Below are 57,671 nucleotides of genomic sequence, written 5' to 3'. Positions count from 1 at the left end.
CGTTGTCCAGCTGGGCGATGGTGTCGGGCACGTAGAGGACATAGGCGTTCTCCGCGTCGCTCCACACGCCGGGCACGGTGTAGGTCACGCCGTCCAGGGTGTACTGGCCCATAACCTTGTCCAGCTTGTTGTTGTCGTTCCAGTCCATGAGCTTGACATACTCGGTGTTGTAGCGCAGGACGGGTTCGGCGGAGGCGTCCTCCATGCCCTTGACGGTGAGCTGGGCCATGGTGTCGCCGGAGGCATTGGCGGGGATGAAGCCCACGTTCTCCATGGCAAACTGGCTGTCGGCGGTGGGCTCCACGCCCTTTTCGGTCACGGCCACCTTGGCCTCGCTGTAAAGGGGTTTGCCGTACACGGCGTAGTTGACGTCGGCCGCGTGGGTGGCCGGGTCGATGATGGCGATGTAGACCTTCTGGTCCTTGCTGTCTCCGGTCTCCACGTTCTGGGCCAGATCCCAGTACTCCACGGCCACGTAGTCGTGGAGGGCGGCGGCGGCGATGTCGCCCACGCTGGCACCCGTCATGGTGCCGGCCGCGGCGTCGTACTCGTCCTGGGTGCCCACCTTGACGGTATCCATGGTCTTGATGACCCGCTCCACGCTGAGGAGGTACTGGCCCCGGTTGCCGGCGCTGGCCTGCACCGTGACGGCGATGACCAGCTTGTCGGGCAGGGTGCCGTCGGCGGCGGCGTAGTCGGCGAAGCGGAAGGTGGCATCCGCCGTCTGGCCGCCGAAGGTGACGGTGTTGTAGTCCAGAGTGGGATCGTAGACCCGCACGTCCACCTTGGCGCTGGCGCTGTTGGCGGTGACGTGGAGGGTGAACTCGGTGGAGCTCTCAGGCACGTGCTGGCTCTTCTGGTACACCGGCGTGCCGTTCTCCGTAAAGGTGACGGGGATGTCGGTGTGCTCCAGGTAGTCGGCGTCGTTCTCCGGGGTCACCTTCAAGGCCTCGGTGTAGTCCAGGGTCAGCCGGTTGTTGGCCAGCTTGGTGTCCCCGTTGGTCTTGAAGATGTCCAGATAGTACTCCCGCTGGAGCTGGTCGGCCACCTCGGCGGGCAGGCCGGGGATCCCGGACTTGACCACGATCCGCATCCGCAGGTTCTCGCTGCTGCCCATGGCCTGCTTCCAGAAGTTCTGGCTGATGGTCTCGCCGGCGGGCCAGTCGGCGTCGGGGGCGGTGAGGGTGGGGTCGTAGCCGTTCATGGTGCCGCCCACCAGGCCGGCGGTGATCTCCGGCTGCACGGTGAGGGTGTCGCTGACCACCGTATCGCTGCCCTTGATCTTCACGAAGGCGTCCACGTTGGCCACCAAGGTCTCATCCGCGCAGGGCACATAGCCGGTGTAGAGCTTGTAGGTCTTGCCGTCCACCGTCACGGTGCTCTCGTTGCCCAGGGCCACGCTGTCGTTGTAAGTGGTCTCGGGCGGGATGTTGTGGGCCAGGACCCGCAGCTCGTTGAGGGACAGGTCCACCCGGACGATATCCACCGTGAAGGACCGGCTGTTGAGGCCGTTGGTGGAGCGGACGTAGCCGTAAGCGGTGTCCACCACATCGGGATCCAGCAGATCCAGGTTCAGCCCGGCGATCTTGTTCTCGTGGCGCTGGAGGGTGAACTCGGCGGTGGAGCTGATGCTGGCCCCCACCAGGGCGCCCTCGGCCACGCTGGTAAATACCAGGTCGCCCACGGTGATGTCGGTGGGAACGTAGAGGGTGAAGTGGCTGCTGGAGGGGTCGTCCCGCACGGCGGTCAAGATCTGGCCGTCGCCATAGTGGAGGGCCACCTTCTCCAGATCGGTGTCGGCGCTGTTGCGGTAGATGCTGAGCACCGGGTAGTCCTCGAAGGCACCCGTGGCCCCGCTGCCGGGCAGCTGGTAGGGCACACGGACCAGCAGGTCGAAGCTCTCGCTGTTGCCGGTCATGGCGTAGCCGTACTCCGTCCAGGCCCCGGCGGGGCTGCCGCTCCAGTCGCCGCCCGCCGGGCGCACGTCCACGGTGGCGCCGGCGCCGGTGGGAACGGCGTCCATGTTCAGGGTCAGGGCGGCGTCGCCGGAGGCGTTGCCCACCACTTGCTCGTAGCGCCGGAACCACTCGCCGTTGACGGTGGTCACGCTGGGGTTCACAGTGGGATCGGCCACGGGCACCTCCACGGTGTCCACGGTGACGTTCAGGCCCATGTCCACAAAGTAGACCTTCAGGCTGTAAGTCATGTCGGCGCTGCCGTCGGAGGAGACCACGTGATAGGTCAGCTCCATGCCGTCGGTCTGCGCCTGGGTGGAGAAGTCCACGGTAACGGTGCTGCTCCCCACGCCGTAGGCCGTGCCGGTGACCGCGCTCCCCAGCTCGCCCAGGATGGACGCCATGGGATGGACGGTAAAGCCGGTGAAGTCGGCGGTGGCGGCGGTGCTGGGCAGCGCCACCTCGAAGTGGGTGGCGTCCACCATATGCACCTGGGAGGTGCCCTCTCGGCGCACGTCGGTGACGTACTTCACCTCGAAGCGGTCCAGATCGGCGTTGGCGTCGGGCTGGTAGACACGCAGGATGGACTGCTCGCCGCTGTACTGGCTCTTGACCCAGACGGCGATGTCGGTGTAGCTGTAAGGCAGACCCAGCCCGTCGCTGGTGTAGGCGCCGCCGGGCTTGAGGTCGTAGTCGGCCGCGAACCAGCTGTCGCTGTGGACTCCGGCGGCCGGCTCGGTCACGGTGCCGGGCACGCCGGCGTTGACCAAGGCGGCGGCGGAGCTGGTCTGGAGATAGACCTTCACATGGTCGGTGTCGCCGTCGGCCTCGGGCAGAGCCTCGTAGACCTTGGTCTCCACGCCGTCCACAAGGAGGGTGCGCCACTGGTCGGCCAGGTTCTCGTCGGTGTCCACGTTCACCACGGCCAGACGGGTGTCGGAGCGGTAGATGACCACGGTATAGTCGCCCGCCGTGCCGTCCATGGCGGTGACGGCCAGATCGAAGTTGGTGGCCTCGCCCGTCAAGGTGGCATCCTTTACAGTGTGCTGATGGCGCACGGCGCTGTCCATGCCCGGGGTGAGCCGCACGTAGCTGAGCTCACTGGGCCCGATGACCTGGACGTCCACCACGTTGACCCGCTCGGGCACGTAGGCGCTGTACTGCTTGGTGACGGGGTCCAGGGCGGCGGTGGTGCTGGTGAGCACGCCGTTCTCGTCCAGGTACCACACCACCACAACAGCCTCGGTGCTGCTGCTGGCCCGGTAGACCCGCAGGTAGTGGTCCTTGATGATGGACAGGTTGTCCTTCCGGGCCACCTTGATCTGGAACTCGGTCTTCTCCCCCTCGCTGGCGGGGGTGAGCTTCTGGGTCCCCTTGTAGTAGCGGTAGCCGTCGGAGGGCACGGGGTTGGCGGCCTGGGCGTTCATGTCGCTGACGCTGAGCACCGCGTTGGCGGTGTCGTCGGTGACGAACTCCAGGGACACGTTGGCCTGGTTCTCCGGGACGATCTCATAGTAGATGACCTTGCCGTCCTCGATGAAGAACTTGGGCAGGCCCAGGGCGGCGTCCGTCACGGGATCGCCGTTGGTATCCAGGACCAGGATGTCCTTGTCGTCCACCCGGACCACGCCCAGCTCCAGATCCACCACCCGCACGTCCACATAGTAGTAGGCGGTGACGGTGCCGTCGGAGGAGACCACCTTCACGGCAAACCGGGTCTGGTCGGTGAGATCGGAGGCATTGTAGGTGGCGGAGCCCTTGCTGGCCGTCCCGTAGCTCTGGTCGGCGGCCGTCTTGGTCTCGTCATAGGGGGCCAGGGACACCTCGGCGCCCTGCTTGCTGGCCAGAGCGGTCAGGTCGATGACGGGGATGGTGGTCTTGACGCTGGAGACCCACACCGTGTAGCCGCCGTTGTAGCCCACAGGCACCAGGGCGGAATTCATGGTCTCGCCGTGGGTGGTGATGGGCTGATCGCTGAGGCCCCGGTAGGGATGGACGGTAAAGACGTCCTTCAGCCCGGCGTCGCTGCTCTTACGGATGATGCGCAGGTAAGAGGTCTTGTAGGTGCCCGCCGGGTCTTCCTCAGCCCGGACCCGGATCTCGATTTGGACCATCTCGTCAAAGTCGGCCAGATTCACCACCAGGTTCGCCAGGCTGGGATCGCCCACCTTGGGATCGCCCGCGCGGACGCCCACGCCGGTGGTCATCATGGCGACCGCGTCGGTGGCCCGGATGGACACGTTGGCCGTGACCTGGCTCTCGTCCACCGCCACGGTGTAGACGTCCACACCGTTCTCCACGGTGTACCAGCCGTTGGTGGCGTCGTTCAGGTTGGGCTTGGCGGCGTCCTCATTGTCGTAGTCGGCCACGGTGCCCGCCGTGTTGGCGCTCACCTGGATGGCCCGCAGGGTGTTGTCGTCGTTGACCCGGGTGAGCTTCAGGGTGTACTCCTGGGTGTAGGCCTCGCCGGAGGCGGGGGTCAGACTGCCGTCCACTCCGCGGATCTGGTCATAGTGGGTGGTGACCCGGATGGGCAGGTAGACCTCCTTGAAGGAGTAGTCATTGCCCAGCAGGTTCAGCCGGGTCAGCAGGTCGAAGTCCACGATGAAGTCGTTGCCGTCGGCAGTGGTGCCATTGACCCAGTTGCCGTTGACATCCATGACGGTGTATCTCGTGGCGCCGTCGAAGAGGTTGTCGTTGACCCCGAGGCGCACTTCGCTCTCGCTGCTGACGGTGGAGACCACCACTTCGGCGAACTTGTCCAGACGGCCCATATCCAGCTCGTAAACCAGGCCGTCGGGGGTGACCACCGGCGTGAGCAAGCTGGTGTAGGTGGCGGTGTTCAGCTCGCTCCGGCTGGCAGCCGTGCGGACCTGGAGCCCGTCCAGTCCGGTGGCGTAGTTGCCCCGGCGGATGACCAGCGGGTACTCCCTCACCATGGCGGCGTTGCCGCTCTGGGGGATGACCCGGATGGTAAAGCGGTTGACGGCCCACCGGTCGAGAAGGAGCCCGGTCAGGGTGAGGCTGGAGGCGCTGCCGCTGGTGGCCAGAACGCCGGTGCTGTCCAACAGCTGGATGGTGGCTCCGGCGGAGGCGGTGATGTTCAGCGTCTCGGTGCCGGAGAAATTGCCCTCGTAGCTGTATACACCGTTCTGGGCGGTGAGGACCGCGCCGCTGAAGCGCAGCGTGGTGATCTCGGCCCGCTCGGACTTGGGCGTGAGGATCAGGTGGTAGGTGCTGGCCGCGCCGCCGGAGACCGGCGTCACGGTGAAGGCCACGTCGGTGGCGCCGGAGGAGGCATGAGCGGCGTTGAACTCCAGCAGGCCCACACCCTCCTCGGTGCCTCTGCGGATGATGGCGTTGGGATTGGCGGTGCGGATGGTCACCTTGGTCTGGGTCTTGGCGCTGTCCACGTCGGCGCTGAGGTTGAACTGGCCCACGTTGACGGCCACGTCCCTGGCCTCCTCGGTGCCCCGGTCCAGCGTCACGCCGGCCAGGTTGACCACGGGATCCTGGCGGAGGATGCGCACGGTGTAGGTCACGTTGGCGGTGCCGTTGTAGACCTGCATCCGCAGCTCGGTGTCACCCGGCAGGGAGGTCATGTTCCAGGTATAGGTGCGGAAGGTCCCGGCGGAGGTATAGGAGCCGGTGACCTGGGTGCCGTCGGCCCGGTAGAGCCGGATCTCATCGTCCGGCCCCTGGGTGACCGCCTGCAGGGTGCCCATGGAAGAGGTCCCCACGGGCAGCTGCACGCAGTTGAACGCGCCGTAGCGGTCAACCACCGCGCTCTGGAAGGGATTCCCGGCGCTGGGCGCGCCCAGGCGGAAGCTGACGGCGGGTGTCACGTCGGCGCTCCCCCGCACCAGGGTGATGGAACCGCTGGTGTAGTCGCTGGTGCCATAGGGATAGGTGTAGATCCGCAGGGGCACCTGCTGGGTGTTCTGGGTCGCCGGGAAGGAGACCACCACGTCCCGCTCGTCGCCGCCGTAGGCCGCGTCATTGTTGCCGATGCGGACCTTGGCGAAGTCGCTGCTGGCGTTGACGGCTACCCGCACGTGGGTGGCGCCCGCGGGCACGGTATAGGTGTAGCTGCTGCCCGCGGAGGTCAAGGCCTGCCCGTTCACCGACACGTCCGAAATGGTGGCCCGGGTGCGGATGAGGTACAGCTCGTAGCCCACCGTGGCGCTGACGCCGTCGGCGGAGGTGACGGTGAAGCGGACGGGGGTGATGCCGTCGCTGTTGCCGGTGAGGGAGACCACGGCGCTCAGGCTGCCCTTGCCTGTGGTGACGTCGTTGAGGGCGATGGTCTGCCCGCCGTTGGTGCCGTCGATCTGGAATCCGGCGTGGATGGCCCCGGAGGGCACCTTGGCCAGATAGACCACCCGGCCGCCGGCCAGGGTGACCGCCTCGGCCTCCATGGAAAACTCGGGGGCGGTGCCCACGGGACTGTACACCGAGATGCCGCCGATGGCGGTCTCTCCGGCGTTGTAGTAATCCAGCACCACGGGGTAGCTGGTGGAGTTGGCCGCCACGATGGCCGCGATCTCCTCCGCGGCGTCGGCCCCGGTGAGGCCGGAGCGGAGAATCTCATCAGCGGAGGTGCGCTTGCCGGTGAGGGTCTCGGACAGTTCCTCCAGCTCCCGGGCGCCCTTGGCGGAGAGGATGGAGAAGGTATACAAGGTCTGGCCCACTTCCTCCACGGCCAGGGCGGTGAACACGCCGCCCCCGGCGCGGACGTCCAGCAGGGCGCCGCCGGCCAGGTCGCCGGCGTACAGGCTCACCACCGCCTGGGCGTTGTAGGGCACCAGGGTCAGATCCACCGGCTCGGTGCTGGAAACCATGTGGTAGTAGCGCCGGTCGGGATCGGAATACTTCACCTGGACCGTGCCGCTGTTGTCGGTGACATACACACCGCTGGGATTGTTGGCGGCGGGGTCGGTGGCGGCGGCGGTGGCCATACCGGCGGTCTGATCGTCCTCCAGCCGGTAGACGCGCACCGAGTAGGTCTGCTGGCGCACGCCGGAGGAGGAGACGGTATAGAAGACCACGGTGGTGGGCTGCTGGTTGTAGGGGTAGGACACACCAGTCAGGATGAGCTGGCCCTCGGCGCCGGTGCCGCTGATGTCACCATTGCTGACCACGCGGGTGAAGGCGTTGTCGGCGTTGATCTCCACCTTCAGCGTACTGCCGTTCTTGGCCTGGGGCATGGACACCTCGTACACGGTGGGGTTGTCCTCTCTGGGCAGGGCCTCGTAGGTGACGGTGGAGCCGTCGTCCAGGGTGGCGGTGACCAGGATCTTGCCCACCGTGGTCTCGTGGGTGGTGCGGAAGATGTTGGCGCGGTACTCCCGGGTGGCGTAGGGGGTCACGTCCTCGCCGGTGTAGAGGCTGGCGCCGGTGGTATCCACGTAGTAGAAGCCGCTGTCCCGCACCACGAAGGGCACGGGGATCTCCTTGCCCTCCTCCACCGTGTCGGGCACGGTGTAGGTGGTGGTGAGGCTGCTGCCGATGGTGATGAGGCTGTGGCCGTTGAAGGAGATGATGTCGCCGCCCTGGGTGGTGATGGCGATCTCCAGCTCGGTCTCGGACATCTTGAACTGGTAGTCCCGGCCGTCGGCGCTGACCGTGCCGGAGATGCCGTCGATGACCACGTCGTCCATCGCCACGTTGGCGTCCTTGCGCATCATGGTAAGGATGTGGGTCTCGGTGTTCTGGCCGTCCTGGCTGATCAGGGTGACCTGATAGCTCACCGTGTCTCCGGCCGTTCCGGCGGGGACGGTGACCTTGGCGGGACCGTAGTCGGCCTCGGCGGTCACGCCGGTGGAATTGCCGGTGCGGACCACCGTGAAGGGCACGCTGGCGCCAGCCACCCAGGAACTTCCGTTCCAAGTGACCTCGCTCACCGCCGTCACCACGGCGTAGGGATTGTCGGGGATGATCTCCAAAGTGGACTCCGCCGTGGGCGCGTAGGCGAAATACGCGCCGTCGGTTTGGGGCAGGTCGGAGAACACGTGGTACTCGTTGGGGTTCTCCATGCCCTCGATCCGGGCCTCCACGAAGCCGGTGGCGGCGATGCCGGACTTGTCCGCCACCTTCAGCAGATAGGTGTTGACGGTCAGCCGGTCCTGGGAGCGGACCTGCAGCTCATAGAGTCCCCGGTTACGGTCGCCGAAGTCCATGACGTACCCGGCCGCGCCGGTGGTCAGCACCCAGTTCTCCCAGTTCTCCTCCGCGCCGGCGCCTGCCGTGTAGGGACGGATGCGCACGTCGGCCTTGTCGGAGGGCTGGATCTTCACGGTGGCGTTGATGGCCTGGCTGTTGTTGGCCAGCGGATCGATATAAAGGGCATACACCTTACCGTCTGTCTCATTGACGGAGCCGTCCTCGTTCTCCCGCTTGGCGGTGAGGTACTCGCTGGTGGTGGAATTGGTGCGGGCGTTGGTAATGGTCACGATTTCCGCCGCGCTGCTCTTCTTCACCAGCTCGATGACGTATCCGTAGGAGCTGCCGGTGCCGGCCTGGAGGTAATAGGTGCCGTCGTGGGCCATGACCTGGCCGTAGAGGACGGTGGTCTCCCCGGTGACGGGCACGGTGACGTAGTCGGAGTTGACGTTGTCGTACTCCCCGTTCACGGTGTGCTTGCCGTCCCGGTAGTTCCAGTAGGCGTTCCAGCTGGCGGTGCTGACGGCGGTGCGGTCGAAGGGCAGGGCCGCCACGTCGGCGTCGCCGTCGGCGTACACGCCGGTCTTGGCGAAGTCGTCCACCGGCACCACGGAGACCGTGACGTTGGCGGCGTCCTCGCTGATGCCCACGGAGATGATGCCGCTGGTGTCCATCACGTCGTAGATGCCTTCCACCTTGTGCTCCACGCCGCCGCTGATAAAGTCGGCGTAGACCTTCACCTTGGTGTTGCCGCTCCTGGGCTTGATGATGAGGGTGTACTCTCTGGGCGGCATGTCCGCCATGCCCGGCTCGGAGGAGTAGACCCGGATCACGTACCGCGTCTCGGTCTGGCCGCCGGCCAGAGGCAGGTTGGTTTCCAGGCCGGAGAGGAGCAGTTTGTTCTTGGCCGAGCCCACGTTGTTCTGGCTGTTGGCGTACTCGGTGGTGCTGACATTGCCGGCGGCGTCCACGGCGTAGACCTTGATGTAGGTCTGGTCGTTGCCCGGCACCTCCAGGTTCAGACGGACGGTCTGGTTCACTCTGGGGGAGTTGCCGAACTCGTAAGCCGTGAAGGTATCGCCGTCCTGGATCAGGTAGCCGTCGAACCCGGTGCCCTCGCGGCCGGGCTCCACCAGGGTCTCGTCCACATTGATCCCGGCGGACTCGCTCTTGATCCAGTCCTTGTGGGTGTAGGTGATCTCCATGCTCCGCTCCAGGTTGGCGGGCACCACGTAGATGATGTACTCGCTGGTGTGCTTGATCTCCTCGGCGGCGATCTCCGCGGCGGAGGCGCCGGCGGCGGTCAGCCGGTCCACTTCGTGGGCGCCGAAGGGCGAGAGCACTCTGACGGTGTACTTCATGGCCCCCAGGCCGTTGAGGTTGGGATCCTCGCCCAGGCCCACCAGGTGGCTGGGATAGATCTGATCCAGCATCTTGGTGTAGGACACCACGCCGTCGTCGTCGCTGCCGAGCCAGGCGGCGGTATCCTGGAGCTCCAGCCGTCCGCCCTTTCCGCCGGTCAGCTCGGCGGCGTAGGGCTCCTCGTAGACGCTGCCGCCGGCGTTGTGAGGCACGTACAGCAGGTATTGCTTGGAGTTGGCGGCGGTGTTGTTGGGGCTGGAGTAGTAGCTGCTGGCGCTCATCTCCACGTTGGGCTGGCCGGGATTGGCCGTCACCCGGGTGATGGCGCTGGAGGTGGAGGTCCGCTTGAGCTGCAGGAAGTACTGGGTCTTCTTCAGCGTCTCCTGCCCGTTCTCGTCCATCTGGCCGCTGAGGGTGAAGAGGACGATGGAGATGGGCGCGGGGTCGCTGCCGTCGGCGGGCATGGTGAAGTTGACCATCTTGGTGCGGCTGCCGTCGGCCCCCGGCGTGTAGACCACGTTCTCAGGCGCGTTCACGGAGCCGTCGCCGGCGGCCACGGTGCCCTCGTCGATGAGGATATACTTCACCGTGTCGTTCTGGGGCTTCACCGTGACGCTGAAGGTGCTGGTCTGGATGGTGTCGGGGATCACCAGCTCGAAGACGGGGGCCTGTCCCTGGGTCACGGGCTGGGCCACGGCCTCCCGGTCCTGGATGCTGGAGGTGTTCCCGTTGACGTCCACCCAGTCGAAGCTGCCGGTGACCGCCTGGATGCCCACGCCGCTCTGGTCCCAGCGCAGCAGGGCCAGGATGTGCTTGACGGAGCCGTCCTCGGCCCGGACGTAGATGGGCACGTACATGCCCTTCTCCATCATCAGCCGGACGTCGGCGTCGTCCAGGGAGACGGCGGCCTCCACGTCGTTCTTGCGGGCCGCGTCGGTCCAGTCCACCGTGGTCTGGAACCGGACCGTGGGATCCACGCCCAGACTGGAGTCGAACCACTCGCTCTGGTCGGAAATGTAGATCTTGGCGTAGGCGTTGTCGGCGGTGACCCGGATCTTGGTGCTGCCGGTCCGGTTCTTGTCATACACCCGCATGTAATAGCTGTACTGGGTGGCGGCGTCGGTCCCGGTGACGGTGTGGGCCGCGGCGGCGGGCGCGCCGTCGTTGATCTGGTCGATGCGCACCTTCACATCCGTGTTGGAGGACTGGCGCAGGATGTTCACGGGGTAGTAGTTGGTATTGCCCGCCTCATCCACCACGCGGATCCACGCGGTCTGGCCGGCCTCGGTATCCACGTTGGCGTCCAGGTTCACCGTCAGGGTGGCGGTGTAGGGCCTGGGATAGAGGTCGGGATCGGCGTACAGATCGTAGGTATAGACACCGGGCGCGGGCTCCTTGATGTTGGTGGGGTTGACGTGGACGGTGCTGGTGGTGTGCACCTGCCCCGTGACGGGATCACCGGCCTGGGCGGCCAGGATCACGCTGGAGGTGGCGGTGCGCACGCCCAGATGGTACCCGGTGATCTTGCCCTGGGCGTCGGTGACGGGCACCACCGTGTAGCCGGAGTTCTCGGTGATCTCCTTCACCCACAGCAGGGTGCCGCCCTTGTCGGCATAGCGGATGTGGAGGGTGTAGTGCTTCTGGCTGGCCACGCCGCCCGTCTCCACCTGGGCCAGGAGCGGGATGTCCATGAAGCCGTCGCTCTCACCCGTCAGGGTGACGTTGGGGATCTCCACCACGTAGCTGGTCACGCCGTCGGCGGTCACCGTCACGGAGGGATAGAGGATGGTGGCCACGCCGTTGACGGTGGCGGACACCTTGGTGAACTCGTTCTTGGTGGTAAAGCGCAGGGTGACCTTGTCCCCGGTGTAGGCGGCGATGACGTTGATGATACTGGGATCGGTGTCATCGAAGCTGTAATCCTGCTCCACACCGTTCACGTTCTGCTTCTGCACGTGGGTGCCCTGAATGGTGGCGGTGAGGATGGCGGGCTCCACCTTCACGATGACCAGGTGGTAGACGGCGCCGGGATAGGCGGGATCGGCGGGCCGGACGGCGATGTAGAAGTCGGTACGGTCACCGGGCAGGCCGATGTTGTCCGCGGTGGTAGCGTCGTTGCCGTCTGCGCCGTACCAGGTATAGCTGTTACCCTTGTCCAGATCCGTGGCCAGCGCGGCCTGGGCGTCCGCCTCGGTGGCGTACACGCCCACGATGTTGGCCCCGGCCTGGTTGGTGCTGGCCTGGATCCAGGCGGCGTAGTCGATGCCCGGCTGGGTGACGGTGACGAAGTAGTAGCCCAGATCGGCGCTGTACTCGGCGGACACGTGATACCTGCCGTCCGCGGCATCCGCCGCCACGCCCAGCATGGGCGCGTCGTAGAAGGCCACGTCCAGGCCGCCCAGTCTCGGGTCGGCGCTGTCACGGTATACGCGGATGGTCTTGTTGGCCGTCTCGCTGCCCGTCACCACCTGGAAGGGCACGTCCACGTAGCCATCAGCGTTGAAGGTCAACTCGCCGCTGACGGTCCCGTCGGTCTCCTCGTGGGTGATGGACAGCTCCCGGGACAGGTAGTTCTCGCCCCAGGCGCCGGCGCCGTTGATCTGGATCTTGCTGCCGCCGGCGGTGGCGGTGACGTTCACCCGCACGGAGACGGCGTCGTCGGCCACGGTGCCCACATAGAACACGCCGGTGGCGCCGGTATCGGGATCGGTGACCAGCATTTGCTGGGGCAGGCGGTCCGTATCGTCGTTGAGGGTGACGAAGCAGTCGTCCTCCTCCAGCTGGATGTGGAGGGTGTAGGTCTTGCTGGCCACTGCGGGGGGCACGTCGCTGCTGGTGGGCACGCTGACCGTGATGGTCAGGGTGTTTTCGGCGGCCACATAGTCCACCCACTCGGTCTTGCCCAGGTAGGGCCCGCGGTAGTCGCCGCCGGGGGTGGCCAGCCGGACATTGGCGATGTCGGGCAGCAGGGCCGTGGCGGTGAGCTTGTCCAGATAGCCGTTGTTCCCGGCCACCTTGGAGGCGGGCAGGACAAGGACGTAGTCGGTGCCGTTGACGGTGTGGGCGGAATAAGAGGTGCCGTCCACGAAGGAGGCGGTGACGCTGTCCAGCTTGACCACCTGGGACTCCCGGTAGACCTTCACCTGGTGCTTGCCGGTGACGGTGTGGTTGGTGCCGTCGGCGTTGAGCGCGCCGTCGTTGGTGGTGACGGTGACGGGCACCTCGCTGTCGCCCACCGTGGGGACGACCACCTTCTGGGCGTCGTGGTCCGCGCCGTGGACACGCTGGTACTCGGCCTCGGCGGCGGCTTTCTTCACGTCCACATTGGTCAGGTCGTCAGAGGTGATCAGGGTCCGCTTGGCCTGCAGGTCGTCCCGCAGCCCGGTCAGTACCCCGGCGGCGGTAACGTCGATCCCGCTGATTACAATGATGAAGTTGTCCAGAAGCGCCTTGGCGGCATCCAGATACCCCACCAGGGCGGTGGCGGCGGCGGTGGTGATGTCCCGGCTGGTCTTAATGCTCTTCACGTCGGCCAGAGCCGTCTCCACGGCGGTCAGTTGGCTCAGGCTGTTGCTCTCGCAGATGGCTTTCGCCTTCTCCAGGGCGGCCACGGCGGAGGTCTGGGCGTTCTCCAGCCTGCGGCGGATGGCGTCAAAGGCGTCGGCGTGGATCTTGGCGGCGGCCAGATGGTCGGCGTTGGCCTGCTGGGTGTTCACCGAGACGATGCCGGTCTTGTCCGAGGCGCCGGCATAGAGGTACATCTCCTGGCCGGGCAGGACGCCGGGGTCGCCGCTCCCGGCGGGGGCGTCGGGCAGGACCACATAATAGTATTTCGCGTTGGCGTCGGCGGCGGAATCGGTGTTGGTGAAGCCCAGCGCCTCATGGATTTTGAGTGTGCTGTCGCCAGCCATGCTCTCCACGGGAGCATGACCCTTGTCCAGATCCCAGCCCTCGTCCTTGAGGGCCGCGTAGATTTTGTCGATGCCGGTGTCCTCGGAGGCGGAGACCAGGATGAGCTTCATCCAGGACTCGTAGTCCACCGGGGCGCCGTCGATCACGGGCGCGTCCACGCCGCTGGTGAAGTGGGCGTAGATCTTGCCCAGCTCCTCCATGGGCACTTCCAGGAAGGTGTAGTAATCCTTCCCCTCCAGGTTCACCCCGTCGGGGTTCTTCAGGTCGGAGGGCAGGCCGGTCTCGACCGCGCCGCCGCCGGCGGTGGGCCCGTAGCCGGTGCCCGCCGTCCGCTGCCAACCGCTGCCGTTCTGCTGCCACAGCGTCACCCGGTCGGTAGTGCACTCCAGCACGATGCGGATATCCGCCACCACCTTGCCGTCGGGCAGGACTCTGGGGATGACGTAGGCGATGGCCGCGTTGGCCAGGTCGCCGCGGCTGCTGTGCTCGTCGGCGGCGGAGGCCGCCGCATTGCTGTTCACCGCGTCCTGAAGGTTCTGGGGCACCTGGCCCAGCTGGAGGGTGCCGTTTTCGTAGTAGAACTCGCCCATGGTGAGATAGCCGTTGGTCACCAGCTTGTTGAGGTATCCGGTGGTGGCCTTCTCGGTGGCTTCCTTGCTCTCCACGTTGTCGGTGGTGTAGATCTGCTCGGTGCGCTGGCGCTCCACCACCTGCACGCCGGTCTCCACCACGTAGCCGGACTCGACATCGGCGGCCTGGAGGGTGGCGGAGCCGATCTGCACGCCCACCACCTTGTCCACGGTCCCGGTGATGTCCATGGTGGCCACCACGTCGGGATCGGTGAGCACGGTGCCGTCGGCCAGGCGGTGATTCACCAGGCTCCAGGCGGGCTCGAAGGCCGGGCCGGCGTCCTGGTTGGCGATGTAGAACCGGCTGACGTTGGCGGTCACGGTCTGGGCGCTGCCCACGGGGATGACGATGTCACTGGGCACGATCCCCGCGGAGCCGCCCAGGACCAGGGTGGGCCGGTAGGTCTTGGCCGCCTGCTCCTCCATGGGGATATCCAGGCTGGCGTCCAGGATGGAGTTGTTGCCGATCTGGCCCCGGTTGTTGTAGCCGAAGGTATACAGCAGGCCGTACCGGCTGTCGTTGTGCTCGCCGATGCGGGCGAAGGTGGAGAAGGCGCCGCCGGCGGAGACCAGCTCCGCCCGGTAGGGCTGGGAGGTAATGGTGCCGGTGCTGTCCTCCGTCTGGTATTCCACACGGGTGGGCACGTCACGCAGGGTGTCGTCGCCCAGGCCCAAGCGGCCGTAGCGGTTGTCGCCCCAGGTGTACACCGTCTGGTCGGCGGTGAGGGCAATGTTGTGGGTGGCGCCCACGGACACGGACACCACGTATTCCTCGGCGTTGGTGTCGGGGTTGGTCACGTGGATGATGTGGGGCGTGGGCTTCTTGCCCGGGGTGGGCGTCACATCGCCGCCCTCGTAGATGTGCTCGCCGTCGCCCAGCTGGCCGTAGGTGTAGTCGCCCCAGGCGATGAGCCGGCCGGTGTTCAGCATGCCGATGGTGTGGTTGATGCCGTCATAGAGCTTGATGATCTTCTCGCCGCTGTTCAGGCAGCTCAGATCCAGGTTCATGATGGCGGGGCGGTCATAGATGCCCAGGCCGCTGGTGTTGAGCTGGCTGTCGCCGTTGTAGCCCCAACCCCAGAGCGTGCCGTCGTAGCGGACGATGCGCACGGAGTTGCTGCGGGTACCGTCGGAGACGTCGATGACCTTGCTCATGCCGGTGACCAGCTGAGGCTCGTAGGCGGAGACGCCGGTGCCGGAGATACCGGTACCCAGCTGGCCGTACTGGCCGTCGCCCCAGGTGTACACCCGGCCGCCGGCGGTGAGGACCACGGTGTGGTTCAGACCGGCCACGGCCTTGATGGCGGTGGAGTTCTCGTCCGCGCCGGTGAACCGGTCCACCAGGGTGGGCACGGCCACGAAGGGCACGGTGGCCGGGTCGAGACCCAGGCCCAGCTGGCCGTAGGTGTTGTCGCCCCAGGTGTAGACACGCCCGGCCTTGGTCATGGCCACGGCGTGGAGGTTGCCCACGGCCACCCAGGTCACCCGGTCCTTGACCAGGTGGGCCGTGCCGTTCTCCACCACGGTGTCCTCGGGCAGGATGCTGTCGAAGTCCACCAGGGCGGGCACCTTGGCCAGCGGCGTGGTGGTGACGCTCTGGCCCAGCTGGCCGTAGGAGTTGTCGCCCCAGGCGTAAACCTGTCCGTCGTCTTTCAGGGCCACGGTGAAGTTGTAGCCGGAGGCCACCTGCGGGGCGTTGCGGGAGATGTAGCTGCCGTTCTCCACGTCGCCGGGCAGAGTGGTAACGTAGTAGACCACCTGTTGGTCGCCGCAGGTCAGGATCACATGTGTAAAGCCATAGCCCTTCACATCACTGGAGGAGGCGTCGCTCTTGGCGCCGGTGATCCAGAACCGCTTGTTGTCCGTGTCGATGGCATTGCTGGAGGGAGCGCCGGTATCCGTGCTGGGGTAGGCCACGTTGACGGTCCTGGTCTCCAGCTGGGCCGTGCTCTCGTCCACGTTCCACTCCTTCAGGAGGTTGAAGCGCTTGCTGAGGAGGTAGGGCACCTCCACCGTCTCGCCCTCGTGGACGGTGACGATGTGCTTGCTGGTGGGCTGGCCCTTCTCGCCCACGATGATGGGCGTGTCGGCCAGGGTGTCGTTCTGGGCCAGGACCATCTCGCCGGCGGCATAGTTGCCCATGCCGTACACGAGGCCGTCCGCGGCGGCCAGCACGGAATACTTCTTGCCCGCGTTCAGGTGGGTGACCACGATGCCGGCGTCCTCCAGGTAACTCTTGTTCCGGGTGGGCGCGGTCACGGCGGTCCGGGTCTCCGAGGTGCCCAGACCCAGCTGGCCCATGTCGTCGCTGCCGAAAGCCTGGACCACGCCGCCCTTCACCAGCAGCAGGGACTGGTCATAACCGGCGGAGATCTCCACCACGTTGCTGACCTTGTCCACGCTTCTGGGCTTAGCGAAGGCTCCGGCGGCCTCATAGCCCAGCCGTCCGTCGGCGGTCTTGCCCCAGCTGGAGAACTGGAGCGAGTAGCTCAGGGCCAGAGAGTGGCTGTCGCCGGCGGAGGCGGAAACGATGTAGCCGTTGTCGGCGCTCTGGACGAAGAGGGGCACCGCGCTGTATCCGGCGGCCAGCTCGCCCACGCCCAGCTTTTGGAAGTCGTTGCCGCCCGCGGCGTAGAGGTTGCCGTCGGCGGTGAGGAACAGGCTGTGGTCGGTGCCGGTGGAGATCTGGGTCACGTTGTACAGGTCCACCTTGGCGGGGGCGGTGACCGCGGGGGCCACGGCCTCGTCGCCCAGGCCCAGCTGGCCCTTGTCATTGGCGCCCCAGGCATAGACCTCGCCCGCTTCCGTCAGGGCCAGGCTGTACCCGTCGCCGGCGGCGACCGCCACGACCCGCTTGCCGTCCAGGCCCTTGACCTGGACGAACACGTCCTTGTATTCCACGCCGGTGGCCTCGCTCTTCAGCGGCAGGCCCAGCTGGCCCCGGTCGTTGGAACCGGCGGCCCACACTCTGCCCTGGCTGTCCACCAGCAGGCTGTGGTCGGCGCCGGCGGCGGCGTTCACGAAGACCAGGCTCACCGGGTTGACCATGTTGCCGTTGGTGTTGTCGCTGTTGAGATCGTAAGCCTGGACCTGGGCCGGGTCATCGTGGCCGTAGATGGCGGTGCCGTCGGGCAGGGTGCCGTTCTGATAGGCCGCGGAGCCCTGGTTGCCGATGCCCAGCTGACCGGTGTAGACAAAGACTCCGGTGTCGTCCAGATAGCCGTTGAGGCCGTATGCCCAGACGGTGCCGTCGGCCCGGAGGGCCATGGTCTGGCCGCTGCCGGTGACCACCTGGACCTGGGCCAACTCCTCCCGGGGCTTGTACACGGCGGTGACGTCGGTGTCCACGGCGGGCACAAAGCTGACGGTGTTGTTGGCGCAGCTGGTATCCGGGCAGAACACCTCGCCCTGGGTCCCGGCGGGATCCACGGCATAGTCGCTCTGGTCGGCGGTGTTTCCGCACACCGGGCAGGTGATGGTGGCGGTCGTGGTGACGCTCTCCGCGGCCTCGGGGCCGTCGGCGTCCAGGACCACGATCTTGAAGTAGGCGTTCTTGTCCAGGCTCCCCTGGCCCGCCACGTTCATGTAGGTCACACCGGCGTTCCGGGCCGTCAGGAGGACCTTCTGGCCGGAGACCGGGATGGTCTGGCTGGGATCGTCCGGGTCGGGATAGGAGGTGGTGCCGGAGTAGGTGCTGGCCTCCAGGTGGACCACCTCGCCGTCGCCGGCCGTGCCGGACGCCTCGTTGAACTTGGCGTTGTAGGCATAGTCGTACTCGATCCGCTCCTGGTCGGTGAACATGCAGAAGTAATCGAAGTCGGTGGTGAGGTAGTAGTCCTCGCCCTCGATCATGTAGAAGGTGCCCGCGCCGATCTGGTGGACCGACTCGCTGCTGGTGTCGAAGACATACAGCGGATCGGTGGTGGAAGCCGCGTCGCTCACGCTCACCAGCTTGTACACGCCGTCGGTGGTGTCATAGGTATAGACCCGGTAGATGCCGCTGCTCACGTCGACGGGGGTGATACCGGCGAAGGCAGCGGGCAGGCCGGTGCCGTCGACGCCGTTCCACTGGTAGAACTGGCCGATGCGCATCTTGCCGGTGCCGTCGCTCATGTAGGTATAGTCCTCGGCATAGCTCACCTTCAGGGCGCTGTTGCCCACCAGGGTCAGGAGGTTGGCGTCCACGGTGGTGCCGTTGGCCAGCTGCTTGCTGCCGTTCTCGCCGGCGCCCCAGAGCATACCGCGGTTGTCCATGGTGATGAACTGGTCAAATCCGGCAAAGACGTTGAGGTAGGTCAGCCCGCCGTCCTGATAGATGCGCTTGGGCATGTAGTGCCTGGCCTCGTCGCCGCCCACGTAAGGACGGGGATCGGTCTCCTCCCGGCTGCTGTCGTCCAGGCCGAGCTGGCCTACGCTGTTGAGGCCCCAGGCGTAGAGCTCGGTGGTGCCGTCGTCCTTCTTCACCAGGGCGTAGGAGGTGCCGCGGCCGGCGGCGATGTCCACCACGTTCTTCAGGCTGCGGTCGCCGTCACTGTTCACCTGCTGGCCGCTGATGACCAGGGCGGGGGCGGTGGCGTCGGGGGTGAAGGAGCCGTTGGGCACGTCGTTGTTGATGCCCAGCTGGCCGTAGGTGTTGTCACCCAGGGCCCACACGTGGTTGTTGAGATCCAGGGCCAGCATGTGGTCGCCGCTGGCGGCGATCTTCACGATGGGGCTCTCGGGATCGGTGGGGTGCTCCTTGAAGCCCAGGACCCGCACGTTGGCGGAGTTGTGGCTGATCTTCCACACGGAGCCGTCGGAGTGCAGGGCGTAGTTGCCGCTGACGGACACCACGCTGTCCGCACCGTTGAGGACCACGGGCAGGGCGGCGCTGTACGTGCTGCCGGAGGCGTAGATGTGACTGACGTAGGCGTCGTCCTGGGTCAGGACGAACACGTCGCTGCGGTATCCCTCGGCGGTCCAGGTGTCGGTAACGGTGAGATCCGTGGCGTTGGTGATGGCGGCGCCGGTGTTGTCCACCATAAGGACGGGGACGGCCACGAAGTTCTCAGAGCTGTTGGCGCCCAGGCGGTACTGGGTATTATCGCCCCAGGCGTAGGCCTTGCCCTGATTGGTGATGGCATAGGAGGTGTTGGCGGAGGCGGCCACGTAGGCGATGGTCTCGCCGTTGGCCGTATCCAGGCCGGGGAAGGTCACCATGTTCATGGCGGCGTAATCGCTCCGGCCCAGCTGGCCGTAGCTGTTGTCGCCCCAGGTCCACACGGTGCCGTCCGACTTCAGCGCCACGGTGTGGTGCTCGCCCAGCGCCACCATGGGAGTGGCCACGGCGTTGAGGTCGCTCATGACCTTGATGGTCACGTAGGAGACGGTGGAATCCAGGCCGTCCACCATGACCTTCAGCATGGTCTGGCCGCTCTGGGTGCCGGTGAGGTAGTAGTGGCCTTCCACCAGGGTGGGATCGGCGGCCGCATCCGCGGCGGTGGCCTTGTGGAGCCCGGCGACGGTGTTGTCCACCAGGGCCCCTTCCCAACCGGCGTTGGAGGAGGCGGTGCCGCCCCGGAGCAGCAGGTTCACGCCGGCTTCGTAGGTGACGCTCAGCAGGTCGGTGAGGTCCTTCTTCTCCCCCACCAGGACGGTGACCAGGTTGGGGGTCACCCGGATCTCCTGGGCGCCCACCAGGGTCAGGTTGGTGGCCTTGGTCCCGGAGAGGTTGTTGCCCAGCTCGCCGTAAGTGTCGCTGCCGGAGGCCCACATGAAGCCGTCGCTCTTCATGGTGAGGATATGGCTGTTGCCGGCGGCCAGAGCCAGGATGCTCTTGGCCTCCTCGTCGGCGGCGTTGGTGCTGTCCACCTTGGTGGGATGGCGGGCGGTGAGGCTGCTGCTGCCGCTGCCCAGGGCCAGCTGGCCGGAGGCGTTGTCACCGAAGGTGTACAGGTTGTACATGATCTGGGTCTTGTAGATGGGAGTCACTCCGTCGCTCTCGAAGAGAAGATTCCCTTCGGGATCGGTGGCCTGGATGGGCGCGCCGGTGCTGTCCTTCACCAGCTCCTCTTCCTTAACGATGACGCCGGAGAAGCCGTTGCCGGTGACCACGTTCACCACCTGGCCCAGCTGACGGTAGGTGGTGGTGCCGTCGTCGTTGTCCACCGTCACTCGCACGGGGATCATGTCCCGCACGGCGGCGGGGTAGCCCACGGTCTCGTCGGTGGTCACGTCGTCCCCGTCGGGCTTGCCGTAGGTGGCGCTCTCGTCGATGATGCCCAGCTGGTTGCGGTGGTTGGCCCCCGCGCCCCAAAGCTTGCGGTCGGCGTCCAGGAGCAGCATGTGGGAGGTGTTCTGATCCACCTCGCCGTAGACATACCGGTCGGAGTGGCCGGACAGGGCGATGATGTTCTTGTTCTTCAGATCCTCGTCGGTCTCGTCGCCGGCGCCGGTGAACTTGCCCAGCTCCGCCTTCTTCACGTCGGGGCTGGTGGAGCTCTCCGGCAGGGCCCAGACGGTGCCGCTGCCCTTGAGGGCGTAGCCCTGGCCCACCTCGATGGTTCGGGCCAGCAGGGAGAGCTGGACGGGCTTGGCGCTGTATCCGATGCGGCTGCTCAGCTCGGCGTCGGTGAGGGTGGGATACTTGACCTTCGCCGCCTCCAGCATGAACTCCTCGCCGTCGCCCGCGGCAAACAGGATGCCGTGGGGGTCGACGAAGTAGCTGGTCTTTTCGCTGGCGAAGATACCGGTAATGGTGGCGCCGTCCAGGGTGACGGGCTGCGGGGTGCGGAAGATGGTGTTCTCGCCGGTGATGGGGTCGGGCTCCAGGGACAGGCCCAGCTGGCCGTACTCGTTGGAACCCCAGACCCACACCACACCCATGTTGTCCAGGGCCATGGCGTGATCCCGCCCGGCGGCGATCTGGATGATGTAGCGCTGGTCGGCCTCGTCGGCGTAGGCGGAGGCAAAGTCGAAGTTGACGACCTCCGGGGTCAGGCTCATCTCGCCCTCGATGCCGTTGCCCAGCTGGCCCTTATCGTTGTGGCCCCAGGCCAGGACGGTGCCGTCGATCTGCAGGGCGATGCTGAAGCCGTCGCCCGCCGCCACCTTGGGCAGGGCCACGAAGGCGTGGCTCACCTGCTCCTTGACCACGCTTTGACCCACGGCGGTCGTGGTGTCGCCCTCGGGGATGATGTTCCCGCCGGCGTCATAGTTGGTCACGGTCTTTTCGGACTCGTCGGGACCCAGGATGTTGACGATGGCCACGCCGGTCATCTCGGCGTCCACCACCCGGTCGCCCTCTTCCCCGCCGGTCGCCTTGGGCTTGTAGCGGACGATGAGGCGGGTGCTGCCGTACTCCTTGCCGCTGATGGTCACGTCGTCATAGGTGATGATCTCGGTGCGCAGGCCGTCGGTGGAATAGGACAGGTGGGACTGGCGGGTGCCGATGTCGTCGCCCGCGGTGGACAGGCCGCTCAGGCCCATGATATCCCCGTCCAGGGCCTCATAGGTGAGCTGGCGGGTCTTCTCCTCGTCCACTTCCTTATCCACGCTGAAGGAGTACATGTACTTGGCCACCAGCCGGTCGGTCACGCCGGCGTCGCTGGTGCTGGTTCTGCCGATCTCGTTCCCGGCGGCGTCGTAGGTCACCGTCTCCAGGGTGGTGGGCACCTTGATCTGGAAGTTATAGTTGCCCGTCTCGGTGCGCACCAGCTCGCCCTGGTCGTTGAGCTCCTCCACCACCTTGTAGACGGCGATGTGGGGCTCGTCCACCCGGCTGGGCTTGTTCTGGATCAGGATCTCATCCGGGTGCAGGGGGTCCATGCCATAGGTGAAGTTGCCGATCTGGCCGTAGTGGTTGGAGCCCCAGGTCCAGACGATGCCCCGGGTATCGAAGGCGGCGGAGTGGTTGCCGCCGGCGGCCAGGCTTTGGAGCTGGACGCCCTCTTCCAGATAGGTCACGCCGTTGGAGGGCTGGAAGATCTCGATCTTCTGGGCGCGGTTTACATAACCGACGTTGGCGTCCATACCGGTCTTGTAGTTCTCGTTGTTGCCCCAGCCCCAGCTCTGGTAGTCGCGGCTGATCACCTTGCGCACGGCGCCGGAGTAGTCATAGACCGCGTCCATGGTGACGGCCAGGATCTGCACGGGGGAGCTGGTGGAGGCGTCGGCGCTCTGGTAGCCGCCGATGGAGATATCCACCACGTTCTTCAGGGTCATATCCAGGTCGGCGGACATGTCCTTCGTGCCCACCTGGACCTTTACGGGCTGGGTGGCGAAGTCGTCCGCGCCGAACCACTCCGCGCCGCTGGCGTTGGTGTAGAGCCACTTCTCGGCGCCCACCTGGTGGGACATGTTATCGCCCCAGACAAAGGCTTCCTTCTCCTCGCTGATGATGGCGAAGTTATAGCCGTTGCCCACGATCTTGTTAATGTCGCGGATCTCCTGGCGCTCCACCATGTTGCCCACCCGGTCGCGGCTCTCGGCGGAGTACTTGACCCGCACCAGGGTCAGGCTGCCCTGGGTGGCCTTGGCGGCCTCGCTGTCGCCGGAGACGGGATAGAGCCCGCTGCCCAGCTCGCCGTGGAGGTTGGAGCCCACGGTCCACACCGTGCCGTCGGTGAGCAGGACCGCCGAGGTGGCGGCGGTGGCGGCCACTTCCAGGACGTTGTCCAGGTAGAGGTCGCTGAAGCCCTTCATCCGGGTGGGAACCCAGGTGTAGGCGGCGTTGATGGCGGCGGCGTTGTCGTTGGTGGTCTTGCCGTTGCCCAGCTGGCCGGCGTTGTTGCGGCCCCAGGCGTAGACGGAGCCGTCGCTGGCCAGGGCCAGGGAGTGGTTGGACCCGGCGGCGATGGAGATGATGAAGGGGTTGCCGGGGATGTTCACCAGGGCGGGGTAGTTGCTGTACAGGATGCCGCCCATGCTGTCGCCGCTTCTGACGCGGAAGCCCAGCTGGCCGTAAGTGTTGTCGCCCCAGGCGTACACCCGTCCCGTGGCGTCCAGCGCCAGGGTGTGGTTGTCGCCGGAGACCACCCGGAGGATGTTCTTGAAGTCCTTCTTGCTCAACTGATCGTCGGGCAGGGTGGGATCTTCCACATAGTAGGTCAGCTCAATGGGGGTGGTGATGAGCTCTTGGGGGCTGTCAAAGCCCAGCTTGCCGTACATGGCCTCGTTCCCGTTGTAGGGATCGGTGCGGATGGAGCCGTCGTCGCTGCGGTAAGCGTTGTCGCCCCAAGCCCAGACGGTGCCGTCCTTCTTCAGGGCGGTGGAGGTGTCCTTGCCCAGCACCAGCTGCGGGTAGGTGACGCCATCGGTGACGATGACCCGGGTGAAGGCCACCTGGTTGCTGATGGTATCCCGGACCAGGACGCGGGTCTCGCCCTCGCGGACGGCGTAGATGGTGCCGGAATCCTGGCCGGTGGGCACCACTTCGGCAATGGACTCGTCCATGGACTTCCAGACATAGTTGTTCTGGCTCTGGCTCTTGTTGCTGCCGGCGGAGTAGACCAGCAGCATGTCGCCGGAGGCGTTGCCGATGTTGACGGTCTTATTGCTGTCGCCGATCAGGTTCAGGGTGATGGTGCTCTCCAGGCTGATCTTGGTGGAGCCGGAGACCACGGGATAGGAGGTGCTGATCTGGGCGTGGTTGCCCAGCTGGCCCTTGGTGTTCTTGCCCCAGGCGTACACGATGCCGGTATCGGCGTGGGCCAGGATGTGGCTGGTCTCGGCGTTGCCCGCCGTGGCGGACAGGCGGATCACGCCGGCGAGGTAGTCGTCGCCCACGCTGGTCTTGTACACCAGGCTCGGGGTCTTGCGGATCTGGCCGTTGGAGTCGTTCCGGTCGCCCAGGATGCCGCCGTTGACGTCGGGGTTGGTCCCGTTGGTGCCCCAGGTGTAGACGTAGCCGCCCTCGGTGATGGCGCCGGTGTAGTTCTCCCCGGCATAGACCCGGACGATGTCGTCCACCACGCTCTTGTCGGTGTAAGGCTCCTGGGAGACCAGGGCGGTGACCGCCTCGGCGTCCTCCACCAGCTCATCGGTGATGGTCCGCAGGGCATCCAACAGCTGCTTTTTGTCCATGCTGCCGCCAGCCCCATAGGCGTCGATGATCGCCTGGGCCTTGGTGTAGAGGGTATGGGCATTGACATAATGCTGGGAAAGGGTGCTGCCGCTGGCGGAGTCGTAGGTGGCGGCAGCCACCAGGTCGTTGAAGTGCTTGACGGCGGCGTTCCAGCTCACGAAAGCGCTGTCCCGCAGCTGGGTGGCGTTGGTGACGGCGCCGGCCAGAGCCTTTTCCTTCTGGTTGGCGCGGGTCCAATCCACCTGGACATCCTGGAACCGGGCCATGACGGCCTTCATCTCGTTCTCGGTCACAGGCGTGGTGGTGGTGGCCTCGTCGTTGAAGTCCGCCACCGCCTCCTGCATGGCCTTGGTAAAGGAGAGGCTGTCGATGGCCGCCTGGGTGGGCGTGCCGGTAATGGCCACGCTGATCATCTCGGCGGTGCCGGTGTCGGAGACATCCTGGGTCGCGCCGTTCCCCGGCGCGCCGGCGTCCATCCGGTTCTCCAGGGTCAGCAGGCTGTTGATGAAGTCCAGACGGGCCTGGTGGAGGGTCCCCTCGTTGGAGGCGACGGTGGCCACGGCGGCGTCATGGTTGGCCTGGGCCTCCGCCTGATCGTCGGTGGCGGCGGCCAGGTCGGCGTTGGCGGCCAGCAGGTCGCCGTAGGCGGTCTGCTTGTCGGCGGCCAGAGCGGCCAGCTCGTCCGCGCCCGCCCCGGCGGCCACGGCGGCGTCATAGGCGGCCACAGCGTCGTCGTAAGCGATCTGCTTCGCGGCCTGGGCGTCGATGGCCTGATCCAGGCGGTACCCGGCGTTGATCAGAACCTTGGAGAGGTTGTCCTCGTTCTTCCGGGCGGCGTCTAGGGCCGTGTCGGCGTTGGCCAGGGCCCGGCGGGCGTCGTCGTAGGTCTTGTAGTCGTCCTCCACGAACAGGTAGTTGGCCTTGGCCTGCTTGTAGATGGGATAGCCCTCATAGAGGATGGCGGACAGCTCGTTGACGTAGGCGTCGTGGAGGGCCTGGGCGGCGATGCCGCTGGTGTCCTTACCGTCGCCGTTCATGGTGACGCCGTTCTCGGCGGGGGTCTTGGTAAAGTCCGCCACCACGCCGGAGCTCACCGTGCCGAAGTAATCGGTCCAGGTCTCCTTCAGCGCCTGCTCGGCCTCCTTCATGGCCTGGCCGATGATGTCGGGGTGCTCCACCAGGTAGTCGGCCAGGGCAGTCCCGCTGAGGGCGGGCGTGCCGTCCTGGAGGCCGGTGCCGCCGCTGACGGGGGTCTTGCCGGTGTTGTACTGCCAATCGGGATCATAGCGCTGGCTGTACTTGAACACCACGTCCCAGGCGCTCTGGTAGAGCTCCACCAGGCGGGCGTACTCGGTGCCGGTGAAGTAGTCGTACTCGGCGGGACGCTCCAGGGTGGCCCCGTCCGCCGCCGCGTCGCTGAGGACGCCGTTTTTGTTGGTGCCCAGGAGATAGAGGTGCTTGAGCAGATCCTTCCCCCCGGCCACCACGGCGGCGGTGTTGGTACCGGGATCAATGGTCACGCCGGTGACCACGTTGTCGTCGGGCTCCATGGTCATAAAGACGATCTGGTTCTTGCCCATTCCGGCGTCCACCACGCCGCCCTGATAGCGGGCGGGGACGGTGCCGTCGGCGGAGGCCTGGATCACCATGGGCTGGGGATAGGCCGCCACGTCGGTGGAGGCGCCGGTGCCCACAAAGCCGTTCTTCTGGCTGCCGGAGACGTAGAGCATCCCGTCGGCGGTGAGGATCAGCATATTGCCGTCGGTAAAGTACACGTCCATGGCGTTGTCGATGCCGGGGACCTTGTGGGGATAGAGGTAATAGGCGCTGTTGCGGCGGGCGCCCAGCATATTGCTGGTGCTCTCGCCCCAGACGTACACCTGTCCCCGCTCGCTGATGGCGGCGGCGGCGTTGCCGTAGGCGTAGACCCGGACGATCTTGCCCGTCTCCTCGGAGGTGCCCAGGGCGCTCTTGCCGTCCACGTCCTTCACCTTCTGGGGGACGTAGTAGGGCGAGGTGCTGGCGTAGTCGCTGTTGAGGCCCAGGGAGCCGGAGGCGTTCAGGCCCCAGGCGTACACGGTGCCGTCGTCACTGACCGCCAGGTTGAAGTTGGCGCCCGCAGCCACGGAGACGATGTTGCCCATCTTGGTGCCGTCGCCCAGGGTCACCCGCTCGTGGCCGGTGAAGAGGGCGGTGGCCATCTGCTGGGTGCCCACCTGTCCGTACTGGTTGGCGCCCCAGGCATAGACCTCGCCGTCGGCGGTGAGGGTGATGCTGTGCTCAAGGCCCGCGCCCAGGCCGGGGGCGGCGATGAGCCGGTCGGGATCGTCGTCGAAGTACCGCTCCGTCTGGGGCAGGACCTCGATCTCCACGAAGGCGTAGAGCTCGCTGGTGGCGTCGTAGGCCACGATCTTGGCGTTGCCCACGCCGTGGAAGGTCACCTGGCCGTTCTGATCCACCGTGGCCACAGCGTCGTTGGTGGAGGCAAAGCGGTAGTCGGGCACCAGGTCGAAGGGATGCTCGTTGTAGACGTTGAAGCAGTCCAGGCTGGCGGTGACGGTGCCGCCCAGCTCGTTGAGACCGGTGGTCCCGGCGCTGGTCAGCATGTGGACGGTCTTGCCGCCGCCCTGCCAGTCGTGCTCCTGGCCGGCGTAGGCCAGGTTCATCCGCAGGGAGTAGGTCTGCACCGGGTACTCGGAGAAGGCCTTCCCGGTGATGGGATCCCGGCCGATGGACAGCTTGCCCAGCTGGCCGTAATCGTTGGCGCCCCAGGTGAACACGTCGCCGTTTTCGATGATGGCGGCGGACAGGCCGGAGGCCCGGGTCTGGCCGTTGTCGTTCAGACGGCTGTTGCCGCTGCTGGTGTCCACAGCCACCACGTCCCGGATGGTGTTGTTCAGGGTGCCGTCGGGATCAGTCTCGCCGGCCCAAACGCTGTGCATGGTGTTCTGGCTGTTGGCGGTACCGTAGGTGCCGATGCCCAGCTCACCGGTCAGGTTGTAGCCGGTGGCCTTGACGGTGTCGTCCAGCCCGTCGGCGGCGTGGTAGAGTGCCATGGTGGACTGGCCGCCGCCCACCCACTGGGCGCCGTCCAGGGCGCTGTTGTACTGCAGGGTCTCCACGTTGGTGCCGGAGGTGCTGCCGTTACCCAGCTGGCCGTAGGCCTGAGAGCCCTTCACATAGGTGTGGCTGGTCCCGGCGCCGGTGGTGGTGAGGAAGAGGCTTCCGTAGCCGGAGTTGAGCTCCACCGCCCGCTCGCCGGCGGGCACGTCGCCCATGCCGCCGTTGGTCTGGTTGATGAGGTAAGTCACGTGGTTGGACCGGTCCCAGTCCACCATGGTGCCCCGCTCGTTGAGGGCCCGGGTGTCGCTGGTGCCGTAATTGGTGGTGGCCACGTCCACGATATTGGCCTCGGGGATATAGCTGGGCAGGGATACGGGCACGCTGCCGCCCAACTGGCTGGCGGCGCCGCTGCCCCACAGGAAGAGGTCGCCCTTGTCGGAGGTGGCGTAGGCCACGCTCTGCTTCTCGCCGGAGCCGGTGACGACCACGCCGGTGTACACGTCGGCGATCTTCACGCCGTAGTCGGTGAACAGCTTCACCTCGGTGGGCGTGGCGTAGAGCTTCTCCACGCCGCCGTCGTCCAGGTAGCTGCTGACCTTGCCCACGCCGATCTGGCCCACGTTGTTGCGGCCGAAGGCGTACACTCTGCCCTGGGTATCCACGGCCAGGGAGAAGTCATACCCGGCGGCGATCTTCACGATCTTGGGCGCGCCCATGACGGCGGTGACGGCGGCCGCGTCCACGGCCACGGGGGCGCCGGTGACCTGGTCGATGTCCAGATGGTTGCCCATATCGTCCACGGCGTACCAGCCGCCGTCGGACTCCAGGACCACGGTGCGGCCCAGGCCGTCCACGTAGCCGGTGACGGTGTTCTTGGGGAACTCCACCATCTTGGGCTTGGGCTCCAGGCCGCCGGCGGAGCCGACGCCGGTGCCAAGCTGGCCGTAGTCGTTGCGGCCCCAGGCCCACACGGTGCCGTTGGCCTTCAGGGCCAGGACGTAGTCCTCGCCCACGGAGATCTGGGCGTAGGCCACGGTCTCGCTGGAGGTGGCGTTGCCGTCGGCATCCTGGGCGTAGATGTAGGGCTTCATCACGGAGACACGGATCTGGATGGTCTGGCTCTCGCCGGTGGCGGTGTCGGTGACGGTCACCAGCACATAGGCGATGCCCGGGGCGTCGGCGGCCAGGTGGCCCACGCCGTTGACGGGCGCGGTACCGCCGTCGGGCTGGACGGAGACGATGCCGCCGTCGGTGGAGGTATAGCCCACCGTATAGCCGCCCGCCGTCAACGCGGCGTAATCATTAAGCTTGATATTACTCTGAGTGCTGGTAATCAGGTTGAAGCCCTTGCTCAGGGTGAGCATCCCGGCCACGTCGTAGGCCGTGCCCACAGGCAGGTTGAGCTCATAGCTGTCGCTCTCCAGGGTGAAGCTGGCGCCCACCTGGGTGGCCCGGGTGGTGAGGGCATTGGCCTGATCCTGGCCCTGGTGGCCGGTCTGGAGGACGTTGTTGTAGCCGAAGGCGTACACGTAGCCCCACTCGCTCACCAGAGCGGAGTGCCAGCCGCCGGGCGCGGAGGTGGCGGACAGGGTCTTGAAATTGTTGATGACGGGGGTGCCGTCCTTGAGCACGGGGATGACGCCGCCGGAGCTGCTGGTGTCGCCGTTGCCCAGCTGGCCCTTGATTCCGGCGCCGCCCATGATGATCCGGCCCGCGCCGTCGATGTAGTAGAGGCTGGCGCCGCCGCCGGCCACCAGGATGTCGTCCTTCCGGCGGGCGTAGTCGGTGCCGGAGGCGGTCTCGTCGCCCATGAGGGTGGGGCTCTTCACGAAGGCCTCGTTGGTGGGCATGACGTTGTTGCCGTTCCTGCCCCAGCCATAGAGGCTGCCGGTGACGTCCCCGGCCACCATGACGGCGTTTCCGGCCTCGTTCTGCTTCATCTGGAAGAGGACGGCCACGGCGTTCTGGGCGCCGCCGGCCACCGCCATGGCCCGGTAGGGCAGGACGGCGGAGCCGGAGATGCCGGTATTGGTCTCGTTGCCGAACTCATAGTTGGCGTTGCTGCCCCGGGTCAGGATGGAGCCGTTGGCCGCCAGCATGAAGGCGGTGGCGTTCTGGCCGATGGAGACCTGGGCCACCGTGCCGGCGGAAGTCCGCACGGTGATGGGGGTGTAGAAGGCGGGGGTGATGAGCTGGGAGATCTGCTTCTCGGTGTTGTCGCCCACGCCGAAGAGGTTGTTGCCCACGTTGAGGCGCTTGACCTCGTAGGCGCCGGTCTCGGCGTTGAACACCACCCGCTTGTAGTAGGTGCTCTGGACCAGCAGGCCGAAGCCGTGGTCGGCGTCGATGCCGCCGGCGGCGATGTCCACGATCTCCTGGATGTAGCCGTCGGAATAGGTGCTGGTCACCTGCTGGCCGGCCTTCATCTGGGTGGCGTAGGCCACCTTCTCCCCGGCGTCCTTGCCCAGGCCCAGCTGGCCCCGGTCGTTGCGGCCCCAGGCCCAGACCGTGCCGTCGTTCTTCAGCGCGTAGATGAAGTTGCCGGCGGCGGAGAGCTTGCGCACGTTATTGAGGGGGACGATGGCGCTCTTGAGGATCGCCTCGCCCTGGGCGTCCTGGCCCACCACCTTGGTGACGTTGGCCATGACCTGCTGGGGCGCAGCGTAGGTGCCGTAGAAGGTGCCGATGCCCAGCTCGCCGTACTCGTTGGAGCCCCAGGTCCACACGGTGCCGTCCACCGCCAGGGCGGCGGTGAAGCCGGTGCCGGAGACCACCTGGGGGAAGGACACGCTGTTGCCCCGGGCGGCGTCGGGCCCCTGGAAGGAGATCCGGTTCTCCGGCGCGGGCGCCTGGGCCCCGTCGGAGGGTGTGCTGCCGCCAGCCCCAGCCGAAATGACGGCTGCGGCATAGCTGTTGAACTGGTCGTAGATGCCCTGGTACTGGCCGCCGGCGACGCTGCCGCCGCTGACCAGGTCGGTGTCCACCCCCGCCGCGGCGGGGCCCAAGACGTCATTGTCCCTCGGGCGGACCTCCACCTTGAAGGTGCCCACGATGAGCGGGTCGTTGGTGACCGAGATGACGATATAGGCGGTGCCCCGGTTCTTGCCGGTGATGACGGCCTTCTTGTCGTCGTCCTTGTAGTCCACCTTGACCACGCTGTTTTCGCTGACCTTGTAGCCCGGATCGGTGTTGGCCATACCGGCCCAGTTGGAGTCCTTGGTCTCGTCCCAGACGAACCAGGCCAGCTCCACGGTGGTGGCGTCCTCTTCCACGTTGTTGAAGACGTTGAAGGCGGACAGCAGCGGCTCGTAGTTGAACTGGAAGGACTCTCCCTCGTAGATGGAGACCAGGTAGTCCTCCAGGATGAAGTAGGAGGAGCCCACCCGCACGGGCACGTCGCTGGCGGTGGAGGTGCCGTCGCCCAGACGGCCGTCGCCGTTGGCGCCGTAAGCCCACAGGGAGCCGTTCTTCTTGATGAAGTTGGAGTGGTTGTCCTTGGCGGAGACATTGTTGGTCACGTCGATAACGCCGTTGACGTACTCGCCGGCCACGCCGGCGGAGCCAACGCTCACCCGGCCGGGCACGCCCCAGCGGCAGCCGCCCATGTCGTTGACGTACTGCATGTCGGCCACGGCGCCCTGGGCCGGGACCTTCTGGCCGTCCACGAGGACAAAGCTGCCGGTGACGGTATCGTACTGGTACCACTGGCCGTCGTCGGCGTTCCAGGCCACGTCGGCGCCCGTGCCGTCCGTGCCCAGTATGCCCCAGGTCACGCCGGCGGTGTGGCCGATGACACCCCACTGGACCCCCTTCTGGGTCAGGTCGGTGTCGCCCCACTGGGTGCCGTCGGGCAGGATGGAGTAATCGATGCTCTGGCGGTTCTCGTCCAGGTTTGCGCCCTGGCCCAGGCCGGGACCGTAGATCTGGGTCAGCTTGTCGTTGGCGGCCAGCTCCTCGGCGGTATAGTAGGACTCAAACTTGCCCACGGACCACAGGTTGGTGCTGGAGTAAGCCACCTGGAGATACTCGGAGATGTCGGCCGACACCGGGAAGGTGGTGTACAGAGGCACGGCGATGGGATCGCCCGACAGGTTGGCGGGCTTCTTGGCGCCGGTGGTCTCGTCCAGGAGGAACTGGTTGGCGGCGTTGATCTTGTACCACAGGGTGTCGGCATCCCGGGCGATCCGGTCGCCGTCGTCGTCCTGATAGTCAGTGCCGTACTGGTAGCCCAGGCTCAGCGCCTCGAACACGGCGGGCAGGGCGTGGGGCGCCGACTTGAACTCGGTGGTGGTGGTGTCAGGATAATACATGGGATCGCCGGCGGCGTCGATCTTCTGCTCGTAGCGGGTCTCGCCGGTGTCCGGATCCACGATCTCTTCCAGCATGGGGTCACCCGGGATGACCGTGGTGTCCCAGTACCAGCCGTTGGCGTAGCTGGTGTCGTGGGTCCCATTGCTGCCGTCGCTGCCGCCCCAGGTCTCCACCTTGCCGTCCATGGTGATGGCCACGCCGTTGTAGACGCCGCTGGAGACCATCAGGGCGCGGCCGTCCAGCACCGCGCGGTCGGGCAGCTCGGTGGTGGTGTTGTAGCTTCCGTAGGCGCCGTACTTGTTCTCGCCCCAGGTCACCACCTGGCCGTCCTTCTTCAGCAGCCGGGCGTTGGCGCCGATCTTGTCGGCGGACAGGGTCAGGCCATCCTGGATGGAGGTGGTCAGGCCGTTGACCTTGATGGGCAGGGTATTGGGTGCGCCGTAGGCGTCGCCGGTGTTGTTCTGCGGGTCGAGGATGCCGTGCCAGTTGGAGCCCCAGCCCCAGATGGTGCTGTTGGCGTCCAGGGCCAGAGAGTACTGGCGCACGGTCTTCCCGTCGGCGTCGGTGTAGCCGGCGGCGGCAATGTCCACGATGGCGGCGGAGTAACCGGCGGTGTCGTGGCCCAGATAGCCGCCGGAGGGGCCCTCCGGCCCGTAGACCAGGGTGGCGGTCCAGTATCTCTTCTGGGTCAGGGAGCCCACGCCGATGGCGCCCAGGCTGTTGTCGCCCCATGCGTAGACCCGGCCGTCCCTGGTCAGGGCCAGGGAGTGGTTGGCGCCGGCGGCGATCTTCACGATGTTGGTCAGAGGCTCGTTGCTGTAAGTCTCGGGGTTGTAGACCATGACCTCCTGGGGGGTGATGAGCATTCCGGCGTCCTCACCCACGCCCAGCTGGCCGAAGTCGTTGCGGCCCCAAGCCCACACGGAGCCATCCGACTTCAGGGCCAGGGAGTGGCTCTCGCCGGAGACCACCATGGGGTAAATGGTGTCGCTGTCGCCGCTGGTGGCGGCGGGGATCACGTTGAGCTTGAAGAAGCCGGTGTTGCCCCGGTCGTCGGCGGCAATGATGTAGGTGGTACCCACATCCAATGCCTTCACAAGGCCGGTGACGGGATCCACCGTGGCCACCAGCTCGTTGACCGAGCGGAAGGTCAGCCCGCTGGGCACGTAGCTGTCGGGACCGTAAGCGCTGAAGCCCAGCTGGCCGGTGATGTTGCCCAGGATGATCTGAAGCTCATCGCCCACGTTGATGGCGGTGGCCAGGGTGCCGTTGGAGCTCACCAGCGTGTCGTAGCGCATGAAGGCGGTGGAGCCGAAGAGGAAGGTCACGTTCACCGTGACATTGCCGGCGGGCATCACGAACTCGATGTGGTTGCCGGTGGCCCCCTTGGTCACCCGCACCGGCACGGTGTAGCCGGAGCTGCCCTCGGCAGTGGCGGTGACCTTGGCGTAATAGTTGACGGCGTTGGTGGTCTCGATGCTCACCAACTGCCCCGCCTGGGCGGTGAAGGTGTCGTTGTGGGACAGGACGATGCCGTCCACCGACACGGTGTTGCCGGCGTTGCCGCCCGCCTCGTAGGTGTCGGAGATCTTCACGGTGCCGGCGAAGGTGTCGGGGGCGCTGGTGTCGAAGTAGGCCCGGATGGCCACGTCGTCGGCGGGCATCACGAAGGTGGCCACGGTGGCCACAGCGCTGCCGCCGATGGCGGTGGGCACCGTGACGCCGGTGGTCAGGGTGAGGGCCGCGACCTTGTTGTCGCTGCCGGTGTAGGAGGTGGTGGCCCGCTTCACGAACCGGGTCTGGGTGACGGAGCTGCCGCCGGTGTAGTCGTCCACCGCGGCGTCGGGCACCATGGCGATGGTGACGACGCTGCCCATGGGCACGCTCTGGCTGGAATCCCAATAGCTGCCGTTCACCAGCATCCAAAGCCGGTCGTTCACCGTGTTGCTGCCGCCGGCGGCGTCCACACCCACGTTGGCCGACTCGCCGTCCAGGGTCACCAGATGGCCGGTGGCGGAGGCGGCGCCCACGGCGGCCACTTCCACGTAGACCGTGACGCTGTCGGAGGGCATGGTGAACGTAGCCTCCAGCGCCGTGGCGGAGACGGCGCCAAAGGCGGCGTCCAGAGTCTCCACGATGCCGGTGGAGTTGTGGCGGACCATGGCGGCCACAACGGTGTACTGGGCGGGATCCAGCTCCACCACCACGGTGACGGTGTCCCCGGACTTGGCGGAGAGCGAGGCCGCCGCCGCGCCGGTGGTCCGCAGGCCGGAGCCCGTCACGGAGGAGGCGGGGGCGGTGAGGTCCAGCACGGCGTTGTAGCTGGGCATGGTGCCGCTGCCGTTGAGGATCACGCTGGAGATATCCAGATAGGAGCCGCCGCCGTTGTTGTTGACCACCACGGGCAGCTTCTTGTCCGCGTAAGTGCCGTCGCCCAGCTGGCCGCTGGCGTTGGCGCCCCAGGCGTAGACGGTGCCGAAGTCGTTGTCGTAGGCCAGGGCGAAGTCGCCGTAGGCGGAGGTGGCGATGGACATGATGCGGTCAATGGGGGCGTTGGCGTTGAAGGCGTTGGCCTCGCCAGCCAGGACATAGCCCGCCTGGGTGCGCTTGTACACCCGGGTGGAAGCGGGATCCCGCAGGTCATGGCCGATGCCCAGCTGGCCGTTGGAGTTGTCGCCGGCGGAGCGGACGGTCCGCTCGGTGAGGGTGATGCCGTCCTCCTCCAGGCCGCCGGTGGCGCCCTTGTAGGCCGCCAGGCCGGTGGGTCCGGCGGAGACGTGGATGGCCGTGCTGGGATACAGGGTGTCCGTCGGGACATCCCAGGTATTGAAGTTATAGCTGTTGTTTACGGTGGCCACGGGGATGTAGGGTCCAACGGTATGGTCCTCCGGGTTGCCGGCGTCCAGGATATTCTGGATGCCCAGCTGGCCCCGGTCGTTGCGGCCCCAGACCACCACCCGGCCGTCGGTGTTGATGGCCATGACGGAGTTGTTGCCGGAGGACAGGGCCACCAGGTTGCTGTGGACGTCACCCTCGGCGTAGGAGGGGCCCCGGGCGATGATCTTGGCGGTGCCGAACTGGCCGTAGTCATAGCCGCCGTTGTTGTAGATGTTCTTGCCCAGGGAGATCACGTCGCCGCTGCGGGTGAGGATGTGGGTGGTGTTCTCGTCGGCGGAGATGTCGTAGGGCTGGACGTTGGAGGGCAGCACCAGATACACCGGCACCCGGGCGTTGCCGGAGGCCCGCGCAGTATCCAGTTTGCCGCTGCCGTAAGAACCCATGCCGTACACCTTGCCGTCGCTGGTGAGGAGCAGGGCGTGATCCCGGCCGGCGGAAATATCCACGATCTTGTTGTAGTCGCTGAAGCCCTCGGGGCGGACCAGCGTGGGGGCGGGGACGATCTTGCCGTAGAGGCTGTCGCCCAGGCCCAGCTGGCCGTAGCTGTTGTCGCCCCAAGCCAGGACGGTGCCCTCGCTGGTCAGGGCCAGCGCGAAGCGCTCGCCCACGGCGATCTGGGTGATGACCCGGCTGTCCACGCCCTGGCCCAAGATCTGGACCGGAGAGGTGGAAGAGGGCAGGCTCACGCCGGCGCCCACACCCAGCTGTCCATAGGTGTTGTCGCCAAAGGTCCAGACCGTACCGTTGTCCCGCAGGACCACGGAGAAGTCGGCGCCCGCGCCCAGCACCGGGAAGACCAGGCTGTCCACCGCGTCCGGGTTGGAGGCGGAAGAGGGCACGCCGGTCTGCTCGGGAAGCGGGGTGACGTCGAGCTTGAAGAAGCCGTTGTACTCCCGGTACACCGCGCCGTCCACGTAGGCGAAGGTGGCCACGATATAGGTGGTGCCGAAGCCCACGGGCTTCACCACGGGATTCACGCCGGTGGCATCCACCACGGCGACGGTCTCGTCCAGGGATCTCCAGGTCAGGCCCGACACCTGGGTGCCGTCCAGCTTGGCGGCCAGGGTGCCGTTGATGAGGTTGAAGCCCTCCTCCGTGATGATGGAGAAGCCCGCGCCGTCCAGGGTGATGACGTCGTCCACACTGATGGTGTTTTCATAGCGCATGGGCTGGGACACGCCGTCCACCAGCTGGCGCAGGTTGAGGGTGTAGTTGTTCTTATCGCTGCCCACCAGGACGGCCTGAGTGGCCTGGGCGCCGTTGCCGCCGCCCACCTGGAGGGACCCCAGCTGGTAGCTGCTGTTGTCGCCCCAGCTCCAGACGGTGCCGTCGCCCAGCAGCGCAGTGCTGTGGGCCTCACCGGCGGAGACAGAGAAGGCGGGCGTCACGATGCCCTGCTTGCCGCTGCCCGCGGTGAACTGGGCATAGATGGGCCGCACGGCATAGCCGGTCACGTAGTTCTCGTTGCCCAGGCGGCCGGTCATGGCCTCGCCCCAGGTGAGGACCTTGCCCTCCCGGGTGACGGCCATCATGTGGTTCTTGCCCACGGAGACGTGGAGCACGTCGGTCTGGGTCAGATCCAGCGGCAGGTGGCCGTCCTCCACCGTATCGGTGGCCTTGATCTGAAGGGGCGTGGAGCTCTTGGACAGCTCCCCGCTCTCCAGCCCGATGCCCAGCTGGCCCCGGCTGTTGGAGCCCCAGGTCCACACAGTGCCGTCCTTGCGGATGGCGGCGGTGTTGCTGGTTCCGGCGGACACCTGCCACACGTCGTCGATGGCGGCCCGGACGGGCACGATCTTCTGGGTGTGGTTGAAGCGCAGGCCGGTGGTGTCCACGCTGACGCTGTCGGAGCTCTCGTGGCCGTTGCCCAGCTGCCCGGCGCCGTTGGCGCCCCAGGCAAAGACCGAGCCGTACCGGTCCAGGGCCACCGCGTGGCCCTCCCCCGCCGCCACCGAGACGATGTCGGTGAGGTAGCGGGTCTCGTCGATATCCACGGCGTAGAACTCCTGCCCGCTCTGGAAGCCGGCCAGGACCCGCATGGGCGCCAGGGTGTTGGTCAGGCGCTCGGCGCCGTAGCCGAAGCTCTCGTTGGTGGTGTCGCCGGGGATCTGATAGGTACGGTTGACGCCCAGGACGCCGTTTTCATTGCTGCCGAAGGTGTAGGCGTAGCCGTCCTTGTCGGCCAGCAGGGAGAACTTCTTGCCCGCGGCGATATCCACCACGCCGTCAATGGGCTCCAGGTTCATATAGGCGCTGTAAGCGTCCACATACTGCTGGTAGGCCTCGGTCTTGGCGGGGATGCCGGCGTCGGTGGTGGTGTACAGGTCGTCGGGACGAGCCTGGGCAAAGCCCTGCTTGCCCCGGATCACCAGGGTGGGCCGGAGCTTGTCGCCCACGCTGCCCACGCCCAGCTGGCCCACGTCGTTGCCGCCCCAGGCGTAGAGGTGCCCGTCGGCGGAGAGGGCCAGCACGTGGTCGTCGCCGGCGGCGATCTTCACGATGCCGGTGAGGTAGTCGCCCTTGGTATTGCCCGCGATGACGCCGTTGACATAGGGATCCGCGGCGGGCAGAGGCGCGCGCACCTGCACGGGGATGGCGGAATAGGTCACGCTGCCCTCGGCGGCGCCCGCGTTGGCGCTGACGCCGATGCCCAGCTGGCCGGCGTTGTTGGCGCCCCAGGTCCACACGGTGCCGTCGCTCATCAGTCCCACGGTAAAGTTCCTGCCGGAGGCCACCATGGGCGTGGCCACCACGGAGGAGTCGTCCACATCGTCCGCGGGTGTCTCGATCTTGCGGTACTCCACCTCAATGCGCTTGAGGGCGTTGCCGAAGCGGTCGGAGATGGTGATGGTGGCCGACTCGAACCGCTGCTCGGGAGGCATGCTGACCGAGACGATCCAGTCGTTGGTGACCACGAAGTGGGCGGGATCGGAGGAGGTGATGGTGATGTCCTCCACCCGGTTCACCGTCTGGGAGCCGGTCTGGCTCAGGTTCAGATAGGCGTTGTTGTACTCGTACACGGCGGCCTTGTTCACCACAAGCACCTGGTCGTCGCCCAGGATGATCTTGTCGGGCAGCGGGTTGGAGGCGTTGAAGGCCAGGCCGGAGGCGGCCACGTCGTCCATGTCGGGGGTGAGGGCCATGGAGGAGAAGAGGCTGATGCCGTAATCCTCCTCGGCGAAGAGGCTGACGGTCTCCTCATACCCGATGGAGGCCATGTAGGCCACGGGGGCCATGCTGGTGGTGACGGCGCCGGTGTTCAGGATATGGGCATCGGCCACTTCCAGGTCGGTGTTGGCCCCCGCCACCAGCGGGGACAGGGTGTCGTTGAAGGTATAGCCGGTGCCCAGCTGGCCTCTGGTGTTGGTGCCCCAGGTGTAGATGGTGCCGTCGGCGGCCACCGCCGCGGAGTGATAGGCCCCGGCGGACAGGGTGGTCCGCCCGCTCTGGACGGCGGCCCCCATGTCGTCACAGTTGACATAAATCGCAGGCAGCCGGCGCTGTTCCACGGCGGTGCCCCGGTCGAAGCGGGTGCCGTCGCCCAGCTGGCCGTCGCCGTTGTAGCCCCAGCCGTAAGTGGAGCCGTCGGCGGTGAGGGCCATGGTATGGTAGCTGCCGCTGGTGATGGAGACCACGCCGGTAAGCGGCTGCTTGTTGGGCAGCTGCACCGGGGCGGGCTTGCCGTAGTAGTTGGCCGCGGCGGCGTCCATGGAGATGTCCCGGCCCAGCTGGCCGTAGGTGTTGTCGCCCCAGGTGTATACCTTCCCGTCGGCACACAGCACACTGGCGGCGCTGGTCCCGGCGGCAAGGGCCACGGGAGCGGCGCCCAGACGCCCGGTGAGGGTGGCGGGATCCTGATAGGCCACGCCGCTACCCCAGGCCAGGACTTGGCCGTCGGTGGTGATGGCCAGGGCGATGGAGGGGCCGAAGGCCAGCTCCTTGAGGGTATAGCCGGTGGTCACGGTGTTGATCAGGCTGCCCTGGGCATTGTAAGTTCCGGTATACCGGTCCATGGTGGTAAGCCTGGGCTGGCTGGCGCTGCCGGAGCGGTGCATCCGCAGGGCGTCGTACTGGCTGCCGGTCCGGCCCCCGGCCACCGTACCGTTGGCCAGCAGGCCGGAGCCGGTGTCGCCGAAGGTGAACAGCACGGGGTTGCCCGCGGCGTTGGCGCCCAGGACCGCGGAGACGTTGGCGCCCGCGTAGATCCGGACGGCCCCCGCCAGATAGGTGACGCCGTCCGTGCCGGTGGCCTCGTTCATCTGGGGCCAGCCGGTGGTGGTGTTCACGGCATACCACACGTCGGCGTCGCCGGAGCGGACCCGGGTGGCGGTGGAGCGCAGGGTGCTGTCGCCGGTGCCCAGCTGGCCGAAGTCGTTGGCGCCCCAGGCCCAGACAAAGCCGTTGGCGTCCAGCGCCAGGGCGTGGTTGGCCCCGGCGGCGACGGCCACCACATTCTGGAGCACCCGGGCGTTCCGGTAGCTCTCGGTGCGGATGACCTGCACGGGCACGTACTGGTAGTTGCCGGTGGTGCCGATGCCCAGCTGGCCGTAGGTGTTGTCGCCCCAGGCCCAGACGGTGCCGTCGGAGCGCAGGGCCACGGTGAAGTTGTTGCCGGAGACCACCATGGGGGTGGTGTTGGTCCAGGCCGTGATCTGATCGCCCTCGGCGGTGGAGTTGACCCGGATGGTGACGCTGGCGGCCAGGCCGCTCACCAGGTCGGTGACGGTGACCACGGCCACGCCGAAGGAGCCCTTGGAGGGCCGCAGGGTGTAGGTGCCGTCGCCGTTGTCGGTGACCCCCACGATGGCGCTGTTGGAAGTGACCTTGAAGTTGGGCGTGCCCAAAGCACCGCTCAGGCCGCCGGTGGCGCCGAACAGGTTCAGGCCCGTGCCGCTGCCGGCCACCAGCTGGAGGGCGGAAAGGTTGACATAATCATCATAGCCGTTCAGGTCGATGCCCAGGCTCTTGTCCACGTTCATCTCGCCGGTGTAAGCGGCGGTGGCCTCGTCATAGCGGTACACGTCGGCCTGGAAGGTCAGGGTGCCCAGGGCGGAGGTGCCGTCGCCGCCCACCACGGTGGGCATGGTGACGTTGGCGATATCCGCGGGGCTTCCCACGCCCAGCTGTCCCCGGTCGTTGCGGCCGGAGGTGAGGACATAGCCGTCGTTGCGGAGCATGACCGCGTGGCCCACGCCGCCGGAGATGGCCCGCATGTCCTCCAGGTAGGTCAGCGTATCGCCCTCGGCCACGTAGTTGACGGTGGCGGTGGACTTGGTGGCGGCGGAGCCGTCGCCCAGCTGGCCATAAGTGTTCTCGCCCCAGGTGTACACCTTGCCCTCGCCGGTGAAGGCGTAGGAGAAGGTCCCACCGGCGGCCACATCGGCGATGTGGCGGATGGCCTGGGAGGCGTCCATGGTGTTGGGGGTCTCCAGAACCACGGCGGGATAGAGGCTGTTTTCCGTGGTCCCGTTGCCCAGGCGGCCGAAGTAGTTGTAGCCGAAGGCGTAGACCTCGCCCTGGTCCTTCCCTTCCGCGCCGGTGTCTTCCACCAGCACCAGGGTATGGGCGTCGCCGGCGGCCACAGCCACCGCCCGGTGGTCGTGGCTGAAGGCGAACATACCGTCGGAGAGGATCTCTCTGGGCACATAGCTGTCATAGGTGGTGCCGGTACCCAGCTGGCCGTCGGAGCCGTGACCCCAGGTGTACACGGCGCCGCCCGCGGTCAGGGCCACGCTGTGGCGGCCGCCCGCGGCGATCTGGACCACCTCATCCAGGTGGTAGGGGGCCGTCCGGCCCTCCAGCTGGCCCTGGCTGGTGGAGAAGCCGTAGACCTGGACGGGGACGGTGAGGAAGGTCTGGCCGCCGTGGGCGGTGTCGTTGCTCACGCCCGCCTGGCCGTGCTCATTGTTGCCCCAGGCCCAGACCTGGCCCTTGCCGTCCAGGGCGAGGGAGTGATCGTACCCGGCGGAGACCGCCACGACACCGGTCAGGTTCTCCACCATTTTGGGTGTGCTGACGCCAACGGTGTCCCCGGTGCCCAGCTGGCCATACTCGTTATAGCCCCAGGCCCAGACGAAACCGTCTGTGTCTACCGCCAGGGCATGCATGCCGCCGGCGGCGATATACTTGATGTCGCGGGCGCTGCCCGTGTCGTCCAGGAACTCCACCTGGCCGTAGGCATAGCCCGGGTTGGCGGTCCGGCCCAGGACGCCGTTGGCCTCGGTGCCCCAGCTGTAAACCTTGCCGTCGCTGGCCAGCGCCAGGGTGAAGTCGTCACCGGCGGCCACCATGGGAGCCACGGCAGCGCCGGAGGCGGTGGTCACGGCGGTGTCGGCCACCACGCTGACCTTCATCCGGCCCACCTCGGCCCCGCCGGCACGCAGCACCAGATAGGCCGTACCGGTGGCCCCGGCCACGGCTTCCACCTGATAGGCGGCGCCGGTGTCGGTCACGGTGAGGAGCTCGGTATCCCCGCCCTGGACGGACACGGTGTAGCCGGTATGATCCGTGATGGTCTCCCGGCTGAGGGTGTTGGTCAGATCCAGCACGTAAGGAGCCCCATGGCTCACGTCGCCCAGGGTGAAGCTCTCGGTGTTCTTCATCACCCACTCGGGCACGGCGCTCAGATCCACGTCGGCGCCATCCACCGTGATCCGGACGGGCTGCACGGCGGGCAGGCCGAAGGTGGCCTGGGTCAGGCTCCCCTTCTCCCGGCTGCTGTCGTCGGTGGCAAAGTCCTTGCCGCCCAGTTCGCCGTGGTCGTCGGCCCCGGCGCCGTAGACGGTGCCGTCAGCCATGACGATCATCAGGTGGCTGTCGCTGGCGCTGATCTGGGTGGCGCCGGAGAGGGCGCCGTACTGATAGCCCGCCTGGGCGGTCTCGCCGGCGGTCACCCTCTGATGGACGTCGGGCGCGTCGGAGGATCCCACGGCGTACCAGCGGTAGGCCGAGCCGGTGACCGTGAGGAACCCGGCGGAGCCATCCATGGCGGAGATCTGGTTGATGCCCACGTAGTGCTCGTCGGCGTTTCCGTCGCCGTCGGTGTCCCGCTCCACCATATCCTCGGGAGCATAGACCCCCGGATCCACGGAGAAGTCCACCGCGGAGGCATAGAAGTGGGCGTTCTCCGCGGGCTCCGCAGCCGCCGCGGGAGCGGCGGACAGGGCGCCGTACTGGCCCCAGATCCAGGCCTTGCCGTCCTGATCCAGTGCCAGGGAGAAGTTCCCGCCGGCGGCCACGGACACGATACCGGTCAGCGGGGTGCCGTCGGCCTTGAGGACGGGGATGGTCTGCTGGTAGCTGGTCTTGGTCACGCCGGTGGCGCCGCCGTAGGGACGGCTGCCCAGCTGGCCGAAGGTGTTGTCGCCCAAGGCCCACACGGAGCCGTCCGCCTTCAGCAGGACGGTGTGGCGCTCCCCGGCGGCGATGTCGATGATGTTGTGGCTGTTGCTGACCATGGCCCGGGTGAAGAGGCCGTTCTTCCACTTGTCCCGGCCGTTCTGGCCATGGGCGGTGGAGCCCCAGACGTAGACGGTGCCGTCCACGGTGAGGGCCGCGGCATGGTCAACGTTGGCGGTGATCTTGACCACCTTGTCCACATATTCGTAGTGGTCCACAGGCGTCACGGTGTCCCCGGCGGCGATATCCGTGCCGTCGGCGGCCACGGCGATTACGTTGTCGGGAGAATAGGTGCCCTGGGGCAGGAAGCTGCCGTAGGTCTGGTCCTCCTTGCGCTCGGTGCCCAGGGCCTCATAGGCCCGGTTGCCGTCGGCGTCCAGCTGGAAGAGATGGTCCATCACCACGCGGGTGGGCGTCATCACGGCGGAGCCCATGCCCAGCGCGGCGTCGGCGGCGCCGGAGAAGACATTGTCGGTGGTCCCGCTGCCCAGCTCGCCCTTGTCGTTGACGCCCCAGCCCACCACGGTGCCGTCGGCCTTCAGGGCCAGCATGTAGTCGTCGCCGATGGCGATCTGGGTCACGCCGGTGAGGTAGCCTGTGGCGTCGCCGCCGTCCCGCACCTGGGTGGGCGCGTAGATGACGGTCCCCTCGGCGGCGGGCTGGCCAGCCACGGTGCCGGAAGCCAGATGGTCGGCCTCCAGGCCGGTGTTGCGGCCCCAGGTCCAGACGGTGCCGTCCGCCCGCAGGGCGGCGGTGAAGTGGTCGCCCGCCAGGATCATGGGCATGGCCACGGTATGGATGGTCCCGCCGGTCACGCTGTTGGTGCCCAGGGGATCGGCGTGGAAGTTGACCTTGATCTGACCCAGGAGACGGCCGTCCAGCTCCACGGTGACGTAGGTGGAGGCCCCGGCGGTGGCGGCGCTCTGGACATGGGCCAGGCCCTTCACCGTCCCGTCCATGGTCAGCAGCTTCTCATTGAGGCTGCGGTAGACCAGCTTGTTCTTCTCCTCGCTGGTCAGGGACATCCAGACGGCCTCCACCAGCACGTTGAAGGCGTCAACGTGCTCTTTCAGGATGCTGTCCAGCTTGATCTGGAAGCTCTGGTTCCGATCCAGGTAGAGATCCACCTGCATGGGATCGTGGATCACGTAGCTGCCCAGGGCGGAGGCGTCCAAATCCCCGGCGGCGGCGGTGACGCCGGCGTCGCCCACGACCACGTCCCGGAAGACCAGCCGGTCGAAGCTGCCCTCGGCCAGGGCCACCATGACGGGGGCGGCCACGCCCACGGAGGCGATGCCCACGGAGGTCTCGGCCTCCTCAATGCCCGCGCCCAGCTGGCCCTTGTCGTTGCGGCCCCAGGCCCAGAGGGTGCCGTCGGACTTCAGGATCATGGCGGCGGTGCCGGACAGGGCCAGGCCATAGGTCATCCGGCCCAGGCCGGTGCCGTCCTGCGCAATGCTGTTGTCGATCTCCCGCACGCCGGTGGTCCCGGCGTACAGGCGGTAAATGACGTTATCGGTGGTGACGCTGGTGTCCCCGTCCGCCGTCTGGACCCCGCCGGTCTGGACCGTCCGGCCCCAGACGTAGGTGTTGCCGGCGGCGGTGATGGCGGCGCTCTGGGCGCCGTTGGCGGCCACGTTGACCGCCCGCTCGGCGGCGGTGGTCAGGCCGCCGTTGGCGCTGTCGTCGGCCAGGAGCTCCGCCATAACAGCGGAGGACTTGACCGTCCGGCCGGAGGCGGCGGTGGTGCCGTCGCCCAGCTGGCCGTGGGCGTTGGAGCCCGTGGCGTAGATGGTGGCGGAGTTGTCGGCGGTACCGGCGCTGGCGGAGACCTTGCCGGCGCTCAGGAAGAGCAGGTGGCTGCCGTCGCCGCCCTTGTAGTTCCCGCCGGACAGTTCCACCACGTCCCGCAGGACGAAGCCGGTCTGCTCCGCGGAGGAGGCGGACAGATCCGTCCCGGCGGTGATGTTGCCGCTGGTCAGGTCGGCGCCGTTGCGCACGGGCATGGGCACCCGCTGGCCCAAGCCTTCCAGATAAGTATTCATGTGGTTCTTCTGGACCGTCTTGCGATAAGCGCCGGTGGTCAGATGGGCGTTGGAGCCATATGCGTCGGTATCCTTGTTATACCCACCCTTGCCCTGGTACTGGGCCTCGTAAACACCTTCGAAGTTGCCCTGGACCCGGCTCTCGTCGCCGATGTCCATGCTCCAGGTGCCGTCCATATTGATGGCGCCCCAGGTGTACGCGGTACCGTCAGCCAGCACCACGGCGGAATAGCCATGACCGGCCTCCACCATCACCGCGTGGGCCAGCAGCCGCTCGCAGTCGGTGACGTGGGCCCGGACACAGGAGTCGGGCGCGTCGCAGCTCTGGTTCACCAGGCCGCCCCGGCTCACGGCCTGCGGCTTAGTGTAATACGTCTCGCGGGTAATACCGCCCACCTGCTCATAGGTATTGTCGCCCCAGGCCAGGACGGTGCCGTCGGCCAGCAGGGCCAGGGCGTGGTTGGCGCCGGCGGAAATGGCCGCCACGGCGGGCTCGTCGGCGGTGGTGCGGTAGGCGACGGAGGTGGGATAGGTCACGTTGACGTTCAGCTTGTCGGCGGGGGTGCCCAAGCCCAGCTGGCCCCGGTCGTTGCGGCCCCAGGTGTAGAGGGTGCCGTCGGCGGCCAGCGCCATGCTGAAGCCGTCGCCCGCGGCGATGTCCACGATCTGCTTGAGGTAACCGCTGCCGGTGGGATCGCAGACCTGGATGGGCACGTACTCATAGAAGGAGGGGTCGGAGTAGCCGTCGCCCAGCTGGCCGTAGCTGTCGTCGCCCCAGGCCCAGACGGTGCCGTTGGACTTCAGGGCCAGGGCGTGCTCGCCGCCGTAGACGATCTTGGGGGCGGTAAACTTCTCGTTGGGGTTTTCCATGACGTCGGTCTCGGGGCGCACCTCCACCCGGATCAGGCGGGACAGCTCGCTGTCGTTGTGGCGGATGACCACGGTGACCGTGCCGAAGGCGTTGGGCACCGGGATAAAGCGCCAGCGGGCATTGGCGGCGTCGTAGCTGACGGTGAGGATGCTCTCGTTGGAGGAGAACACGGTGAAGTCGTCCACATCCGCGGCAAGCAGGCCGTAGTTCTGGTCGCTGTTGGCCTTCAGCCCGTCGCTCAGGCCCAGGTTGAGCCCGCCGGCGAAATACCGCTGGACCCCGGACACGGTCTTGGCCACGGTGTCATAGACGGGGACCTCTTCCTGCACGTAGGTGTTGTTCCACACCGCGGGCAGGATCCCGGCGCCGTTCGTGAAGATGTCGTCCGCCACGCCGTCGCCGTCGGTGTCGAAGCCATAAGTATCGCTCGGGCTGACAGGGATGGTCACACTGCCGTCGTTGAGGTAAGGACCGTCGTAGCTGCCATCGGTCTGCTTCACCCAGACATAGTAATCATAGGTAGGCGTGGTGGTGTCCACCCACTGGGTGCCGGTCTGGATCTGGACGTTCTGGACCACGTCGCTCACATAGATGTTGAGGACCTGATCCTCCACGATTTTGAGCGTGCTCGCGCCAAGGCTCTCCAGGCCCGCGCCGGTGAGGTCGTAGCTCACGGCGTCCAGGCTGGCGGGAGTCTCGGTGGTGCCATTGTTTTCAGTCACGGTGATGTGGCCCAGGAAGAGGGTGTCCACGTCGGCCACCCCCACCCGGACGGGCGCGCTGGATGCGGTGTTCTTCAAATTGCCCAACACACCGGTGGTCAGGCGGTATCCGGCTCCGTCCTTGTAGGAGCCGCTGGCGTCGCCCATGGCCCAAACGGTGCCGTCGTCACGGTAGATGGTGGAGGTATGCTTGCCCGCTGTGATGAAACGGGCGCCCTGGAAGTCAGCGGAGCCGCCGGAGTTGCTGGTCACGGCCTGGTTGATGTTGTAGTCGGTCATGGCCGCGCCGTTGTTGGCGGTCTTGACGGTCTCGGCGTAGTTGACGCTCTCGCCCTGGCGGGCGCGGGTGGGCACGCAGACCACAGCCGCAGCGCCGTCACCCAGGCCAAGCTGGTTCAGGCCGTTGTCGCCCCAGGCGTAGATACGGCCCTCGCTGTCGATGGCAAAGGAGCTGTCCGCGCCGGCGTAGACCTTGGTGGCGGTGAAAGCGTTGTCACCGTTGGTATCCATGGGCGTGACCCGGACGGGCAGGGCACTGCCGGTAACCTGGGTGTTGTCCCGGCCCAGCTGGCCCTTGGCGTTGTCGCCCCAGGCGTAGATGACGCCGGTGGAGGTCAGGGCCAGGAAGTGGCTGCCGCCAGCGGCCAGATCCACCACGTCCTGGAGGTAATGGCTGCCGCTGAACTGCTGGCCCGCCTTCACCTGGACGGGATAGATGCGGGAGACGCCCGCCCCGTCGCCCATGACGCCGTGGCTGGCGGTGGTCCCCTCGTCGTCGGTCTTGCCGGCGTCGTCCATGCCCCAGACGTACACGGTTCCGTCGCTGGTCAGGGCTGCGGTGGCGTAGTTGCTCCCCACCAGCTTGGTGACCTTGGCGGTCATGTTCGCGGTAGTGAGCGCATACTCGGGGTGATCCAGGGTGTCGCTGTGGCCCAGCCGGTCGGTGCCGCCGGGGCCCAGGACGGCCACGGGAGAAGTCTTGAAGGTGTCGTTCTGGCTGAAATAGGTGTCGTACGTCTCATACCAGCTATGGGTGCAGTAGTCCCCGCTGCTTACGGTACCCTCCACACCGTCGCCGGAGCGGAGCTGTCCACCGTATGTGCGCTGCGTATTGTCGTCGGCCTGGGGGTAAGACTGGCCGTTACGGTCATACTGGATGGGGCCGTTGGAGTGGTCGATGGCGTTTTTCTCCACGCTCTGGTAGAGGCCGGAGTTGCCCCAGAACACCACGGTGCCGTTGCTCAGCAACGCCAGGGCATAGTCCCGCCCGGCGGCGATGGAGGCCACACCGGAGAGGCCCTCCGCCCCGCCGCCGATGTTCAGCACTTGGGCGGGCACGTAGTTGTTGGTGTCCACATAGCCGATGTCATTGGCGTAGCCCCAGCCATATGACCACGAATAGAACCTGTCCCTGGTAAACTGATAGGGATACGCCCAGGTGCCGTTGCCCATCTGGCCCACGGAGTTGTCACCCCAGGCCCAGACGTGGCCCGTGCTGTCCAGGGCATAGCTGGTGTACTCGCCGGCGGCGATCTGGATGATCTCCACCCCTTCGGGGAAGAGGACCTTCTGGGGCGTAGTGTAGCTCTTCAGGGCATTGAAGCCCTCGCCGTCCATGACGACGCTCCAGAGCTCGGAATACTCCCAGCGGATGGGCGTATTGTACGTGTAGTCTACCGCGTAGGTGTTCTGGATGCCCACGTTGCTGCTCTGGTTGTGGACGTCGATATAGCTGCGGATCACGGTCTCGCCGATACCAAGCTGGCCGAAGCTGTTGGAGCCCCAGGACCAGACGGTGCCGTCGGCCTTCAGCGCCAGGGTGTGGTTGGCGCCGGCGGCCAGCATGGGCGCGGCCACGCCCTCACTGCTGTAAACCGTAAGCTGGAGGACGCTCTCGGCCACGCACTGGCCGGCGGCGTCATAGGCCCGGAAGACCACGGCGGTCTCCCCGTAGTGGCCGAGGCCGGAGGGCCGGATGATCCAGCCGCCGTTGACGGCGTCGGCATCCACGGTGGCCACCCGCTCGTCCATGGATTTGACGGTCACATGGTCGGCGTTCAGAAGCTGGTTGGCGCTGTTGACATAGGTGCCGGTGGTGTAGAAGTACTGGTTCGCGGCCACCCGCAGCTGCTGGCTGTCGTTCATGCGGAAGATCCAGCCGCTCTCGGTGGGACGGGGGGCGGCGCAGACCACTTCCACGGTGCCGCCGTTGACGGTGAAGGTGGCGCCGTTGATCTGATAGGTAACATCGGTACCCGCGCCGGGCGCGGCGGCGCCCAGGTCCTCCAGCTCCGCGCCGGAGAGAACCACGTAGCTCTTCGCCCGGTAGCCGGAGAGGGTGGGCACGTTGTTGCTGGTGGTGGTCTTGTTGATGGTGCCCAGCTGGTGGTAGGTGTTGTCGCCCCAGGACCAGACATAGCCGTCCTGCCGCAGGGCGGAGACGTGACCGTAACCCGCGGAGAGGTTCTTCACCTCGGTGAGGGTGCCGGTGGTGGTGGCGTGGGCGTTGGTGTCGTCAAACTTCTGCCCGGCCACGTTGTCGGAGACATCGGTATCCCCGCCCACCGTGAGCATGGCGGAGTCCCCCGCCAGCACCGCGGCGGGATAGGCGGCCCAGGCGCCGGGCACGTTCCCGATGCCCAGCTGGCCCTTGTCGTTGATGCCCCAGGCGTAGACGCTGCGCTCGGTATTGTCGTGGCTGTTGGTCTGGTTGGGGGTGTTGATGTTGATAGACAAGGAGAAATACTTGCCGGCAAACAGGTTGGCAACGTTGTCCAGGTAGACGATGGTATCCGTTCCGGCGTCATAGCTCTTCACCAGACGGATGGGGTCTGTGACCACCCGGCCGGTCTCCGTGGTGACGGCGGAGGAACCGGTGCCGGTGGTGGTGTAGACCGGAGTACCGGCCTCGGTGGTGAGCTGGCGGTAGTAGTTGGAGCCCCAGCCGTAATTCTCCTGCTGCTGGCTGCTGCCGCTGCCGATAGTGACCACGGCCAGCATATGGTCGAAGCCCACGGCGGCGCTGGACACGTTCTGGATATAGTAACCCACGGCGTTGGACTCGCCCTTGCGTACCTGGGAGGGAGAGCCCTGGTTGAGCTGGGTGCTGATGCCCAGCTGGCCGTTGTCGTTGCGGCCCCAGGTCCACAGGCTGCCGTCGGCCCGGACGGCGGCGCTGGAGTCGCCGCCGGCGGAGATGAGGACGATGTTCTCCAGGAAGTTCTCGCCCAGGTGGCCCACCACCCGGCGGGGCACCACATTGACGCTGGCGGCGTCGCTGGAGGGCTGATCCTGGGTGCCTCTCTGGCCGTACACGTTGGAGCCCCAGCCCCAGACCTGGCCCTCCAGGGACAGAGCCAGGGTGTGGCCGGTGCCGGCGGCGATGCCGACGATCTCCACGTCCTGCATGGCGCCCGTGTCGTCGGGAAGCTGGATGGCCACGTGCTTGGCCACGGTGCTGTACGGGGTGCCCGGGGCATAGCCCAGCTGGCCCAGGTTGTTGCGGCCCCAGGTATAGACCTTGCCGCTCTGGGTGAGGGCCACCATGTGGTCCTCGCCAGCGGCGATGGCCTTCACCTTGTCGGGCAGGGTTTGGGTGACGGTGCCGCCCATGCCGTCGCTGGTCACGACGGTCCGGGTCAGCTCGCCCAGGTAGGTGTACACGGGATTGCCGCTGGCGTCCACCATGGGGGTGCCGTCGGGGGCGACGTTCTGCACCCGCACCTTCTGGGGATTGGCGCTGACGGGGATTCCGGCGGCGGTGTGGTCGGCGTAGGCGGTGCTGCCCGCGCCGGTGGTGCCGGCGGTATTGCCCTGGCCCAGGACGCCGAACTCATTGTCGCCCCAGACCCAGACGGTGCCGTTGTTGTCCAGGAAGGCGGTGAAGTGGTTGCCCGCGGCGGTGCCGGTCATGATGGCGTCGGTGGACTCCTGAAGGTCCACTTCCAGTGTGCCGAAGTAGGTGCCGGTGACCAGCCAGTTCTTGGCGGCGTCGTAGCCGTAATCGTGGTCGGCGGTGGTCCCGGGGGCGTGGTTCTTATCGTTGTTGTAGTCCCCGCCGGTGGTCTGGAAACCGATGGTGGTCTTGCCCAGCTTGCCGTTGTTGTAGGGGTCGGCGGCGTTGGCCCGGCCCACCACCAGAGCGTCAGTGGCGGTGGCGCCGGTGACCGCGACGGCCGTGATCTGGTCGTCGGAGGTGTTGGCGCTCCAGACCTCGTTGGAGGTGTTCAGGATCTTGTGGGCGGGATAGAGGGCAAAGCCGCTGTCATACACCATATGGGTATTCTGCCGCTCGATGTACAGCTTCTCGTTGGTGGCCACGATGATGGAGGGAGGCACGGTGGCGTTGGCGATGGCGCCGCTGGGGATGGTGCCGCCGTTGTTCGGCGTGCCGTAGGTGCGGTACACCGTGGTGGCGGTGTCGTAGTCCCGAATTTCGGCGTAGTCCACGATGATGGTCATGCTCTCCCGGCTGCCCGCCTGGACGGGGTAGTTGAGCCGGTAGTCAGACAGGTCGCCCAGCACACCGATGGCGGTCTGGTTCTCGGCGCCGCTGGCGTCGGTGGGGCCGTCGGTGTTGATGCCCCAGTTCCACACGTAGCCGAACATGCCGTCCAGATGGCTGGCGTCGATGTCGGCGGCGTTGGCGCCGGTGCCGTTTTTATAGTAGGTGCTGATGGCGGCGCTGTGGTTGTAGCCGCCGGAAAGGTCGATGACACCCTCCAGGTAGTCGATCTGGGCCTCGGTGGAGCGGTAGCCGCCCTTGACCACCTTGGTGGCGGCAAAGTTGACGCTCTGACGGGTGTTGTCGCCCATCTGGCCCATGTCGCCGTTGCCGAAGGACCAGACGTAGCCCCTCCAAGCGCTGTTGTCGAAGTTGACCCGGTCGTTCATGTCCACGGTGCGGAAGGCGCTGTGGGACAGGCCCGCCGCCACCTGGACCGGCCGCTCATGGCCGGTGCTGGAGGCGTTGGCGTTCAGGGTCACGGCGTCGACGGACAGCACGGGCACGTTGGAGGCGGCCAGGGCGGCCGGATCCTGGCCCAGCTGGCCGGAGGCGTTGGCGCCGGCGGAGTAGACGCTGTAATTGCGGCCCGCGCCGTCGTAGCCGTCGGTGAGGATGGCGATGTGGTCGCCGCCCACCGCCGCGTCCACGGCCCGGTAGAGGAACTCCTGGGTGGCGTAGTTGTTCCCCACACTGGTAAAGGTGTTGGACTTGCCGGTGGAAGCGCCGCCCCGGACCTGGGTGGGGGCCTGGACGTAAGCCTGGTTGTAACCGTCGCCGGTCTGTCCGTCGGCGGAATAACCCCAGGCGAAGACCGTCCCGTTGGCCCGCAGGGCCACGGCGGTGTACTGGGTGGCGTCGATATCCACCACATGGCTCAGGTAATTATAGGTGTCCCCGGCGGTATTGGGGCCGGCGGCGGTGCCGTTGACCACCCGGACGGGGGTGGTGATGTTGTACTGCTCGTCGATGCCGGTGCCCACGCTGGCGGCGTAGGCGGTGTTGCCCAGCTGGCCGCTGCGGCTGCCGCCCCAGGCGTACACGCCGCCCTTGTCGTCCAGCGCCAGGGTGAAGCCCCAGCCCGCGGCCACCTTGACGATGCCGCTGAGATAATCGCTGTCGGCGGCGGGGGCGGTGACGCCGGGCGCCCACACCCGCTGGGCCACGTTCACGGTGGCGGTGCCGTAAGTGCCGATGCCGATCTCGCCGGACTTGTTGTCGCCCCAGGCGTACACGAACCCGCTGGCGGACACGGCCACGGAGTGCTCCCCGCCGGCGGCCACGGTGACGATGTTGGCCAGGTAGTCCACGCCGTCCACCGTCACCTTATCGGAAATGGGCACGCTGGCGCCAGCCTGCACCCGGACGGGGTAGGCTCGGTTGGTGGCGGTATTGTCGCCCAGCTGGCCCTTGGTGCCCAGGCCCCAGGCCCAGACGGAGCCGTCGGGCCGCAGCAGGACGGAGTGGGCGTAGCCGCTCATGACCTTGGCGGTGGCCACGGCGGTGGCGTTGGTGTCCTGGACGAACAGGGGGATCACCAGGGTAAAGACCTCGGTGCCGTCGTCATAGGTGACCACGGCGGTGGTCTCGCCGGAGCGGTCGGTCTCCTTGGCGGTGAAGGTGTAGGAGGTGCCCGCGGCCGCCATGTCCACGATAGTGGGATCGGTGACCGTGACGGTGAACTTGGACAGGTCCAGCCCACCGACCTCCACGTCGGCGGCTTCAAAGGTGTTCATGCCCTTGTAGCGGCGCAGGTAGAGATCCGCCAGATCCAGGGTATAGCTCATCGCCGTCACCGAGGCCGCGGGATCGCCCTTGCGCAGGACAACGCGGCTGGTGTCGGTATAGCTGATGTGATCGGCGGCGGAGCCGTAGGCGGGATCCAGGATCAGGACGCTGTCCTCCCGGACGCCGGTGCGGACGGGCACGTCGTTTTGGGCGGAGCTGGCGTTGCCCATGGCGCCCATGTCGCCCTTGCCGAAGGAGTAGACATAGCCGTCCCGGCCGATCACGGCGGTGTGATGATAGCCGGAAGCCACGGTATAGGCCACGGCGGAGAAGTAGGCCTGCTTGCCGGGGTACACGCCCTCGCTGAACTTGGTGGGCGTGGGCAGGGCCTCGTAGATGCTGGTGGTCCCGGCGGGGGCGTTGGCCAGGCTCTCGGCGTTGCCGATCTGGCCGTAGGTGTTCTCGCCCCAGGTGTACACCAGATTATCGGTACCCAGGACGGCGCTGGCGGTGGCGGGCACCTTCAGGGTGATGGCCGACACATGGCGGCCATAGGCGGAGATGTCCACGATGTTGTTCAGATAGGTCACGCTGCCCGTGGCGTCGGTCACCGTCACGGTGTCCTCGGGGCGGACCACCGCGCTGTCGGCCCGGACCCGGATGGGCAGGGTTGTGGAGACGGCGCTCCCGTCACCCAGCTGGCCGTAAGTGTTGTCACCCCAGGCGTAGACCGAGCTGTTGCGGCCCAGCGCCACGGAGAAGCTGTCGCCGGCGGAGATCCCGGCCATGGAGGTGAGATAGGTGCCGTCGTTGGGGATTCCGGCCGCGGCGGCCGCGGCGGCGTCCACCTTGACCTGGATGGGGGCGGCCTCGGAGACGGTGGTGGCGTTGCCCAGCTGGCCGGAGGCGTTGGAGCCCCAGGCAAAGACCGAGCCGTCGGACCGCAGGGCCATGGCGTGGTTCTGACCGCCCGAGATGGCAACCAGGTTGTTCATATAGCCGCCGCCGTTGTAGCCCCGCAGGCGCATGGGGTGGCTGATGTTGTTGCTGGTGTTGATGCCCAGCTGGCCGGAGGTGTTCTGGCCCCAGACATAGGCCTCGCCGTCGGCGGTGAGGACCATGGAGAAGTTATCGCCCGCCGCGGCCCGGATGGCGTTGGAGATGGGGTCGGGCTGGTTGTTCACGCCCCGGGTGAGGACGGGAACAGCAGCGTTCATCTTGGTCTGGCTCTCGCTCTCCATGTTGCCCAGCTGGCCGTAATCGTTGCGGCCCCAGGTAAAGACCCGGCCTTCCACCGTGACGGCCACACCGTGGTAGCCGCCGGCGGCGATGTGGGTGACGCGGTTGTCGTGGCCCTCCTCCGTGGGGAAGATGACCTGGACGGGCACAGTCTTGCTGCGCTGGTCGTATTCGTTGCGGCCGTTGTAGTCGAAGGGCAGGTTGGTGCCCAACTGGCCGTAGAGGTTGTCGCCCCAGGCCCACACCGTGCCGTCGGCCCGCAGGGCCAGGGTGAAGTCCCGCCCGGCGGCCACCATGGGCACGGCCACGCCGTCGTCGGGCAGCACGGTGACCAGCACGGAGCCGGAGTAGACATAGCTCACCCCGTCCTTCTCGTCGATGATGTAGAAGGTGACGGTGGAGCGGCCGAAGGCCCCGGCGATGGGCTTGATGACCAGCTGCTTGACCCCGGCGTTGGTCTCGATCTCGGCGGTGACCACCTCCGGGTTGGAGATGCTGATGAGGATGTTCTCACTGCCGTCCAGCTTGGTGATCTCGGTGTCCGCAAAGAGGTTGAAGCCCTTGTAGTCGATCTTGTTGATGGGATAGGCGCCGTTGCAGTCGCCCACATACCGCTCGCCGGAGCGCATGGTGATGGACAGCGGCGGCTGACCGGCGGCCGTATCGATCAGATAGGTCTGCTTGACGGAGCCGTCGGCCTGGTAGTGGACGGCATGGGTCAGCTCCAGGCTGCGGTACGGCAGGGCGCCCACCCGGACCGGGGCGGTACGGATGGTCTCGGTAAAGTCGCCGATGTGCTTCATGTTGTTGTTGCCCCAGGCGTACACATAGCCGGTGTTGCCCACCACGATGCCGTGGTCGTAGCCGGCGGTGACGGACTGCACGGCAGTCAGGTTCTTGTAGACCTCGTCGGCGGCGTTCTTGACGGAGTTCTCACCCGCCAAGGGCTGGACGGGCACGGGCTCGGCGGTGCCGGGGTTGGCGCTGCCGTTGGGGACCTTGCCCATCTGGCCCACGTTGTTGGCGCCCCAGGCCCACACCTGGGCCTCGGCCACGATGACGCCGGCCGTCCCGGCCACAGCCTTGGGCTCCCATCCCAGCTCGGTGAGGAGCAGGGATTGGGTCCCGCCGGCGGAGACGTGGGCGATGTTGGCGATGGCGCCGTCGCCGTAGGTCTTGGAGACGGGCACGGGCAGATGGCGCTCGGTGTAGGTGCCGTCGCCCAGCTTCCCGGCCGTGTTGTCGCCCCAGGCGTAGACGGTCCGGTCGCCCCGGCTGCCGTCGCTGTTGTAGATATTAGTGAGGGCCAGGATATGGCTGGCGCCCAGGTCGATTTCCACCACCCGGTCCAGCATGGCGGGCGCGCCGTTCAGGTAAGTACGGTAAGCGCTGCTGCCGAAATCCTTCTTGGTGTCGGTATCCAGCGTGCCCTTCTCCTCCCCGCGCCGCACGGTGACATAGGCGGAGCCGCTGTCGTTGAGGGCGCCCACCTGGACCGCGTTGGGGAAGGATTTATAGAGGACGGAGTTGTCGCCCAGCTGGCCGCTGCCGTTGGCGCCCCACATCCACACGGTACCGTCGGAGCGCAGGGCGGCGGAGGTGCCGGCGGTGGTGTTGGCGCCGGAGGCGGTGATCTGGACGATATGGGACAGGTACTCCCGGTCGCCCACGCTGCCGCCCACGCGGACCAGCCGCGGGGTGGCGGCGTACTTGTCCAGACCGGTGTCATAACCGCCCTGGCCCATGTTGGTGGCGCCCCAGGCCAGGACCGTGCCGTCCTTCAAAAGGGCCAGGGAGTGGCTGTGGCCCACGGCGATCTGCACCGCTCCGGTGAGGTAGCGGGTGCCGGTGCCGCTGTTTTCCATCCGCAGGCCGGTGGCGGAATCCACGGTGTACCAATAGGGGCTCTCCCCCGCCAGGACCCGCACGGGATGGGTCCGGTTGGTCAGGGTGCCGTCGCCCACCTGTCCGCGGTCGTTGTAGCCCCAGGCGTACACGTCGCCCTTGGCGGTGAGGGCCATGTTGTGGAAGTTGGTGGCGGCGCTCTCGTTCACCGCCAGGGCCACCACGGCATCGTTGTAGATGGCGTTGGCGGCGCCGTCGCCGTTCTTGGTCTTACGGTCGCCCAGCAGGCCCACGCCGTTGACGCCAAGCACCTGCATGGGGGTGTTGACCCGGCTGGTGTCGTAGGTCTCGGCATCGTCGTCGGTGGAGCCCTCGGGGACACGGACGTTCACCGCCGGGCCAAAGAGGGCCTCAAAGTAGGGCTCGTTGGCGGAGGCGGCGTCCTCCACCCACACATCCACCACATTGGTGCCGGTGAAGGCGGAGGCGGTGACGGCGCTGGACTGGCCGGCGTACCAATAGACCGTACTGATCGAGGTATTCTGGAACGCCCCGTCCTGGATGGCCTGGATGCCCTTGCCCACGGTGAGCCTGCTGGCCGTGCCGGAGGCAAAGCCGGTGCCCCCGTTTCCGGCGACAGCGATGACGGGCAGGCTGGCATAGCTCAGGCCCAGGTCGGCGGCCAGGCTCGGATCTCCAAAGGCGGCGGAGAAATCGCCGGCCAGCAGCATGGAGGGCAGCACGATGCTGTCCAGGCTCTCCCCCGCCGTGCTCAGGCCGGTGATGACCGGCAGGCCGGTGGTGTAGGTGGAGGAGTTGTTGAGATAGTCGTTGAGCACGGTGTAGAAATTCATCTCAGAGGCCCAGCCCGCCTCGCTGGCCCGGGCGGCATCCTCGTCGGCCTTGGCGGTCTCCCAGATGCCCACCTTGGCGGCCAATTCGGGCAGGCTGACGCTCAGTGTCTCCAAAACACCGGCGGCGGTCCCTGTGCCCAGGTCGCTCTCCAGTGTGGTCACACTGCTGGTATAGGCTGCCAGCGCGGTATTGACCGCGCTCATGTAGGTGAGGATGGCGTCGCCGGCGGGCACGCTGGCCAGGGCGGCGTCGAAGTCCGCCTTCGCGGCGGCCAGGGCCGCGTCCAGCCCGGCCCGGGCCGCGTCATAGTCGGCCAGGGCGGTCTGAAGGGCGGCGATGTTGGCGCTGGTCAGGCCGTTGGGGGCGTTCAGGGCCCCGATGGCGTTTTTCAGCGTGTCCAGGGCCGCCTTTTTGGCGGTCATGGCGGCATCCAGCGCGTTCATGATGGGCTCCACGATGCTGCCCTGCACCGTGGACTGGGCCAACACGTCGGCCACGGCGGCCAGAACGCTGGCCGCGTCGCCCAGAACGCCGTTCACCCCGGTCAGAGCGCTGGAGACCTTGCCGTTCCAGCCCAGGGCGTTGACGTCGGCCAGGGCGTTGACGGTGACGCCGCTGGCGGTCCCAAGCTCCTGCAGAGCCGTGGTGTGGGCGCCGCTGGCGGTCTCCAGGGACGTGGCGATGTCACCGGCGGGCAGGAAGTCCCAGGTAAAGGCGGAGAAGGGGCTCTCCTGCTCGGTATCGGTAGAGCTCTGGGCGTTGGGGTCCACGCCCAGGAATCCGGCGGTGTTGTCACCCCAGGCCCAGACGGTGCCGTCCATCTTAATGGCGAAGGAGATGCCCCGCCCGGCGTAGACCTTGGCGTTGGACACCCGGGCGTTCCCGTCGGTATTGGTCCCCTCGGGGTAGACGGTGACCTGGAAGGATCCGGTGAAGCCGGTGGCGGTGTCCACCGCGGTGATGGTGGCGGTGCCGAACTTCTCCTTCTCCAGATCGCCGCCCCCATCGGCGGGAACATAATGGTAGATCCTGGCGTCGCCACTGGGCAGCTTCTCCACCCGCAGGATGCTCTCGTCGCTGGAGTACCAGTTCAGGTCGGCGCCGGAGGCGTTGGCCTGGGTCATGTACCACTGGAGGTTGAAGCCCTTGTAGGTCTCCTCCACGATGGCGCTGCCGCTCACCGTGATCTCCTGGGTCCGGGTGATCTCCACGTTGACGGGCATGGGATTGGCGGCGTTATAGACCGCCGCCTTGCCCCGGGTGGCGTTTGCGGGGTTGTTGGCGATATTGGCGTCGCTGCCCACCGCGGCGGTGACGGCGGCGGTGGTGATCCGCATCAGGTCGTCCGCCTGGGCGCCCACCAGGTAGGGCAGCTCAGAGGTGGCGGCATAGCGGTTTGTGACGGTATAGCCGGAATGGGACCCACTTGCGCTGGCAGTGGTGTAGCGGTCGTTGATGGAGACATTGCCCACTTCGCCCACTTCGTTGCGGCCCCAGCCGTAGACGTATCCATCGGTGCTGACCATATAGCCGGTCTCTTTGCCGGCGGCGATCATCAGCACGTTGGTGAGCTTGCCATCCCCGTCCCCGGGGCCGATACCGGCGGAGACCGGGTGGCCCTGGTACATCATCTGGTCCTTGGACAGGGTCAGGACGGCGGCGCCATCCCGGTTGTAGAAGGTAACCGCGGCCAGATTGGGGGAGGTGTTATAGCTGTTCTGCTCAAAGTACAGCGAGTACTGGTCACCGGTATGGGTGCCGTCGCCGTATTGGCCGTAGGCGTTGGAGCCCCAGGCGTAGACCTTTCCGTCGCTGCCCAGGCTGTACCCGGCGTTGACGCCGGCGGCGATGCTCCTGCCCGTCACGCCGTCCGCCAGGACCACCTGCCTGGGGGACTGGATCTCTTCGTAATACTGGTGGACGCTGGGGGCGTGATGCCAGCCGTAGTAGTCGCTCCAATATCTGCAGTGGAGATACTGGAACAGCCAATAGGTGCCCCAGGTGTAGACCTGGCCGTCCATGGTCAGGGCGGTGCCGCTGCGGTCCCCGGCGGCAATGGCCTGGATGGGCAGGCTGCTGCCCAGGCTGTCCTTCACGTCCAGACGGGTG

1 protein-coding gene (cut by both window edges) is annotated in these 57,671 nt (G+C 66.8%); it reads right to left on the bottom strand.

Every position in this 57,671-nt window falls within one protein-coding gene, locus AAEU42_RS03160, for an RCC1 domain-containing protein, read on the bottom strand. The gene is 102,660 nt long; 16,454 of those nucleotides lie to the left of the window and 28,535 to its right, leaving coding positions 28,536-86,206 in view — codons 9,512 (partial) to 28,736 (partial); reading right to left, the first codon wholly in view occupies positions 57,668-57,670. Both codon boundaries (start and stop) fall beyond the window edges.

Origin of the sequence: Pseudoflavonifractor phocaeensis (genome assembly GCF_038439875.1) — a bacterium.
GTDB lineage: Bacteria > Bacillota > Clostridia > Oscillospirales > Oscillospiraceae > Vermiculatibacterium.
The sequence above is the reverse complement of the archived record's forward strand: the minus strand, read 5'-3'. Positions and strand labels throughout refer to the sequence as shown.